General features: G+C 64.8%; 59 protein-coding genes and 1 tRNA gene (2 of these 60 cut by a window edge). 24 read left to right on the top strand and 36 right to left on the bottom strand.

What is annotated here, in order from left to right; translation table 11 throughout:
- The 3 genes from ACY3GB_RS05225 to ACY3GB_RS05215 form a co-directional block, all read left to right on the top strand.
- On the top strand, positions 1-468 hold the 3' portion of the coding sequence (locus ACY3GB_RS05225) for a response regulator transcription factor (RefSeq protein ID WP_463087826.1). The gene continues 153 nt to the left of window position 1, outside the view; the window shows 468 of its 621 coding nt (coding positions 154-621); the start codon falls outside the window, past its left edge; its stop codon occupies positions 466-468.
- Positions 469-918, top strand: a complete 450-nt coding sequence (nudB, locus tag ACY3GB_RS05220) for a dihydroneopterin triphosphate diphosphatase (protein WP_463087825.1) — start codon at positions 469-471, stop codon at positions 916-918.
- Between the two features lie 157 nt (positions 919-1075).
- Positions 1076-1813: a hypothetical protein gene (locus ACY3GB_RS05215; protein WP_463087824.1), complete on the top strand. Its 738-nt coding sequence runs from the start codon at positions 1076-1078 to the stop codon at positions 1811-1813.
- A 34-nt stretch (positions 1814-1847) separates the two neighbouring features.
- On the opposite strand, the gene ACY3GB_RS05210 is transcribed toward ACY3GB_RS05215, so the two are convergent.
- The 3 genes from ACY3GB_RS05210 to gntR all read right to left on the bottom strand — a co-directional run bounded on the left by ACY3GB_RS05210 (position 1848) and on the right by gntR (position 4906).
- Positions 1848-3155, bottom strand: a complete 1308-nt coding sequence (locus ACY3GB_RS05210; protein WP_463087823.1) for an MFS transporter — start codon at positions 3153-3155, stop codon at positions 1848-1850.
- Positions 3156-3201: 46 nt separating this feature from the next.
- On the bottom strand, positions 3202-3702 hold the full coding sequence (locus tag ACY3GB_RS05205; protein WP_463087822.1) for a gluconokinase: 501 nt from the start codon (positions 3700-3702) through the stop codon (positions 3202-3204).
- Between the two features lie 184 nt (positions 3703-3886).
- The gene (gene gntR / locus ACY3GB_RS05200; RefSeq protein WP_463087821.1) at positions 3887-4906 is read right to left on the bottom strand and encodes an HTH-type transcriptional regulator GntR; all 1020 of its coding nucleotides are present in this window, start codon (positions 4904-4906) and stop codon (positions 3887-3889) included.
- Between the two features lie 108 nt (positions 4907-5014).
- Between gntR and ACY3GB_RS05195 the strand changes: the two genes are divergently transcribed.
- The gene (locus ACY3GB_RS05195; protein ID WP_463087820.1) at positions 5015-5638 is read left to right on the top strand and encodes an FMN-binding negative transcriptional regulator; all 624 of its coding nucleotides are present in this window, start codon (positions 5015-5017) and stop codon (positions 5636-5638) included.
- A 6-nt stretch (positions 5639-5644) separates the two neighbouring features.
- On the opposite strand, the gene ACY3GB_RS05190 is transcribed toward ACY3GB_RS05195, so the two are convergent.
- A complete protein-coding gene (locus ACY3GB_RS05190) occupies positions 5645-6469 on the bottom strand; it encodes a hypothetical protein (protein WP_463087819.1) in 825 nt (274 codons plus the stop codon).
- Positions 6470-6709: 240 nt separating this feature from the next.
- Between ACY3GB_RS05190 and ACY3GB_RS05185 the strand changes: the two genes are divergently transcribed.
- The 3 genes from ACY3GB_RS05185 to ACY3GB_RS05175 all read left to right on the top strand — a co-directional run bounded on the left by ACY3GB_RS05185 (position 6710) and on the right by ACY3GB_RS05175 (position 12010).
- Positions 6710-10882, top strand: coding sequence for a PAS domain S-box protein (locus ACY3GB_RS05185; protein ID WP_463087818.1), 4173 nt, complete (start codon positions 6710-6712; stop codon positions 10880-10882).
- A gap of 116 nt (positions 10883-10998) precedes the next feature.
- Positions 10999-11472 (top strand): GNAT family N-acetyltransferase, encoded by a 474-nt coding sequence (locus ACY3GB_RS05180; RefSeq protein ID WP_463087817.1) that lies wholly within the window; start codon positions 10999-11001, stop codon positions 11470-11472.
- Positions 11473-11509: 37 nt separating this feature from the next.
- A complete protein-coding gene (locus ACY3GB_RS05175) occupies positions 11510-12010 on the top strand; it encodes a GNAT family N-acetyltransferase (protein ID WP_463087816.1) in 501 nt (166 codons plus the stop codon).
- A gap of 1 nt (position 12011) precedes the next feature.
- Here the strand turns inward: ACY3GB_RS05175 and ACY3GB_RS05170 are convergent, their stop codons facing one another.
- The gene (locus ACY3GB_RS05170) at positions 12012-12677 is read right to left on the bottom strand and encodes a DUF3313 domain-containing protein (RefSeq protein WP_463087815.1); all 666 of its coding nucleotides are present in this window, start codon (positions 12675-12677) and stop codon (positions 12012-12014) included.
- A 196-nt stretch (positions 12678-12873) separates the two neighbouring features.
- Complete coding sequence (locus ACY3GB_RS05165; RefSeq protein ID WP_463087814.1) at positions 12874-13071, bottom strand: hypothetical protein; 198 nt, start codon at positions 13069-13071, stop codon at positions 12874-12876.
- Between the two features lie 258 nt (positions 13072-13329).
- Between ACY3GB_RS05165 and ACY3GB_RS05160 the strand changes: the two genes are divergently transcribed.
- Positions 13330-14052: a substrate-binding periplasmic protein gene (locus ACY3GB_RS05160; RefSeq protein ID WP_463087813.1), complete on the top strand. Its 723-nt coding sequence runs from the start codon at positions 13330-13332 to the stop codon at positions 14050-14052.
- 42 nt (positions 14053-14094) lie between these two features.
- On the opposite strand, the gene ACY3GB_RS05155 is transcribed toward ACY3GB_RS05160, so the two are convergent.
- From ACY3GB_RS05155 to ACY3GB_RS05135, 5 genes are all read right to left on the bottom strand, one after another.
- Positions 14095-14757: a hypothetical protein gene (locus ACY3GB_RS05155; protein ID WP_463087812.1), complete on the bottom strand. Its 663-nt coding sequence runs from the start codon at positions 14755-14757 to the stop codon at positions 14095-14097.
- 336 nt (positions 14758-15093) lie between these two features.
- Positions 15094-15702 (bottom strand): 3'-5' exonuclease, encoded by a 609-nt coding sequence (locus tag ACY3GB_RS05150; RefSeq protein WP_463087811.1) that lies wholly within the window; start codon positions 15700-15702, stop codon positions 15094-15096.
- Complete coding sequence (locus ACY3GB_RS05145; protein WP_463087810.1) at positions 15702-17507, bottom strand: putative nucleotidyltransferase substrate binding domain-containing protein; 1806 nt, start codon at positions 17505-17507, stop codon at positions 15702-15704. The genes ACY3GB_RS05150 and ACY3GB_RS05145 overlap by 1 nt, the downstream gene beginning before the upstream one ends.
- 57 nt (positions 17508-17564) lie before the next feature.
- Positions 17565-18347 carry a class II glutamine amidotransferase gene (locus ACY3GB_RS05140; protein ID WP_463087809.1) on the bottom strand — a complete coding sequence of 261 codons (783 nt, stop codon included), beginning with the start codon at positions 18345-18347 and terminating at the stop codon, positions 17565-17567.
- A gap of 235 nt (positions 18348-18582) precedes the next feature.
- Positions 18583-19512, bottom strand: a complete 930-nt coding sequence (locus ACY3GB_RS05135) for a LysR family transcriptional regulator (RefSeq protein ID WP_463087808.1) — start codon at positions 19510-19512, stop codon at positions 18583-18585.
- 141 nt (positions 19513-19653) lie between these two features.
- On the opposite strand from ACY3GB_RS05135, the gene ACY3GB_RS05130 reads away from it, so the two are divergent.
- Positions 19654-20514, top strand: a complete 861-nt coding sequence (locus ACY3GB_RS05130; protein WP_114063357.1) for an MBL fold metallo-hydrolase — start codon at positions 19654-19656, stop codon at positions 20512-20514.
- A gap of 5 nt (positions 20515-20519) precedes the next feature.
- A complete protein-coding gene (locus tag ACY3GB_RS05125; RefSeq protein WP_463087807.1) occupies positions 20520-21203 on the top strand; it encodes a DsbA family protein in 684 nt (227 codons plus the stop codon).
- A gap of 98 nt (positions 21204-21301) precedes the next feature.
- On the opposite strand, the gene ACY3GB_RS05120 is transcribed toward ACY3GB_RS05125, so the two are convergent.
- On the bottom strand, positions 21302-22795 hold the full coding sequence (locus ACY3GB_RS05120; RefSeq protein WP_463087806.1) for a S41 family peptidase: 1494 nt from the start codon (positions 22793-22795) through the stop codon (positions 21302-21304).
- Between the two features lie 206 nt (positions 22796-23001).
- Between ACY3GB_RS05120 and ACY3GB_RS05115 the strand changes: the two genes are divergently transcribed.
- Entirely contained in the window at positions 23002-24327 is a 1326-nt protein-coding gene (locus tag ACY3GB_RS05115) for a chitinase (RefSeq protein ID WP_463087805.1), read from the top strand.
- Positions 24328-24349: 22 nt separating this feature from the next.
- On the opposite strand, the gene ACY3GB_RS05110 is transcribed toward ACY3GB_RS05115, so the two are convergent.
- The 9 genes from ACY3GB_RS05110 to ACY3GB_RS05070 form a co-directional block, all read right to left on the bottom strand.
- Positions 24350-25078 (bottom strand): peptidylprolyl isomerase, encoded by a 729-nt coding sequence (locus tag ACY3GB_RS05110; RefSeq protein ID WP_463087804.1) that lies wholly within the window; start codon positions 25076-25078, stop codon positions 24350-24352.
- 177 nt (positions 25079-25255) lie between these two features.
- Positions 25256-26038 (bottom strand): peptidylprolyl isomerase, encoded by a 783-nt coding sequence (locus ACY3GB_RS05105; protein WP_463087803.1) that lies wholly within the window; start codon positions 26036-26038, stop codon positions 25256-25258.
- Between the two features lie 27 nt (positions 26039-26065).
- Entirely contained in the window at positions 26066-26854 is a 789-nt protein-coding gene (locus ACY3GB_RS05100) for a peptidylprolyl isomerase (protein ID WP_463087802.1), read from the bottom strand.
- 20 nt (positions 26855-26874) lie between these two features.
- Positions 26875-27141, bottom strand: a complete 267-nt coding sequence (locus tag ACY3GB_RS05095; protein WP_463087801.1) for a BolA family protein — start codon at positions 27139-27141, stop codon at positions 26875-26877.
- Positions 27138-27440 carry a YciI family protein gene (locus ACY3GB_RS05090; RefSeq protein ID WP_021477589.1) on the bottom strand — a complete coding sequence of 101 codons (303 nt, stop codon included), beginning with the start codon at positions 27438-27440 and terminating at the stop codon, positions 27138-27140. Before ACY3GB_RS05090 ends, ACY3GB_RS05095 begins: the two co-directional genes overlap by 4 nt.
- Complete coding sequence (locus ACY3GB_RS05085; RefSeq protein WP_231153539.1) at positions 27440-27973, bottom strand: septation protein A; 534 nt, start codon at positions 27971-27973, stop codon at positions 27440-27442. The genes ACY3GB_RS05090 and ACY3GB_RS05085 overlap by 1 nt, the downstream gene beginning before the upstream one ends.
- A gap of 60 nt (positions 27974-28033) precedes the next feature.
- Complete coding sequence (locus ACY3GB_RS05080; protein ID WP_463087800.1) at positions 28034-28975, bottom strand: SPFH domain-containing protein; 942 nt, start codon at positions 28973-28975, stop codon at positions 28034-28036.
- A 12-nt stretch (positions 28976-28987) separates the two neighbouring features.
- A complete protein-coding gene (locus ACY3GB_RS05075) occupies positions 28988-29410 on the bottom strand; it encodes an NfeD family protein (RefSeq protein WP_076227204.1) in 423 nt (140 codons plus the stop codon).
- Between the two features lie 94 nt (positions 29411-29504).
- A complete protein-coding gene (locus ACY3GB_RS05070) occupies positions 29505-29633 on the bottom strand; it encodes a hypothetical protein (RefSeq protein ID WP_463087799.1) in 129 nt (42 codons plus the stop codon).
- Positions 29634-29754: 121 nt separating this feature from the next.
- On the opposite strand from ACY3GB_RS05070, the gene ACY3GB_RS05065 reads away from it, so the two are divergent.
- Both ACY3GB_RS05065 and ACY3GB_RS05060 read left to right on the top strand, forming a co-directional pair.
- Positions 29755-30345 (top strand): IMPACT family protein, encoded by a 591-nt coding sequence (locus tag ACY3GB_RS05065; RefSeq protein ID WP_463087798.1) that lies wholly within the window; start codon positions 29755-29757, stop codon positions 30343-30345.
- A 25-nt stretch (positions 30346-30370) separates the two neighbouring features.
- A complete protein-coding gene (locus tag ACY3GB_RS05060; protein WP_463087797.1) occupies positions 30371-31306 on the top strand; it encodes an exopolyphosphatase in 936 nt (311 codons plus the stop codon).
- A gap of 40 nt (positions 31307-31346) precedes the next feature.
- Here the strand turns inward: ACY3GB_RS05060 and ACY3GB_RS05055 are convergent, their stop codons facing one another.
- Complete coding sequence (locus ACY3GB_RS05055; protein WP_463087796.1) at positions 31347-32006, bottom strand: HAD family hydrolase; 660 nt, start codon at positions 32004-32006, stop codon at positions 31347-31349.
- A gap of 103 nt (positions 32007-32109) precedes the next feature.
- Between ACY3GB_RS05055 and ACY3GB_RS05050 the strand changes: the two genes are divergently transcribed.
- Both ACY3GB_RS05050 and ACY3GB_RS05045 read left to right on the top strand, forming a co-directional pair.
- Positions 32110-32757, top strand: coding sequence for a nucleotide-binding protein (locus ACY3GB_RS05050; protein WP_463087795.1), 648 nt, complete (start codon positions 32110-32112; stop codon positions 32755-32757).
- 183 nt (positions 32758-32940) lie between these two features.
- Positions 32941-33891: a GMP reductase gene (locus ACY3GB_RS05045; protein WP_463087794.1), complete on the top strand. Its 951-nt coding sequence runs from the start codon at positions 32941-32943 to the stop codon at positions 33889-33891.
- A gap of 63 nt (positions 33892-33954) precedes the next feature.
- On the opposite strand, the gene ACY3GB_RS05040 is transcribed toward ACY3GB_RS05045, so the two are convergent.
- The 6 genes from ACY3GB_RS05040 to lptF form a co-directional block, all read right to left on the bottom strand.
- Positions 33955-34437 carry a MaoC family dehydratase gene (locus tag ACY3GB_RS05040; RefSeq protein ID WP_011136468.1) on the bottom strand — a complete coding sequence of 161 codons (483 nt, stop codon included), beginning with the start codon at positions 34435-34437 and terminating at the stop codon, positions 33955-33957.
- A 73-nt stretch (positions 34438-34510) separates the two neighbouring features.
- Positions 34511-35272 (bottom strand): alpha/beta fold hydrolase, encoded by a 762-nt coding sequence (locus ACY3GB_RS05035; RefSeq protein WP_463087793.1) that lies wholly within the window; start codon positions 35270-35272, stop codon positions 34511-34513.
- A 7-nt stretch (positions 35273-35279) separates the two neighbouring features.
- Positions 35280-36554, bottom strand: a complete 1275-nt coding sequence (locus tag ACY3GB_RS05030) for a serine hydrolase domain-containing protein (protein WP_463087792.1) — start codon at positions 36552-36554, stop codon at positions 35280-35282.
- 220 nt (positions 36555-36774) lie between these two features.
- Positions 36775-39345 carry a [protein-PII] uridylyltransferase gene (locus ACY3GB_RS05025; RefSeq protein WP_463087791.1) on the bottom strand — a complete coding sequence of 857 codons (2571 nt, stop codon included), beginning with the start codon at positions 39343-39345 and terminating at the stop codon, positions 36775-36777.
- A 1-nt stretch (position 39346) separates the two neighbouring features.
- Positions 39347-40423, bottom strand: coding sequence for an LPS export ABC transporter permease LptG (gene lptG / locus ACY3GB_RS05020; RefSeq protein WP_463087790.1), 1077 nt, complete (start codon positions 40421-40423; stop codon positions 39347-39349).
- Between the two features lie 12 nt (positions 40424-40435).
- Positions 40436-41542, bottom strand: coding sequence for an LPS export ABC transporter permease LptF (lptF, locus tag ACY3GB_RS05015; RefSeq protein ID WP_463087789.1), 1107 nt, complete (start codon positions 41540-41542; stop codon positions 40436-40438).
- 194 nt (positions 41543-41736) lie between these two features.
- On the opposite strand from lptF, the gene ACY3GB_RS05010 reads away from it, so the two are divergent.
- From ACY3GB_RS05010 to ACY3GB_RS04975, 8 genes are all read left to right on the top strand, one after another.
- The gene (locus ACY3GB_RS05010) at positions 41737-43302 is read left to right on the top strand and encodes a leucyl aminopeptidase (RefSeq protein ID WP_463087788.1); all 1566 of its coding nucleotides are present in this window, start codon (positions 41737-41739) and stop codon (positions 43300-43302) included.
- A complete protein-coding gene (locus tag ACY3GB_RS05005) occupies positions 43289-43714 on the top strand; it encodes a DNA polymerase III subunit chi (RefSeq protein ID WP_463087787.1) in 426 nt (141 codons plus the stop codon). The genes ACY3GB_RS05010 and ACY3GB_RS05005 overlap by 14 nt, the downstream gene beginning before the upstream one ends.
- Positions 43711-46455: a hypothetical protein gene (locus ACY3GB_RS05000; protein WP_463087786.1), complete on the top strand. Its 2745-nt coding sequence runs from the start codon at positions 43711-43713 to the stop codon at positions 46453-46455. The genes ACY3GB_RS05005 and ACY3GB_RS05000 overlap by 4 nt, the downstream gene beginning before the upstream one ends.
- Positions 46448-46999 carry a cob(I)yrinic acid a,c-diamide adenosyltransferase gene (locus tag ACY3GB_RS04995; protein WP_463087785.1) on the top strand — a complete coding sequence of 184 codons (552 nt, stop codon included), beginning with the start codon at positions 46448-46450 and terminating at the stop codon, positions 46997-46999. The genes ACY3GB_RS05000 and ACY3GB_RS04995 overlap by 8 nt, the downstream gene beginning before the upstream one ends.
- 256 nt (positions 47000-47255) lie before the next feature.
- Positions 47256-47819 (top strand): hypothetical protein, encoded by a 564-nt coding sequence (locus ACY3GB_RS04990; protein WP_463087784.1) that lies wholly within the window; start codon positions 47256-47258, stop codon positions 47817-47819.
- A 46-nt stretch (positions 47820-47865) separates the two neighbouring features.
- Positions 47866-47941 (top strand) — tRNA-Thr (locus ACY3GB_RS04985).
- Positions 47942-48234: 293 nt separating this feature from the next.
- A complete protein-coding gene (locus ACY3GB_RS04980; protein ID WP_463087783.1) occupies positions 48235-48618 on the top strand; it encodes a LexA family protein in 384 nt (127 codons plus the stop codon).
- Positions 48615-49889: a Y-family DNA polymerase gene (locus ACY3GB_RS04975; RefSeq protein WP_463087782.1), complete on the top strand. Its 1275-nt coding sequence runs from the start codon at positions 48615-48617 to the stop codon at positions 49887-49889. Before ACY3GB_RS04980 ends, ACY3GB_RS04975 begins: the two co-directional genes overlap by 4 nt.
- On the opposite strand, the gene ACY3GB_RS04970 is transcribed toward ACY3GB_RS04975, so the two are convergent.
- The 6 genes from ACY3GB_RS04970 to ACY3GB_RS04945 form a co-directional block, all read right to left on the bottom strand.
- Positions 49850-50572, bottom strand: coding sequence for an SOS response-associated peptidase (locus tag ACY3GB_RS04970; RefSeq protein WP_463087781.1), 723 nt, complete (start codon positions 50570-50572; stop codon positions 49850-49852). The genes ACY3GB_RS04975 and ACY3GB_RS04970 overlap by 40 nt on opposite strands.
- 2 nt (positions 50573-50574) lie before the next feature.
- Positions 50575-51369 carry a DNA adenine methylase gene (locus ACY3GB_RS04965; protein WP_463087780.1) on the bottom strand — a complete coding sequence of 265 codons (795 nt, stop codon included), beginning with the start codon at positions 51367-51369 and terminating at the stop codon, positions 50575-50577.
- Positions 51370-51449: 80 nt separating this feature from the next.
- Positions 51450-51626 (bottom strand): hypothetical protein, encoded by a 177-nt coding sequence (locus tag ACY3GB_RS04960; protein ID WP_463087779.1) that lies wholly within the window; start codon positions 51624-51626, stop codon positions 51450-51452.
- A gap of 202 nt (positions 51627-51828) precedes the next feature.
- The gene (locus tag ACY3GB_RS04955; RefSeq protein ID WP_463087778.1) at positions 51829-51978 is read right to left on the bottom strand and encodes a Com family DNA-binding transcriptional regulator; all 150 of its coding nucleotides are present in this window, start codon (positions 51976-51978) and stop codon (positions 51829-51831) included.
- Positions 51979-52114: 136 nt separating this feature from the next.
- A complete protein-coding gene (locus tag ACY3GB_RS04950; RefSeq protein ID WP_463087777.1) occupies positions 52115-52594 on the bottom strand; it encodes a hypothetical protein in 480 nt (159 codons plus the stop codon).
- 1 nt (position 52595) lies between these two features.
- Positions 52596-53030 carry a lysozyme gene (locus ACY3GB_RS04945; protein ID WP_463087776.1) on the bottom strand — a complete coding sequence of 145 codons (435 nt, stop codon included), beginning with the start codon at positions 53028-53030 and terminating at the stop codon, positions 52596-52598.
- Positions 53031-53134: 104 nt separating this feature from the next.
- On the opposite strand from ACY3GB_RS04945, the gene ACY3GB_RS04940 reads away from it, so the two are divergent.
- Complete coding sequence (locus ACY3GB_RS04940) at positions 53135-53314, top strand: hypothetical protein (protein WP_463087775.1); 180 nt, start codon at positions 53135-53137, stop codon at positions 53312-53314.
- Here ACY3GB_RS04940 and ACY3GB_RS04935 read toward each other — a convergent pair.
- Positions 53311-53589, bottom strand: coding sequence for a phage holin family protein (locus ACY3GB_RS04935; protein ID WP_463087774.1), 279 nt, complete (start codon positions 53587-53589; stop codon positions 53311-53313). The two genes, ACY3GB_RS04940 and ACY3GB_RS04935, sit on opposite strands and share 4 nt — an antisense overlap.
- A 19-nt stretch (positions 53590-53608) precedes the next feature.
- Positions 53609-53719, bottom strand: the end of a protein-coding gene (locus ACY3GB_RS04930) for a hypothetical protein (RefSeq protein ID WP_463087773.1). The gene runs 177 nt beyond the window's last position; the window shows 111 of its 288 coding nt (coding positions 178-288); its start codon lies off the right edge, out of view; it ends in the stop codon at positions 53609-53611.

The raw sequence follows: 53719 nt of genomic DNA, 5'->3' as shown, positions 1-53719 counted from the left end.
GTGCTGGACCTGCGCCTGTCAGGCATCAGCGGCATCGTGCTGCTGGAGAAGCTGGCGGACTGGCCGTACTGTCCGCCGGTGATCATGCTGACCGCCCACGGCGACGTGCCGCACGCGGTGGCGGCGCTGAAGCTGGGCGCGCTCGATTTCATCGAGAAGCCGTTCGACGACGTGCGCCTGCTGGAGCGCGCGGCGGCGGCGGTGGAGCTGGACGAGCAGAACCGCCAGCGCCACGGCCTGCAGCGCAAGGTGTCGGCGGCGCTGGCGCTGCTGACCGAGCGCGAGCGCGAGGTGATGCAGCTGATCCTGGCCGGCAAGCTGAACAAGCAGATCGCCGAGGAGCTCAGCATCAGCATGAAGACGGTGGAAGTCCACCGTTCGCGGGTATTCGAGAAGATGGGCGTGAAGTCGGCGGTGGAGCTGGCCGGCATGCTGGCCGCGCCCGGGGCCCAGGGAGGCAAGCTTTAAATGGGCAGCAAGCAGCCGGTGTCGGTGCTGGTGGTGATACACAGCCGGGATGGCCGGGCGCTGCTGATGGAGCGGGCGGACAAGCCCGGCTATTGGCAGTCGGTGACCGGCAGCCGCGAAGGCGGCGAAGACCTGATCGACACCGCCCGCCGCGAAGTGGCGGAGGAAACCGGCCTGGACGCGTCCCGCTTCGCGCTCAGCGACTGGCATCTGGTCAATCGCTACGAGATTTACGAACATTGGCGCCACCGCTATCCGGACGGCGTCACCCACAACGACGAGCACGTGTTCGGCCTGCTGCTGCCCGAGCCCTGCGAGGTGGCGCTGGCGCCGCGCGAGCATCTGGGCTACCGCTGGCTGCCGTGGCATGAGGCCGCCGAGCTGGCGTTCTCGCCATCCAACGCCGAGGCGCTGCGCATGCTGCCGGAGAAGCTGGGGCTGGAGAACTGAGCCGATTGCCCCTGTCCGTCCATCGCCACCCGCCCGCTTCGGCGGGTTTTCTTTTTTCTGCCGCGTGAATATGGCTTTTCTTGATGCTTTCGGCATGAAAGAATGATTTCAAAATTAAATGCATATTCTGGAATGATCCAAATGATGGAGGCTGGCAATGCAGGAACGCGAAGAGGAAAGAAGTTCAAAGCGCGAATTGGAGCTTTCCGAGAGACTGGCAATTCTCGAGGCGCAGTTTAAGGTAGGGCGGGAGCGCGCTGTTGAAGTGGAAAACGCTAGAACGATGCGCTTGGACATCGTCCTGGATTTGATTCGGTCGATGTGGAGGGCCCTGCTGCTGATTGCTTTGCTGTGCGTCGCTGCTCATTATGGATTGGCGTTTTTCCAGTTGCAAATTGAGCGCGAGGCGGAAGCGGAGTCGAGAGCTGCGTCAGAACAGGCTGCCAACAACGCTCGGGATGCGAAGACTGCTGGCGTGGCGGGAAGCAGGGAGCCGCAGATTACGGGAAAGGACGGTTTGATCTTGCTGCGCTTGGCAGTGGAGTCTTATCCGGAGGGGAGCGGGGCGGCGAAGAAGGGGGCGATTCCGCTTTCCGGATTGGTTTCCTTGATCGATAAATTCGCCGCGGCAGGCGCGATCATGGCGAAGGATGCCTCGGCATTGAAGTCGGAGTTATTGAAGAATGCGTTGGAAGGGGGGAAGGAAATCATGGTCGAAGCGGCGAAAAAGCTGATCGACAAGTTTTTGGATGATAAGAAGGACGAGCCCCTTGCGAAAGGCGCCGCTGGCCAGCTCATGGTGCAAGTCAACCAATTTTGCGGCGGCGCATCGACTAAATCGCATCCCAAGCCTGCGCCGCCGACTCCCAAACCGCGCGATTTGTGCGGCAAATGAGGAGACGGCAAGCGCAGAGCCTGCTAAACGCGCCCTAGTCTGCAACTGCGCCGGGTTCGGGCAGTTGCTCGATGCGGCCCAGCAGGAACACGAAGGCCAGGATGCCGATCACCAGCATGCAGCCGGCCACCAGGAAAGCGTTGGCGAAGGAGTGGGTGGCGCCGACGATGAAGCCGGTGACGATGGGGGCGACCGCGCCCATCATATTGTTGGCGAAGTTCATGATGCCGCCGACGGTGCCGGTGCCGCCGCGCGGCGCGATCAGGGACGGCAGCGACCAGCCCACCGGCGCGGCGGCGGCCAGGCCGCTGAGCGCGATGGTGATCCAGATGATGGCGACGTAGGGATCGGTGGTGGTGGTCGCGCCGAACACCGCCATGCCCATGGTCATGCCGCACAGCAGCACCGTCTTGCGCACGCGGGTTTCGTCGTGGCCGCGGGCGATCAGCTTGTCGATCAGCCAGCCGCCGACGAACAGGTCGGACAGGGTGGCGAACATCCACGGGATGGCGGAAAACCACGCGGATTTCAGGATGTCCATATGCATGGCCTGCACCAGGTAGCCGGGCAGCCAGGTCAAAAACAGGTAGAACACGTAGCCGTAGGCGGCGAAGCCGATGGACAGCCCCCACACCTTGCGCTGGCGCAGCAGGTAGCCCAGCATCGCCATCGAGCTTTGCTGGCTGACGCCTTCCTCGGCCGCGCCGCCCTGGACGATGTATTGGCGCTCGGCCTCGCTCAGCTTCTTGTCGGCGCTGGGGTCGCGGTAGATCAGATAGAATGCGATGAAGTACAGCACGCTGAGGATGGCGGATACGCCGAAGCCCCAGCGCCAGCCCAGGTGCACCACCGCCAGCGCCACCAGCGGCACGCCGATCACATTGGAGAACTTGGCGGCGGCGTCGAAAATGGCGGTGGCCATCGCCCGCTCGCGGCGGGGAAACCAGTAGCCGGTGGCCTTGGAGCTGACCGGAAAGCCCGGCGCTTCGGCGACGCCCAGCAGCATGCGGGCGGCGAAGATGCCGGCGAAGCCGCCGGCGCAGGCGGTGAGCGTGGCGGCCACGCCCCACAGCAGCGCGCCCAGGCGGCCGATGCGGGTGGTGCCGAAGCGGTCCAGGATCACGCCGGTGGGAATCTGCAGCAGCGCGTAGCTCCAGAAGAAGGCGCTGAACAACAGGCCGAGTTGGCCGTTGCTGAGGCCGAACTCCTGCTGCAGCTGCGGCGCGGCCACAGACAGGCTGATGCGGTCGAAGTAATTGACCAGGATGCCGATGCCCAAGAGCCAGCCTATGCGCCAGCGGCGGGCGGGAACCTTGAATTGTTGCGGGGACGGGGCGTTCATTGTTGTTCTCCTCTTGGATACTGCCTTTGCGTTGAAACGGTTGGGTTCAGTCCAGCTCCGCCAGGATGCGCCGCAGCAGCGCGTCTGGCGGCAGGGCGACGTCGCAGGGAATCGCAGCTTCGTCGGCGCCCGGGGCTTCCAGGTCGCGGAACTGGCTGTCCAGCAGGCTTTCCGGCATGAAGTGGCCGCTGCGCTCGCGCATGCGCTCGGCGATCAGCGTCTTGTCGCCGTACAGGTGGACGAAGCGCAGGCTGGGATCGCCGCCGCGCAGCACGTCGCGATAGCGGCGCTTCAGGGCCGAGCAGGCCAGCACCATGGGCTCGCCGTTTTCGCGTCCCTGGCGCAGCTTGCCGGCCAGGTTGGCCAGCCAGCCGGCGCGGTCGTCGTCGTCCAGCGGGATGCCGGCGCGCATCCGCGCGATGTTCTCAGGGGGATGGAAGCTGTCGCCTTCGATGAAGCTGGCGCCGATGGCCTCGGCCAGCAGGCGGCCCACGCTGCTTTTGCCGCAGCCGGCCACGCCCATCACCACGATATTGCCGTTTTTCATGTTAGCGCTAACATTTATTTGTGAAAGGATAGCCGGAACAAGCCCGGCTGAATGACACTGATGTTAGCGCTAACAAAAAGTTCACAACAAGCGGTTGGATCAAGTTTTTCGGTTTGTCCGCGCGGCGCTGTAGTGGGATAGCAACATCGGGGGGCGTGGCGGAAAGCCGCGCGGATGTAGGATTTCAGCTGCTGCGGCGCAGCATCAGCCGGAAGCCCAGATCGACGCGGCGCGATTCAGGCTCCTCGCCGTCGATCAGCTTCAGCAGCGCCTGGGCGGCGCGGACGCCGATGTCGCGGCGCGGCGTGGCCACCGTGGTCAGCGTGGGCGTGCACCAGGCCGACGGCTGCAGGTCGTTGAAGCCGGCGATGGCCAGCCTCCCCGGCACATCCAGGCCCAGCTGCTGGCTGCGCGACAGCGCGCCGATCGCCAGGTCGTCGTTGCAGCAGAACAGCGCGTCGCAGTCCGGGCGCTGCGCCAGCGCCGCGTCCAGCATGTCGGCGCCCATCTGCATGCTGGAGGGCTGAGGGTCAAGCCATTCCAGCCCGGCGTCGCGGCAGCCGGCCGCGTCCAGCGCCGCGCGGTAGCCATCCAGGCGCTTCATTACCCGCTCGTCCAGCTGGGCGCCGAGAAAACCGATGCGGCGCTTGCCGCGCGACAGCAGGTGGCGGGTGATGGCGGCTCCGGCTTCCTCCTGCGAGAAGCCGACGCAGCAACGGCCGTCGTCGGCGAGGTCCATCATGTAGACCGCCGGCAGCGCGTGCTGGCTCAGGATGCGCTCGAACGGCTCCGCGTGGCTGAGGCCGGTGATCAGGACGCCGTCGGGCCGGTGCTGCAGATAGGCGCGCAGCAACTGCAGCTCTTGGCCGGCGTCGTAATGGCTGTTGCCGATCAGCATCTGGTAGCCGGCGGCGTCCAGCACGGTTTCGATGCCGGCCAGCGTCTCCAGGAACACGGTGTTGGCCAGCGAGGGAATCAGCACCAGCACCGTGCGCGATCTCGCCGAGGCCAGCGTGCTGGCGGAGCGGCTGGGCACATAGGCCAGCGCGTCGACCGCCTGCATCACTTTCTCGCGCAACGTTTCGGAAACCTGCTGCGGTTGATTCAGTACCCGGGACACGGTGATGGCGCTGACGCCGGCCGCCTTGGCCACGTCATGCATGGTGACGCCGCTGCCGGAGCGGACGCGCGGTTTTCTAGGCATGTGCTTCTCGATGTGGATTGGCAATACTGTTGTCATTGTATCGCGGCGGGAGCGCTTGCCGAGCGATGACGCCTGCTTGTAATGTCGTGATTTTTCCCGGGAGCCATCATGTACCAGCCCAGCCATTTCGTCGAGGCCGATCCGGCCGTACTGCTGAACCTGATGCGGGCCCGGCCGCTGGCCACCGTGGCCATCAATGGCGAGGATGGCCCATTGGCCAACCATCTGCCGCTGCTGGCGGTGGAGGAGGACGGCGCGTTGAAGCTGAGGGGCCATGTGGCGCGGGCCAATCCCTTGTGGCGGCTGCTGGAAGCGGAGCCGCAGGCGCTGGCGGTGTTTCAGGGCGACGATGCCTACATCAGCCCGTCCTGGTACCCGGCCAAGGCCGAGCACGGCAAGGTGGTGCCCACCTGGAACTATATGGTGGCGCACGCCAGGGGCCGGCTGCGGGCGGTGGACGATCCGCTGTGGCTGCGGCGATTGCTGGAAGAATTGACTGCCCGGCGGGAGGCGGGTTTTCCCCTGCCGTGGCAAGTGGCCGACGCGCCGGCAGACTATCTGGACAAGATGCTGCGCGCCATCGTCGGCATCGAGCTGACGGTGAGTCGGCTGGACGGCAAGTACAAGCTCAGCCAGAACCAGGACGAGGCGACCCGGCTGAGCGTGCGCGCGGGCCTGGCGGGCAGCGGCGATCCGCGCGCCAGCGCGTTGGCCGGGGAGATGCCGCGCTGAGCCGCCTTAATGACGGAAGCGGGCGAGCAGTTCGGCCAGTTCCGGCGGCGCGGCCTCGCCATCCTGCCTAAGCCGCAACAGGAAGCTATCCAGAAAGCCGGATAGCAGCGCGGACGAGGTGACGGTGGCGCCGATGCGGGCATGGTCCCATTCCACCACGACGCCCTGCAGGTAGGCGGTCAGACGGTTGCTGTCTTGCTGGAACGAGTGGTACAGGCTGATGGCCGGCGCCCCGCCCAGCTGGTAAAAGGCCTGCAGCGTCGACTTGTCCAGCCGGCAGCGGCTGAGGATGTCGCGGCTGTCGAATTCCACGAACAAGGGCTGCACCACCTGGTTGCGGCGGGTATTGCTGCTGTACGGCCGGGATACCACGCCTATCGCCGAGTTGAGCTGGCCGGCGGGCCGGCCGTTGCTGACCGGATAGCCCAGCAGCAGGGTGAAGGCGCTGGCCATCGGATCGGGCAGGGCGCCGTAATCCAGTTCGAAGCAGCTCTCCACCGGGTGGCGAGCCAGCCAGTCGGCCGGCAGGTGTATCGCAGCCAGATCCAGGTGCTGCGGACTGGCGCAACGCAGCTGCAGCAGCGGCCATTGCCGCGCGCCGTTGCTGGCCACCACGTTCTGGCCGTGATTGACGCAGGCGGCGGACAGCACGGCTTCGGATGTGACGATGAACTTTTCGCCCCGGTAGCTCAGCAGCAGGCCGTTGCCGAAGCAGGGGCCGGTGCGGCCGGCGCTTTTTTTCGGATGAAAGGCCACAACCATCGGGCTCAGAAACTGGTAGATATGCTCCAGACACTGCAGGGGATCATCCAGATCGAACAGAAACTCCATCCCCGGTTACCTCTCGCGACAATGGTTCTTCGCTCAGCATAGTTCAGGCTAGGATGATTTGAATGCCTGTTTGTCTTGCCGCCGCGGCAGGGGGCAAGGCAAATGCTATACCTGTAAGGAACGAATCCAAACGAAACGGACGGCATGCCGTCCGTTTCGGCGTAAGTTCGACAAGACTCCGCCGGCAACGCGGCGCGGAGGACGACAGACCCGGCCGGTGCCGGGCTCAGGGGGCTTTCTATGGCAAGCAACGCGCGGACCAGATTCATTCTGCTGGCGGTGCCCAGTTACGCGCTGTTCGCGCTGGCCTGGATCTTTTTCTCCGACCAATTGCTGGCCGGGCTGGATATTTCCCGTGTGGTTTCGATTTCCATCGCCAAAGGCATTTTCTTCGTTCTGGTGACCTCGGTTTTGCTGTTGCTGGCATTGCGGGCGGTGCCGTCCGGCGATAACGGCATGCAACTGTTCTGGCTGGGGAGCGCGGCCAATGGCTTGCGGTCGGAGCGTTGGACCAACTGGCTTGCCTATCCGGTGGTGCTGGCGTTGCTGGGCGGCGCGCTGGCGCTGCGGCCGCTCCTGATCGGGCCGCAACTGGGCGATCATCCAATGTTGATCCTGTTCATGCTTCCCATCATCCTGGGGGCTTGCATGGGCGGCCTTGGCCCCGGCTTGCTGGCCACAGTGCTGGCGGTGCTGGCCGCCGACCTGATGGCCGAGCCCCATCTGCATGCCGCGCAAACGCCATGGCACAGCAAGCTGCAGCTGTTGTTCCTGGCCTTGAATGGCTTGGCGGTGAGCCTGCTCTGCGAAATGCTGCGCTTGGCGCTGGAGCGCGGCGTCATGCACCGGGCGCTGCTGGACGCCGTGGTGACCAGCACCTCCGACGCGGTGTTCGTCAAGGACGTGCAGGGGCGCTACCTGCTGGTCAACCACGCGGCGCTGGCCTTCGTCGGCAAATCCAGCCGCGAGGTGATAGGCAAGGACGACTGGGAGCTGTTCGACGAGGAAACTGCGAAGGAGTTGATCGTTCAGGACCGGCTGATCATGCAAAGCGGCCGGGTGCAGACCCACGAGGAGCGCCTGGTGCTGCAAAATGGCGAGCGGATGGTGTTTCTGGTGACCAAGGGGCCGGTCTACAACAGCGCCGGTCAACTGGGCGGATTATTCGGCATCTCGCGCGACGTCACCCGGCAAAAGCAGGCCGAACAGCTGTTGCGCGACAGCGAATCCATGTTGCAGCAGGCGCAGCAACTGGCCGGCATAGGCAGCTGGAGCTGGGATTTGGCGGAAGACCGGCATTACTGGTCGCCTGAGGCCTATCGCCTGTTCGGCCTGGCCGAGCGCTTCGGGCCGCCCGGCTATCCGGCGATGCGGCGATTTTTCAGCGAAGAAGGCTGGGAGCAGCTGTCGGAGGCGATAGAACGCTGCAAGCTGGTGGGCATGGGCTACGAGTGCGACGTGGAATTGCTGCGCGCGGATGGCGAAAGCCGCTGGCTGACGATGCGGGGAGAGGCGCGGCGCGGCGAGGAGAACACCATTGTCGGGCTGTACGGCACCATGCAGGACATCACCGAGCGCAAGCAGATGGCCATGCAGGTCAAGGCCAGCGAATCCCGCCTGCAATTGGTGGCCGAGGCTACCAGCGATGGATTCTGGGATTGGGACTTGCGCAGCGGCAAGGTGTACCGCTCGCCCCGTTACTACGAGGTGACCGGCACCCAGCCGGAGGAGGACAGCGGAGATTTCCGTTTCTTTCGCCAGATGGTGCATCCGGCCGATCTGCCTTATGTGTTGCAGGCGATAGAGGCGCATCGCCGCGGCAAGAGCCCGAAGATAGAAATCGACTTCCGGCTGGCCCGGCAGGACGATGGCGTGCGCTGGCTGCAGGCGCGGGGCCGGGCGGTGGAGTGGGACGAGCGCGGCGCGGCGGTGAGACTGGTCGGCAATCTGTCCGACATCACCGAGCGCAAGCGCGCCGACGAAGATCTCAGGCTGGTGCTGAACGAAGCCGGCGACGCGATCTGGGTGACCGATGTGGACGGCTATTTCATCTTCGCCAACCCCGCCGCTTGCCGTCTGACCGGGCACAGCCTGGACGAATTGCGCGAAATGCACATCCACGACCTGGTGGCCCCGGAGTGCCTGGGCTTCTTGGCCGAGCATCTGGCCTCGGTAGCCAACGGGGCCTTCCAGCGCTTCGAGTGGAAGCTGCGGCTGAAAAGGGGCGGCGCCGTCAGCGTGGACCTGACTTCCGGCAAGATGAAGGACGGCCGCTACATCGCTTTCGGCCGCGACCTGACCGAGCAGCACCGCGCCGAGCAGGAGCTGCGCGACCGCGAGAGCCAGCTGGCGCGGGTGATCGCCGGCTCCGACCAGGGTTTCTGGGACTGGAACCTGAAAACCAACCGCTTCCAGATCAGCCCGCGCTGGGAAAGCATGCTGGGCTATGGTCCCGGCGAGATGCACATCACGGCGGATAACTGGTACGAGCATCTGCATCCGGACGACGTGGCTCTGGTCCGGGATTCCATACAGCGGAATCTGCGCGGCGAATTGAGCAGTCACGAGGTGGAGGTGCGCTGCCGGACCCGGGGCGGCGACTGGCGCTGGATCCTGTCGCGCGGCCGGGTGGTGGAGCGCGGGGAGCAAGGAGAGCCGCTGATGATGTCCGGCACCCATACCGACATCACCGAGCGCAAAGTGTTTGAGCAGACGCAGAAGGAAGCCGCCGCGGTGTTCGACAGCAGTTATGAAGGCATCCTGATGGTGAATCCGGACGGGGTGATCACCAAGGTCAACAACGCTTTCTCGCGCATCACCGGCTACAGCGCCGAGGAGGCGATAGGACAGCGGCCCAGCCTGCTGGCGTCGGGCAAACAGCCGATCAGCTTCTACGAGGAGCTGTGGAACTCGGTCAAGGGCCACGATTTCTGGCGCGGCGAGCTGTGGAACCGCCGCAAGAACGGCGAACTCTACGCCGAGCTGCTGTCGATTTCGGTGGTGCGCGACGAGCAAGGAGAAGTGCAGCACTATATCGGCATTTTCTCGGACATCACCCAGCTCAAGCAGCACGAGGCCGAGCTGGACCGCGTCGCCCACTATGATCCGCTGACCGGCGTGCCCAACCGCCGCCTGTTGTCCGACCGGCTGCGGCAGGCCATTGTGCGCGCCAACCGCAGCGGCAAGTCCTGCGCGGTGTGCTTCCTCGACCTGGACGGCTTCAAGGCGGTCAACGACAAATACGGCCATGCGGTGGGAGACCAGCTGCTGGTGGCGGTCAGCAACAATCTCAAGGCCATTCTGCGCGGCGACGACACGCTGGCGCGGCTGGGCGGCGACGAGTTCGTGGTGCTGTTGTCCGAGGTGGGGGCGCCGGAGGAGTGCATGCTGGTGTTGGACCGGGTGCTGGCCACCGCGTCGCGGCCGATGCCGGTGGGCGACGCGGCCGTCAGCGTCACGGCCAGCATAGGCGTCAGCCTGTATCCGCAGGACAATGTCGATCCGGACACGCTGCTGCGCCACGCCGATCAGGCGATGTATCTGGCCAAGGACGCCGGCAAGAACCGCTACCAGTTGTTCGACCCGGAAAACGACCGCAAGGCGCAGGAGCACCGCCAGTTTCTGGAGCTGCTGCGCCAGGCGCTGGTCCGCGACGAGTTCACGCTGTTCTACCAGCCGGTGGTGGACCTGCAAAGCGGCGAGATCATCAGCGTGGAGTCGCTGATACGCTGGCGCCATCCCAAGCGCGGGCTGCTGGCGCCGGCGGAGTTCCTGCCCCACCTGTCCGGCAACGAACTCGAGGCAGCCTTCGGCCTGTGGGTGCTGGATGCCGCGCTCAGCCAGGTGTCGCGATGGGCACAAGCCGGCTTCCACATCAATATCAGCACCAATGTCAGCACCAACTACCTGCTGCGCGCCGATTTCGGCCAGCAGTTGTCGGCCGTGCTGGGGCGCTATCCCAACGTTCCGCCCTGGCATCTGGAACTGGAGATCGTGGAAAGCGCGTCCGGCGATGTCGAGCAAACCATACGGGTGCTGCAGCGTTGCCGCGAACTGGGCGTGCACTTCGCGCTGGACGATTTCGGCACCGGCCACGCGTCGTTGACCCATCTGCGCCGCCTGCCGGTCGATACGCTGAAGATAGACAACAGTTTTGTCCACGACATGATAGATAGCCCGGACGACAGGCGCATCGTCGAGGGCGTGATCGAGTTGGCTTCCATTTTCGCCCGCAAGGCGATCGCCGAAGGCGTGGAGACGATGGCGCACGCCGCCCTGCTGCGCCGGCTTGGCTGCCGCTATGCCCAGGGTTACGGCATCGCCCGGCCGATGGAAGCCGACAAGGTGATGGCGTGGTGCCGCCAGTGGCAGCAGGACGAGGCCTGGCAACAGTTGGCGGACCAGGCTTCTTGATGCGATTTCCCCTTGTCATTTGCTTGGCTGCCGCTGGCGCCGTTTTCTGCTAGATTGCCGTTTTCAGGCACATTGGGCCCGCCGCGAGGCGGGCCTTGTCATGGGAGGCTTCTGGCATGCATGAGCGCACCAGCGCGGGGCATTCGGTTGAAATAAGGCTCGCCGCCGGCGCGGATGCCGACGCGCTGGCAGCCCTGTACCGCCAGTTGACCGGCGACACGCGAACGCGAGTGTTGCCGGAGCGGCTGGATGGCTTGGCTGGCGGCGAACGGGCGCAGGTGCTGGTGTGCGAGTGCGGCGGCGAGCTAGCCGGCACCGCCTGGCTCGGTTTTTGCGATGACATCATGTACGGGGAGCAGCCATTCGCCGTGCTGCAGAACCTGGTGGTGGACGCGCGCAGGCGCGGCCGCGGCTTGGGCGCGATGCTGCTGCGCGGGGCCGAGCGGCGCAGTCTGGCGCGCGATTGCTCCAAGATCATGCTGCTCAGTTCGCTTGGCCGGGAGGACGCGCATCGCTTCTTTCTGCGCGCCGGTTTCCGCGGCGACGCCAAGCGGGGATTCGTCAAGTATCGCGGCCGGATGGCGGGATGAAACCGGATTGATTGATAACAATAGCCAAGGAAACAGGATGCGTTTGCAAGAAAGAACAAGACCAGACATCGATGGGGCGGCGAACAGGGTGTCGATCAGGCTGGAGCGCCCGGATCAGCCCGAAGTGCTGGCCTTGATCGACGAGCTGGACGCCTACCAGAAACCCTTGTATCCGCCGGAGTGCCATTACGGGGTGGATGTGTCGGCGCTGTTGAAGCCGGAAGTGGCTTTCGCCGTGATCCGAGGAAAGGAGGGCGCGGCGCTGGGCTGCGGCGCGGTGTGGTGCGGGCCGGAATACGGCGAGCTCAAGCGGGTATTCGTCAAACCGGAATGCCGGGGCAAGGGCGCGGCGCGGGCCGTGCTGTCATTCCTGGAGGAGCAGGCGCGCGCCCGGGGCTGCGCGGTGATGATGCTGGAGACGGGCATCCATCAGCATCAGGCGATCGCTTTGTATCAGCGCGCCGGCTACGATTTCTGCCCGCCTTTCGGCGATTACCGCGAAGACCCGCACAGCGTGTTCATGCGCAAGCCGCTGTGAGTCACGGCGCCTTGCCCAGATGCGCGGCCAGCTGGCGCGCGCTCTGGCGGCACCATTCATCTATCAGCGGTTTGATCAGGTCCAGCGTCATCGGCTGTTCCTTGGTCTTGTTTTTTTCGTTCTGGCGCAGGTTGACGGTGCCGGCCAGCAGGCCGCCGTCCTGGGCATCCTCCAGTTGCGCCATGCTCGCTATCTTCAGCAGATAGGGCTCCTTGCCGGCCGCCAGGCGCGCCAGGTTGAACACGGCCTTCACCGGCAGCAGATCGATGGCGTTGACGCCCGGCCTGTCCTGGCTCACGCCGGTGACGGCCACCCGCAGCCGGGCGACGCCCGTCGCCGGCTGCAGCGCCTCCTCGACGCCGGCGGCTTTCAGTTCCGCCTGCATCCGGTCGTGGAAATAGCCGGCGATCGCGTTTTCGTCTCCCGCCTGCAGCAACTCCCAGCTGCCGTCATCCGCCTGCCGCAGGAACAGCAAGGGTTCCAGCAGCACCGAATGATAAGCCTTCAGATCCACGCCGGGTTTCTGGTACACGCGCTGGCCGGGCACCATCTTGCCGGGCTGGAAAGCGTCCAGCGGCACGGTGAACAGGTTGTCGGCGTTGTCGGCCCAGGCGGGCAGACTCAGTCCAAGGGCGCAGAATAGCGCTAGTGCGGACAGTCTCATCATCGTTTCCTCTGTTTTGGCTTCAGTACGGTGACATGCCGCAGACAGGATAGTTCGAAGCGGAGAGCTTGTCGCGCGGAAACAGCCAGGGCCGCTTAGAGCCACTGACAAAACCTCGCAGAGAACCTGAGCCAAGGCGCGCCGACGCAGGCAGTACCCCTGGTACGACAAGGAGGCGCAAGGGTTTTGTTAGCGGATCTTAACGGGCGAAGTAGGCGTACAGCGCCAGCATCAGGATGCAGGCCGCCACCATCAAATTGAGCAGGATTTCCTCCTGCAGCGGCTGGAAATGCAGTTTGTCATGTGCGCTCAAGCGGGAGCCGCTGAGCTTGCGCAGCCAGTATTGCAGCAGATTGCGAGGGCTGGGGCCTTCCGCGTCGGCATTACCGGGTTTCATGATCGAACGCCTTTTTGTTTGAGAGTGAACGCAGTCGCATTTTACGCCGCTTTTATATGCGGGCAACATCTTTTGATGAATATTTTTCTTTCGTAAATGAATATCCGAAGAGTGATAGTGCGGATGGAGTGGCGCTGGCGGGCAGTGGCGGCGATGCGGAGAATGGCGGCTGGACTACACTGACGAAAGTAGCTCGGGCAGAGGCCCGGAGAGGCGCTGACGCGATGCCGGGCCGATGCGCGCAGGTCGGGAGGAACGATGAAATTGCGGCTTGTTTGGCTGGTTCTGGCCGCCGCCGCGGCAATGGCCGCCGCGGAGCCTGCGCTGTTTCATTCTTACACGCTGGCCGTGGAGCCGTGGGGCGTGGCCGACAGCGACCGGGGCGTCGGTCCGGATTTCGTCCGTTTTCTGGCGGCGCAGACCGGCGTGCCGATCAAGGCCGAGGTCAGGCCCTATCTGCGGGTGATAGACGGCATGCGCAGCGGAGCCAACGCGATCAATCTGGGCATTCCCACCGCGGAGAGGGAGCATTACGGCATTTCCATCTGCGAGGTGGCGACGCTCAAGGTATCGCTGGTCTATCTGAAGGAACCGGGACGCGCGCATTCATCGGCGCGCAGCTTCGCCGGCCTCGCCGTCGGGGAGCTCAGAGGCAGCCACACGCTGGACGCGTTCGACCGCGAGGTGCCGCATGCCAGAGTGTTGTTGGGCGATATGGATCAAGGCGCGAAGATGCTGGCGGCGGGCAGGCTGGACGCCACCGTTTGCGTGCGGCCCGGCTGCGGCAATGTGCTGGATGAGGCGGGCCTGGCGGGAAAGGCGCTGGGAGAATGGCCGCTGGACGCGCAGCCGCTGAGGATTTACGTTTCGAAGTCCAGCGCGCTGGCGCGCGACGCGGATGCGATGGCCAGGCTGAAGCAGGCTTGCGAATCACTGGAAGGCCAGCAGGAAATGCGCCGTCTGCTGGCCCCCTATCATTAGACGCGGCAGGGGCGGGCAAGCCGTACCCGCCGAGCGTCCATCTCAGACCGACATCGACATCAGCAGGCTGCTGATGTCGTTGCCGCCGGCGTCCGCCTGGTACAGGCTCAGGGCCGCTTGCAACTGCTGGACGTTGTTGGCCGCGCTGGCGGAGCCGGTGGTCCCCGAGGATGGTTGGCTGCCGTCGGCGGCGTTCAGCAGGCTTTGCAGGCCGCTGTCGTTTTGCTGCTCGCCGCCCTCATGATGATGGTGATGGCGGTGCGGTCCGCTGGCTTGCTGGGCGCCGTCGGCCTGCAGGCCCTGCTGCAATTGCTGGAAGGCCTGCTGCGCCTGGCTGAGATTGCCGGATTGCAGGTCCTGGCCCAGCGTGTCCAACAGCGAGGCAATGGGGCTGCCGGAGCGGGGCGCGCTGCCGGAGGCCTGGCTGTTGTTCAGCGCGGCGAATGGATCGCTGGAGTTCGCTCCGGCGGATGAGGTGGACGAGGCTGCGCTGATGGCGTTTTTCAGCGCGGAGCTGAAGCCGTCGCCGTTGCCGTTGTTCGAGCCGTTCAACTGTTGCAGCGCGGCCAGCGCTTGCTGCGCGCCGGCGATGTCGCCCTGCTGGACCGACTGGGTCAGCTGGTTGAAGTCTTGCCGGCGTTGCTGGCGCAGCGACTTAAGATGTTGCCAATCGGCGTTCGAGGTATTGGTACTGCTGACGGACATGACGCTTCTCCTTGAGAACGATGTTGCCGGGCAGCGCTTCACGGATCCGCTGCTGTCCTTGGCGGCAGCCGGTCGGAGCATGGACGTCCGTCCGGCCGGCAATTGTTGCCGCCTTGCCGTTCAATGTTTGCCGTTATCGCCGCGGAAATCGCTTTTTTGCTGATTTTCCAATCGAAAACAATGGCTTGGCGTGTGTTGGTCCAGCAATGGGCGTGCCAGGTTGTCGTCATCGAGCGGGGAAATTGTTTACAGATGTTGCGGCATGGCGCAGCCCGGCGCACTCGAGGAGGATCTGGGCCCGTCGCGCCGGTTCGGCTATGGCTTGGCCGGCGGCTCTCAGCCGAAGCCGCGCTTGCGCAGGGCCAGGTACAGCATCGCGGCGCTCAGCGCGTCATTGAGCGCGTCGTGGCGCGGCAAGGCCGGCACCCCCAGCTCGCGGTGCAGCGCGTCCAGGCTGAGATCGATGTGGGAATCCGGGCGCTGGCGGAAGCGGTAGTCGTAATAGCGGGCTGAGAGTTCGATCTGCCGCTGCGGCAGGCCGATGCCCAGCCAGGGCTTCACGTACTTGTTGAGCACGGCGACGTCGTATTCCAGGTAGTAGCCCAGCAGCGGCCGCCCGCCGATGAAGGCCAGCAGCCTGAGAATCGCCTCGCCCGGGGGCAGGGCGTCGGCCAGGTCGCGGCGGCGCAGGCCGTGCACGGCGATATTGTCGGCGCTGGGAATGCTTTCCGGCCTGACCAGCAGGCACAGCGCCTCGCTGTGCAGGATGCGGTTGCCGCGCAGCTTGACCGCGCCTATCGACAGCAGCTCGGCTTCGGCCGCGTTCAGGCTGGTGGTCTCGCAGTCCAGGCTGACCATCTCGTCCGCAGGCTCGTCGAACAGCCCGCTCCAGGCCGGATCGCGCAGCCGCGCGCGCAGCCAGCGCCGCCGCAGCCGCTCCAGCATCAGAAGCTCCCCAGCCGGTAATGGTGGCGCAGCTGGGTCTTGAAGCGCTTCGCCACCGCCAGCGCGTCCTTGAGCAGATCGCGCTCCAGCGTGGACAGGGCTTCTGGTTCGATCAGGTTGTCGGGGGGCTCGCCGGCGTCCAGCCTCCGCAGGCCGCGCTCCAGCCGCAGCTGGGACAGGAAAGCCAGCGCCTCCAGGATGTCGTCGGCGAGCCCGGCTTCCAGCTTGCCCGCCGCCGCCAGCAATCTGGCGCGCTCCGCGCTGGAGGCGGCGTCGATGCCGTTTTCCAGCGCCAGCGCGCGCAGGCCGTGCACCAGGGGGAAGATGCCGCCCTTTTTCAGGTCCAGCAGCTCGCGGCCGCCGCTTTCCCGGGTGCGCAGCCGCGAGAAGGGGCCGAGCGGGGTGTCGAATTGGTCGATGGCGCGGGCGAAGCGGGAAAAGAAGCCGGCGTCGTCCTGCAGCCGCGCGCGCAAGTAGCCGCGGCAATCCGCCAGCAAGGCCTCGTCGCCGCATACGGATTCCGCGTCGCAGAAAATGGCCAGTTGCAGCATGCTGTCGCCGTCGGGGCGGGTCAGCCAATGGTGGATGCGGTCGCGCATGTCGCTGAGGGACAGGCGCCAATGCGGATTGCTGACCATCACGCCGCCGGGACAGGGCGGGTAGCCGAAGCGGGCGAGCGCGGCGGAGAACGCCTCGCAGCAGGCGGCGGCTTCCGGGAAGTCTTCGCCATTGGGCAGCAGCAGCGCGTTGTCCTGATCGGTCTTCAGCATCTGCTCGCCGCGGCCTTCCGATCCCATCACCAGCAGGCAGCTGCTTTCCGCCAGCCGCGCCGGCGCGATCATGCGCCAGGCGCGGGCGAACAGCCGGGCGTTCAGCGTCTGCACCAGCCGGCCCAATTGCGGAGGGCGCACGCCATGGCCGGACAGGATGCGGATCAGCCGGTCGATCTGTCCGGCGATGTCGGCCAATTCGTCCAGGTCGGCGGCGCGGTCCAGCCGCTGGGCGATCAGGTGGGAATGGTTGGAAAAATAGGACATCACGTCCACCTGGGCCAGGATGCCGACCGCCTGGCCCTCTTCAGTCACCACCAGCCGGCGCAGATTGCGTTGCGTCATCAGCAGCAGGGCGTCGAACAGGAATTCGTCCCGGTCGATGCACAACAGCGGGTAACTGCTGTGGCGGCCCACCGGCTCGCCGCTGTCGACGCCTTCCAAAATGACGTCGCGGCAGTCGGTGGTGGTGAAGATGCCCAGCCTTTCGCCGTCGCGGACCAGCACCGACTTGCTGCGCTGTTCCTTCATCGCGCGCGCGGCGTCGCGGATGCTGGCGGCGGCGTCGACGAAAACCGGCTGGCGGCAGCCGGCGTCGCGCACGGTGGCGGACAGCAGGGTCTGCAGTTCGCGGCTGCCGGCGCGCTGGGCGAGCAGGCCCATTTTTTCCGCGACGCTGGCGTAGAAATAGGCGCCGAAGCGCGGGTTGCTGTCGGTCAGCGCCAGCACCGCGTCGCGGGGCAGGGCCAGCAGCAGCGTTTCCTCCTCGGCGACGAAGCGGTTGGCCGCGCGGCCGGCCACCAGCGAGCGGGCGTCGAAGACGTCGTGGATGCGATAGCGGCCCAGCGTTTCGTCGTCGGCAAGCTCGGCCGCCACGCCTTTGACCACCATGTACAGCGCGTCCATCGGCTGGTCCGGGCCGACGATCTGGGCGTCGTCGGGAAAATAGACGATGTCGGCGCGGGCTTCCAGCGCGTCGCGTTCTGCGGGCGCGAGGGTGTCGAACGGCGGCTGGCTGAGATCGAAGCGGCTCATGGCGTATCCGTGCTGCGGGCGGTTCCCTTCAGCATAACGCCTATCGCCGCTTGGGTGTCAGGCGGCCGGTTTGTGGATCCGGCGCGGCTCGCCGTCGCGGAACAGGATCAGCTCGCCCGGCGACAGCGGGGTCCAGCGCTCGTTGTCGGTCAGCGGCTGGGTGGCGATCATCGCCACCTGGTCCCGCGGGGTGGTGACGGTGGCGAAGTCCACGCTGACGTCGTCGTCCACCAGGTGGGCGGTGTTGAACGGCGCGCGGCGGATGATGTAGTGCAGATGGGTGGAGCAGTGGACGAACAGCGACTGGCCGTTGCTCAGCATGAAATTGAACACGCCGCTGGCGCTGATCTCCGCGGCCAGCCTCGCCACCTCCTCGAACAGCGCGCTTTCCTCCGGAGGCTCCGCCCATTTGACGCGCAGCTTTTCCATCAGGTGGCAGAACGCGCGCTCGGAGTCGGTGGTGCCCACCGGGCGGTAGTGCTCGCCGAGGCCGGGGTTGAAGCTTTCCAGGTTGCCGTTGTGGGCGAAAATCCAGTACTGGCCCCACATCTCGCGCATGAAGGGATGGGTGTTGGCCAGGTTGATCTCGCCCTGGGTGGCTTTGCGGATGTGGGCGATGACGTTTTCGGACTTGATCGGGTAGCGGCGCACCAGATCGGCCACCGGCGATTCCACCGACGGTTTGTCGTCGAGGAAGACGCGGCAGCCCTTGTTCTCGAAGAAGGCGATGCCCCAGCCGTCTGCATGGTGGTCGGTGAGGCCTCCGCGGCGGTGGAAGCCTTCGAAGGAAAACAGGATATCGGTCGGGGTATTGCAATTCATGCCCAGCAGCTGGCACATCGGCTTGATTCCACTTCTTGAAACGGTTTGCGCGGCTCCGGCCTGGCTGCCGGGATGGTCTTGTAGCTGAGCTTAGGCGATCTTGCGGCCGCAGGCAATCGCCCTGCGATAGCCGATAGCAAAAGTTATGCAGGCATGACTGATCGATATAAGCGTCGAAGACGGAGCGGCTTCGGACTTGTATGCCGCGGAGCGCCGGGCGCGGTTTTGCCATGCCTGGGCGCGGATCGCCTGTTCACGCGGTGCGCCCGGCCAGCGCCGACGGAATGTCCCATGGCGGCAGCGGTCCGCCCAGCCGGTCCACCAGGAAGTCCAGCAGGCTGCGCAGCGCCAGCGGCAGCAGCCGTCGCGACGGGTAGAGCGCGTGTATGCCGAGGACGGTCGGCTGCCATTCCGGCAACAGCGCCACCAGTTCGCCGCGGCTGACGTGGTGCGCGGCCAGGTAGCTGGGCTGCATCGCGATGCCGGCGCCGGCCACCGCCGCGCTCAATAGCGCGCTGGCCTCGTTGCCGCTGATATTGCCGGAGACCCGCACTTTTCGTTCTTCGCCGCCGCGGCTCAGTTTCCATTCGTTGCGGCCGAAGTTGCTGTAGCTGAGGCAGCGGTGCCGCTCCAGGTCTTGCGGACTCTGCGGCGCGCCATGGCGGGCCAGGTAGGACGGCGCGGCCACCAGCAAGGAGCGGCAGTCGCACAGCCGTCTTCCCACCAGGCCCGGATCCGGCTCGTTGGTAATGCGGATGGCGAGGTCTATTCTTTCTTCAATCAGGTTGACGGCGCGATCGCCAAGCTGCAGGTCCACCCGCAGCTGGGGGTGGCGCTCGCCGAACTCCGCCACCGCGCCGCCCAGCACCGCCAGCCCGAACGAGGTGCTCGCCGCCACCCGAAGCAGGCCGCGCACCTGGCCGTCGCGCTGGCCGGCGTCGGCGCGCACTTCGTCGGCCAGCTCCAGCATCTGCCGGCAGCGGGCGAGGCAGGCGAGGCCGGCGTCGGTGAGGGTGACCTTGCGGGTGGAGCGCTGCAGCAGGCGGACGCCCAGCCATTGCTCCAGCTCCTCGACATAGCGGGTGACCATCGGACGGGACATGTCCAGCTTGTCGCCGGCGGCGGTGAAGCTGCCCAGCTGGGCAACCTCGGCGAAGACTTGCATGGCGGTGAGTCGGTCCATTTATTTGCACGATTTAAGAAATAATAACGTGCAGTTTAGCCGATTTATTGGATCGATTCTTGCGCTTATAGTGTGCGCATCATCACTGAAACGCAGTGCAACCCGCCGGCGGGCGCCGGCATTAGACCAAGGAGTCACCTTATGATCCGCCAAACCCTGATCGCCGCCGCTCTCGCCGCCGCCGGTTTCGCCCACGCGGGCGACCTGAAACTGTCGGTGTACAACGCCGACGGCAACAGCTTCAACGTTTCTTCCGTGCTGGTCACCGGCGACAAGGACGCCGTGCTGATCGACACCGGCTTCACCCGCGCCGACGCCTACCGCATCGCCGCCAAGGTGCTGGACAGCGGCAAGAATCTGAAGACCATCTACGTGAGCCAGGCCGATCCGGACTACTACTTCGGCGCTTCGGTGCTGAAGCAGATCTTCCCCAAGGCCGAGCTGGTGGCCGCGCCGGAAGTGCTGGCCCACATCAAGGGCAACGTGAAGGGCAAGGTAGCGTTCTGGGGCCCGAAGATGGGCGCCAACGCGCCGCAAGCCAAGCCGCTGCTGCCGACCGCGCTGAAGACTGACAAGATCATGCTGGAAGGCAAGGCGCTGGAGCTGCGAGACACCAAGGGCGTGATGGCGCACCGCGGCTATATGTGGATTCCGTCCATCCGCGCCATCGTCGGCAACGTGGGCATCTACTCCGGCATGCATGTATGGACCGCCGACACCCAGAACGACGCCGAACGCAAGGGCTGGTACAAGCAGCTGGACGACATGGAAGCGCTGAAACCGGAAGTGGTGGTGCCGGGCCACATGATCGCCGGCGACAAGATGGACGTGTCCGCCATCCGCTACACCCGCGACTATCTGAAGACTTTCGAAGCCAAGAACGCCGAAACCCGCAACAGCGGCGAGCTGATCGAGGCGATGAAGCAGGCCTACCCGAACGCGGCCGAAGTCTCCACGCTGGAACTGGGCGCGAAGGTGCGCAAGGGCGAGATGAAGTGGTAACGGGCATGAAACTGCATTACTTCTACGACCCGCTGTGCGGCTGGTGCTACGGCGCCTCCCCGCTGCTGCAGGCGGCGGCCGCGCTGCCCGGCGTCAGCGTCGAAATGCACGCCGGCGGCATGATAGACGAGGAAGAGGGCCGCGCGATCACCCCTGACTGGCGCGCCTACGTGATGCCGCACGACAAGCGCATCGCCCAGATGAGCGGCCAGCCTTTCGGCGACGCCTACTACGATGGCCTGCTGAACGACATCGGCGCGCCGCTGGCGTCCAACCCGCCGATCGCCGCGGTGCTGGCCGCCGCCAAGCTGGGCATCGCGCCGCTGGCGATGCTGGCCCGCATCCAGCGCGCCCATTACCAGGAAGGCCGGCGCATCGCCGAGTTCGCGGTGTTGAGCGAATTGGCGGTCGAACTGGGCGCGGACGCGGCATCCTTCCAGGCGGCCTGGCAGTCCGCTCGAGACGAGGCCGAGACGCACATCGACGACACACGCCGCCAGATGGGCCGTTTGGGCTTGCGAGGCTTCCCGTCCGTGGTGCTGGAGCAGGACGGCAAGCTGGAGCGGCTGGAGCTGTCCGGCTGGCTGGGCAAGCCGGCCGAACTGGCCGCCGCGCTGGCGGAGAAACTGCCCAAGCCGGCAGCGGCCGGCGACGACGCGCTGTTCTGCACGCCGGACAGCTGCCGCTGATTTGCCTTGCCGGCCAGACCGCCGTTCCCTTGGGAGCGGCGGTTTTTTCATGCGCGCGGCCATGCCGGCAGCGTCGTTCAAGCGGGCATCCAGGCCGGTTAAGGGCGAGGCGCGAGATCGGCGGCGATGGCCCGCAGCGTCTTGTGCGCCATCGCGCGCCTGCTTTCTCCCGGCGCGGCGCTTACCGGCAGATCCGGTGCGATGCCGGCGACTTCGTCGCTGCCGTCGGCGCGCAGCCTGACGCAATCGGGAATGCGGAAGCTCAGGCCGGAGTGCGGCAGAACCAGGGGCTGCATTTTGCTCATGAAGCCGCAGCCGTCGCCGCCGGTCCGCTGCCCCACTGTTTTGGCCAATCGGTTGTCCCGGCTGACGGCGGCGAACATCTCGGCGGCGGAATAGGTCTGGCTATTGGTCAGCAGATAGACCGGCCCTTGCCAGGCGCCCTGGCTGCCGAAGGACTGCGCGGGCCAGAACAGCGCTTCGGACACGATTTTCGAATAGCGGCCCGGCTCCAGGTGATCCACCGCGCCGGATGCGTAAGCGACCTGGACCAAGCGGCTGTGCGCCGCGCCGGGATCGAAGGCGCGCTGCTCGTGCCAGACCCAGCTCATGTCTACGGGCGGCGCTTGCCGCCATTGCGACGCCTGGGCGCGGAACGCATCGAGGAACGGCTGCAGGACGGCTTTATCTTCCGCCGTGGCTTCCGGCGGCAGGCCCGCGCTCAAGTTCTCTATCCATTCCCGCAGATAAGCCTCTCCTTGCGGCGAGCGCGCCAGCCATAACGGCGCGGAGCGGACCGGGCCGCTGCCCAGCAGGCGGGACATCGCGTCGCCGCTGTCGTTGCCCCCGGGGTTGTCGCCGATGTCGACGATCAACGCGCGGGCGCCGGCCGAACGCAGCTCGCGCAGGCGCTGGGCGGTTTCGCGGTACCAGGCGCGCATGACATCGGTGAAAAGCTTGTCCGGATCGAAGCGGCCGCCGCGTTCAAGCATCGCTTGCCACGCTTGCTGGCACAGCTGGGGATAGTTGCGGGGATTGAAGGACGGAATGCGCAGCAGCGCGAGTTTGCCGGCCGCTCCCAGATCGGCGATGCCGCTTCTCATCGGCAGGACAAGGCCATCAGCGGTCAGCCGCACGCCGGGCAGGGTTTCAAAAGGCAGCGAGAAGGCGGCGCCGCGGCCGTTGACATAGCCCTGCGAGGCGCAGCCGTCGAGCGCGTTGTCGCGCGACCCGTCCCGCTTCGGCGGTTCCGCCGCGGCTGAGGATGGCGCGTCGACCGGCGTGATCGAAGAGAAATGGCCATCGTGAAAACCGCTTTGAAAATCCAGGATGGCCTGCCTGGCTTCGGCGTTGCCGCGAGCCTGGGCCAGCATCGCTTGCGCCTGCCGGTCCAAGGCGGGGAGATTGACGCCGCTGCCGGGCGAAGCCATCCAGGCCAGGTGGGAGTAGCGTTTTTCCAGTTCCCGCTTCAGCAGCCGGTAATCCTGCAGCCAGGCCTGGCGGTCGAACACCGCGGCCGCTGTGGATGCGAGGCAGGATGGAGCGCTCAGGAGCAGGATGGCAGCGAGTTTGACGACAGAGATGGGCGGCATGGCGAGAGGGCGGGCGGAGCAAAACGGTTATCGTACGCGGAGCGCCTTGCGATGCCAATGTCGTTAATTTGTTTTTATAGTTCGCCCTAATGGATGGCCTGGCCATCATTGATATTTATTTGGAATTGATAACTTGAAAGATATTGTCCTCGACATATCATTAAATACCAATCAAATACCAATTAATCGCAATGAGGAGAGCGTCGATGCGCAGAACGACAGGCGGGGCAATCGCAATGGCTTTGTCGCTGGCTTTTGGCCAGCAGGCGCGGGCGGCCTGCCCTGATTGGGCCGAAGGCGCCAGCTACAAGGCGGGCGACGTGGTCGCCTACCAAAACGCCAATTACACCGCGCTGACCGCGCATACCGCCTATCCAGGCGCCAACTGGAATCCCGCCGCGACGCCGACGTTGTGGAAGGCGGGCGGCAGCTGTTCCGGCGGCGATCCCACCCCGCCGGCGCCGCCCAACCCTCCGACGCCGCCCAACCCTCCGACGCCGCCCAGTCCGCCGCCGGGCACGCCGGCACCGTTCGCCAAGCACGCGCTGGTCGGGTACTGGCACAATTTCGCCAATCCCAGCGGCGCGGCTTTCCCCTTGACGCAGGTTTCCGATGATTGGGACGTGATCGTGGTGGCTTTCGCCGACGACGCCGGCAACGGCAATGTCAGCTTCACGCTGGACCCGGCCGCGGGCAGCGCGGCGCAATTCATCCAGGACATCCGCGCCAAGCAGGCCAAGGGCAAGAAAGTGGTGTTGTCGCTGGGCGGCCAGAACGGGTCGGTGACGCTGAACAATGCCGCGCAGGCGCAGAACTTCGTCAACAGCCTGGCCGCCATCATCGGCCAGTACGGCTTCGACGGCATAGACCTGGATCTGGAAAGCGGCGTATCGGTGGGCGCGCCGATCATCAGCAATCTGGTCAGCGCGGTGAAGCAGCTGAAGGCCAAGATCGGACCGGGCTTCTATCTGTCGATGGCGCCCGAGCATCCGTACGTGCAGGGCGGCTATGTCGCCTACGGCGGCAACTGGGGCGCCTACCTGCCCATCATCGATGGGCTGCGCGACGATCTCTCGGTGATTCACGTCCAGTATTACAACAACGGCGGGCTGTACACGCCGTACTCCACCGGCGCGTTGCCGGAGGGCTCGGTGGATATGCTGGTCGGCGGCAGCAAAATGCTGATCGAGGGCTTCCCGCTCGGCAACGGCGCGTCCGGCAGCTTCAAGGGGTTGCGGCCGGACCAGGTGGCCTTCGGCGTGCCGTCCGGACGCAGCTCGGCCAATTCCGGTTTCGTCACGCCGGACACCGTGGCGAAGGCATTGAGCTGCCTGACCGCGCTGCAAGGCTGCGGCGGCGTGCTGCCGGCGCAGGCTTATCCAACCTTCCGCGGCGCGATGACCTGGTCGATCAACTGGGACCGCCATGACGGCTACAACTTCTCCAAGCCGGTGGCGGCCAGCTTGCGCCAGCTGCCTGTCGCGGCGGCGAGCAAGAAAAAAGCCGTCCGCGCGACGCGGACGGCCTGGTGAGCCTGAGCCGGGTGGCCGTCGCTTAGGCGGCGGTCATCTGGTAGCCGCTGATCTGGGCGCCGGATACCAGCATGTTCAGATATTCGTGCATCGCCTGGTTGAAGGCCATGTCGGTCAGGTAGTGCTGCAGGCGTTCCTTGACTTCGTCGAAGCCGATCTTGCCGCCTTCGGCGCGCTCGTTCACCTGGATGATGTGGTAGCCGAACTGGGTTTCCACCAGGTGCGGAGTGATCTGGCCGGCTTCGGTGCTGAATACGGCTTGTTCGAATTCCGGCACCATCTGGCCGCGGCCGAATTGGCCGAGGCTGCCGCCTTGCTTGCCGGACGGGCAGGTGGAGTGTTCCTGAGCCAGCGCGGCGAAGCGCGACGGGCTGGCTTGCACTTCCGCCAGGATGCCTTCGGCCTTGGCCTTGATCAGGCTGGCTTCCAAGCCTTCGCCCTTGGGCAGCAGGATGTGGCTGGCCACGGCGCTGTCGCCGGCGGAGAAGCGCTCCGGATAGCGCTCGTAGAATTCGCGGCAGCTGGCTTCGTCGATCGGCTGCACTTCCAGTTTCTGGTCCAGCAGCGCCTGGATGGCTTGCTGCTCGTCGGAGACGTCCAGGCCTTCGCTCTTGGCCTGCTGCACCAGCAGGGTGTGAAGGACCAGCTGCTGGATCGCGGTATCGCGCGGGCTGGGGGTATCCGCGTAGTGTTCCAGTTGCGAAGCGATCATGTCTTCGCTGATTTCGACGCCATTGACGATGATGGTCATGTGAGTTTCCTGTGAGGGAGCGGCCATGTCATGGCGTTTCCGATGGGGCTGCCGGCGGCAGCCGTGACAAGGGCAGGGCGGGCCTGCTTCGGTTGAGCGCGAAGTTAAGCGCGGCGGGGGGCGCTGTCAAGCAAAACGGGGACGGCATGCCGTCCCCGTAACGCGCGCTGCGCGGGCTTACTGCTGGATCTGGGCCTTGGCCTTCAGATCGGCGACGTACTTCTCGATGCGGCCGCCCATCACGCGCTGGGTCAGCTGCGGACGGATTTCCTCAAGCTGCGGCACGTTGCGCTGGGTGCGCACGTCGTCCAGCTTGATCACGTGCCAGCCGTACTCGGTCTTCACCGGCTTGGCGGTCACCTCGCCCTTGGCGAGCTTGCTCATCGCCTCGGAGAACGGCGCGACGAAGGTGCCGGCTTCCTGCCAGCCTAGATCGCCGCCATTGGCCTTGCTGCCCGGGTCCTGCGATTTTTCCTTGGCCAGCTTGTCGAAGGACTTGCCCTTCTTCAGCGCGTCGATGACGGACTTGGCTTCAGCCTCGCTCTTCACCAGGATGTGGCGGGCGTGGAACTGCTTGGTTTCCGGAACCGAGGCTACCAGTTTGTCGTATTCGGCCTTCAGGTCGGCGTCGCTGACCGGGTTGGCTTTCTCGTAGTCCTTGATCAGGCGGTTGGCCAGCGCCATCGATTGCATGTTCTGCAGTTCGGCGGTGAATTCCGGCGACTTGTCCAGACCCTTCTTCACGGCTTCCTGGCGCAGCACTTCGGCGGTCACCAGTTGGTCCTTGATCTGGTCGCGGGCTTGCGGGTTCACGTTTTGGCCCTGGGCTTCCATCATCTTGGCCACGGCGTCGACGCGGGCGTCGGAGATTTGCTGGCCGTTGACGGTCGGGCCGGCCACGGCGATGGCGCTGCCGGCGAAGGCGGCGGCCAGGGCGGTTTGCAGCAGGAGTTTACGCATGTTGTTCTATTCCCGGATAAGGTGGATTTACTGAATCTTGCTCTTGGCGCGCAGATCTTCCACGGCCTTGGCAATGGCTTCTTCCTGCAATTGGCGGGCGATCTGCGGCTTGACGGCGTCCAGCGGCGGGATCTGGGCATTGCGGATGTCGGCTACCTTGAACACGTGCCAGCCCAGTTGCGACTGGTAAGGCGCGCTGCTGACCTGGCCCTTGGGAATGGCCTTCAGCGCTTCGGCCAGCTTGGGCTCCATGCGGGACAGGTTGCCCCAGTTCATGTCGCCGCCGCTTTGCTTGGCGTTGGGGTCGATGGAGCGGGTCTTGACCAGCTCGTCGAACTTGGCGCCCTTCTTCAGCTGGGCGATCACCTTCTGCGCGTCGGCTTCGCTGCCGAGCGTGATCTGGTAGGCGTGGACTTCCTTGCTGCCGGCAACCTGGGCAGCCATTTCGTCGTAGCGGGCCTTGATCTGGGCATCGCCGACGTTGGCTTTTTCGGCGATGTCGGCGAACAGCGAATCGCGCAGCAGTTCGGCGCGCGCTTCATCCATGCGCTTGACGAAAGCCGGCTGCTTGTCCAGGCCGCGGCGGGAGGCTTCCTGGAGGATCAGTTGGCGGCTGACCAGCGAATTCTTCAACTGCTCGCGCAGTTCCGGGCTGTCCTGCACCTTGCCGCCATTGCTTTGCACCACATTGGCGACCGCGGCGTCCAGTTCGGACTTATCGATGGAAACGCCGTTGACCACGGCGATCGACTCCGCGGCGACCGGCAGGCTGATCGAGGCTGCCAGCGTCAGGGCGGCGATACGGGAAAGTTTCATATTGTCCCTTTGGTAGAAATTCAGAGTTCTTCTGGTGTCAGGGCGCGGATGGCCAGCGCGTGAACGCGCCCGTCCATCAGTTCGCCCAGGGTCTGGTAGATCAGCCGGTGCCGCGCCACGCGGTTGAGGCCGGCGAAGCGCGCGCTGACGATGGTCAGCGTGTAGTGGCCGCCGCCGCTCTTGGCGCCGGCGTGGCCGGCATGCAGCGCGCTGTCGTCCTGGATGTCCAGATGCTCGGGCTCCAGGGCCCGCAACGCGGTTTCCAGCAGTTCAACGGTGCCGCTCATGCGGGGAAGACCTGCACGAAGGGCTGGACGTCGACGCTGGCGTAGACGCCGCCGCCCTGGTAAGGGTCGGCCGCGGCCCAGGCGCGCGCCTCTTCCAGCGACGCGAACTCGGCCACCACCAGGCTGCCGCAGTAGCCGGCGGGGCCGGGATCGGCGCTGTCGATGGCGGGCAGCGGGCCGGACAGTTTCATCCGGCCCTGGTCCTGCAGCGCGGCCAGCCGCGCGCGGTGCTCGGCGCGCAGCGCGATGCGGCGCTCTAGGCTGCCGGGATGGTCGCGCGCGATGATGGCGTACAGCATTATTTCTTTTCCTCGATGTACTTGGCCAGGAACAGGCTTTGGGCGATCACGAACAGCAGCATCAATCCCATGCCGCCGAACAGTTTGAAATTCACCCAGACGTCCTCGCTGAAGTGGTAGGCGACGAACAGGTTCAGCGCGCCCATGAAGGCGAAGAAGCCGCCCCAGGCCCAGGTGAGCTTGCGCCACACGGGATCGGGCATCTCGATCTGCTTGCCCATCATCAGGCGCAGGCCGTTCTTGCCGGCGAATTCGCTGATCAGCAGGCCGGCGCCCATCACCCAGTACAGCACGGTGGGTTTCCACATGATGAAGTGCTTGTCGTGCAGCAGCAGGGTGGCGCCGCCCAGCACCACGATTAGCCCCAGGCTGATCCATTGCATGGTGTCAACCTTGCGGTGCTTGAACCAGGCCCAGGCCACCATCGCCGCCGTGGCGGCGATGGCCACGCCGGTGGCGAGGAACATGTCGCGCGTCAGCCAGTAGGCGCCGAAAAACAGCAGGACGGGAAGGAGATCGGTAAAAAATTTCATGCGGGTGATTATGGGGGCTGGCGCGGCCAGATTCAAGCCGCGCCGGGGTTTGCGAAGGGATTAACGGTTAGTTTGTTTGACCACGCTGAGCGCGCTCGCCACCAGTCCGCCGACGTCGGCGACGTTGCTCGGCATGATGATGGTATTGTTTTCCTTGGCCAATTTGCCGAAGGCGGCGATGTATTGCTCGGCCACTTTCAGATTGACGGCCTCGATGCCGCCCTCGGTGCGGACCGCGCCGGCGATGCGGTTGATCGCGTCGGCTGTTGCGTCGGCCACCAGCCGGATGGCCTCGGCCTCGCCCATCGCCTGGTTGATCGCCGCCTGCTTGTTGCCTTCGGAGTTGTTGATGGTGGCCTGCATCTCGCCCTGGGATTTCTGGATCGCCGCTTCGCGCGCGCCGGTGGCCAGGTTGATCTGCTCCACCTTCACGCCCTCGGACTGGGCGATGCGGGCGCGTTTCTCCCGTTCGGCCGTGATCTGGGCCTGCATCGCGTGCAGGATGTCCTGCGGCGGCACCAGGTCCTTGATCTCGTAGCGCAGCACCTTGACGCCCCAGTTGATCGCCGCCTCGTCCAGCGAGGCCACCACGGTGCGGTTGATGTCGTCTCGCTCCTCGAAGGTCTTGTCCAGCTCCAGCTTGCCGATCACCGAGCGCAGCGTGGTCTGCGACAGCTGGGTGATGGCGATGATGAAATTGCTGGTGCCGTAGGAGGCGAGCTTGGCGTCGGTCACCTGGAAGTAGAGGATGCCGTCTACCTTGAGCTGGGTGTTGTCGCGGGTGATGCAGATCTGGCTGGGCACGTCCAGCGGGATCTCCTTCAGGCTGTGCTTGTAGGCGATGCGGTCGATGAAGGGCGTGATGATGTTCAGGCCCGGCGTCAGGGTGGCGTGGTAGCGGCCCAGGCGTTCGACGATGTAGGCGTGCTGCTGCGGCACCACCGCCAGCGATTTGAAAATGAAGATGACGACGGCCACGAATAGGATCAGGACGATTTCCATGGATTTTTCTCTTTATTGCGGTTGTTGTGACGAGATCTTGAACTGATTGCCTTCGCGGCCGGAGATGTAACCGGTCCCGCCGGCGTCCAGCCTGCTGTCCAGCAGCACGGCGTCCCATTCGGCGCCGCGGTAGTGGATGCGGGCATGGCCCGGGGTGGTCAGCGCGCGGATTTCCACCTGCTGGCCCCAGTCGGGATCGTCCTGCGGCGGGGGCGGAGGCATCAGGCTGCGCCTGCGGCGATAGATCAGCAGCAGTCCGACGGCGCCGCTGACGCTGGCGATCAGCCATTGCCACGGCTCCGGCGCGCCCAGCCAGGCGGCGAGGCCGCCGCAGGCCAAAGCCAGCGCCACCATCAGCAGATAGAAGGTGCCCGACACGAATTCGGCGATCAGCGCGACCAGCGCGCAGCCGAACCAGAAGGTGAGTTGCGACATGAAATCCTCAGGGGGCGATCATCACGGTTATTGTCCGGCCATTTCTTGCGAATGACAACGGGGTCGCCAGCGGGGCCGGCGGCGCGGACAAGGCTCAGACGTGGTCGCGGTCCGGCAGGAAATGGGACAGGTGGATGGCGTCTTCGCTGCCCAGCCAGCATTTTCTGACATACAGCCACAGGCCGGCGACGATCAGCGGCGAAAGCAGGAGCAGGGTGGTCATGGCCGTTCCCTCCGGATGGGTTCCCGCTTTCAGTTTAGACCGCGAATGCGCCGTCGGCGGTGCCGGATTGCGACCTCCGGGTTTACAATGCCCGCCCGTCTCAGACAGCAGGATGCGTTGAATGTTCCAGTTGCAAGAAAAGGCCCAGGCCGAGGTGGAAATCCGCAAGAGCCGCTTCATCGGCATCGTGCTGCCGGTGGCCAGCCGCGACGAGGCACTGCGCGAGCTGGCGGGCATCCGCGCGCGCTGGCCGGATGCCCGCCACTACTGCGCGGTGCTGCTGTGCGCCGGCGATTCCATGCTGGACGACGACGGCGAGCCGTCGGGCACCGCGGCCAAGCCGATGTACAACGTATTGCGGCACAAGGACATCGCTAATGTGCTGGCGGTGGTGGTGCGTTACTTCGGCGGCATCAAACTGGGTGCGGGCGGCCTGGTCAGGGCCTACACTCAAGCTGTCAATGCCGCGCTGGCCGAGGCTGTCCTGACGCCGCTGAGCCGAACCTGCCTGCGGCGGCTGGGGGTGGACTTCTCCGGCGAGGCCCGTTTGCGGCACGCATGCCAGGAAACGGGTCTGACGGTGGTGGATCAGCAATACGCCGACAGGGTCTGGCTCATGGTGGAGCTGCCCGAAGCGGATGCGGACGCGCGGCTGGCCGAGTTGGCCGACCGCATGGCCGGGGCCCTGGAGGTGGCGGCGCCGGACAGCTGAGAATGTAACGAAACGGGAGGCGCAGATGACGAAGCAGAAACAGTACCGCCTGGTGACGCGCAGCGATTTCGATGGACTGGTGTGCGCGGTATTGCTCAACGAGCTTAAGCTGATCCGGGAGGTGATGTTTGCCCACCCCAAGGACATGCAGGACGGCAAGGTGGAAATCACCGGCGACGACATCACCACCAACCTGCCATACGTCGCCAAGGCGCATCTGGTCTTCGACCACCATCTATCCGAGACGCTGCGCAACGCCACCGATGTCGACAACTACGTGATCGATCCGCGCGCGCCGTCGGCGGCGCGGGTGGTGTACAACCATTACGGCGGCAAGAAGGCGTTTCCCGGCATCAGCGACGAAATGATGGCGGCGGTGGACAAGGCGGATTCGGCCCAGTTCACCATAGACGAAATCCTGAACCCCAAGGATTGGGTGCTGCTCAACTACCTGATGGACGCCCGCACCGGCCTTGGCCGCTTTCGGGAATTCAAAGTCAGCAATTTCCAGCTGATGATGGATCTGATCGGCTACTGCCGCAATCACGGCATTGATGAAATCCTGCAACTGCCCGACGTGCAGGAGAGGGTGGCGCTGTACCGCCAGTACGAGACGCTGGCCAAGGAGCAGATTCGCCGCTGTTCGCGGGTGCACGGCAATGTGGTGGTGTTGAACCTGTTGCACGAGGAAACCATCTACCCGACCAACCGCTTCATGATTTACGCGCTGTTTCCCGACTGCAACATCTCCATCCACCAGATGTGGGGGCTGAACAAGCAGAACACCGTGTTCGCGGTGGGCAAGTCCATCGTCAACCGCACTTCGCGCACCAATATCGGCGCGCTGCTGCTGCAATATGGCGGCGGCGGCCATGAGGCCGCAGGCACCTGCCAGGTGGGGCACGATCAGTCCGAGGATGTGCTGGACGAGCTGATCGCGCGCATCCGCGGCCACGGCTAGGGCGACGAGCGGCGGGCGAACGCTCGCCGGCCGCGGTTAATTACAAGGTTCGCAGCAGCGCCAGCGCCTGATGCAGGTCGCCGCAGACGGCCAGCGCCTGCGCGCGCTGCGCTGCCGATGGCTCGATCAGGTCCGGCACCAGGATCACTCTGGAGCCGGCGGCGACGCCCGCCTGCATGCCGTACGGCGAATCCTCCAGCACGATGCAGCGCGCCGGGGCGGCGTCCAGCAGCGCGGCGGCGGCCAGGTAAATGTCCGGCTCCGGTTTGGTGCGCGCCACTTCGTCGCCGGCGATGGTGTGCCGGAAGTAGCGGGCCAGTCCGCTGCGCGCCAGTTTGACGTCGGCGACCGCGCGGCGGGTGGAGGTGGCCACCGCGCGCGGAATGCCCTGGCTTTCGGCCCAGTCCAGCAGCTCGACGATGCCGGGCTTGAGCGGAATCTCTTCGTGCTTCAGCATGCGGCGGTAGCCGGCGCGGCTGGTCTGCTGCAGCCGCGCGGCCAATTCCTCGTCGGCCAGGTATTCCGCGATGTAGCGGGTGCAGCGGGCTTCGGACAAGCCCACCATGCCCATCAGCATCGCGTCGTCTATCGGTATGCCCAGCTCGGCGCCGGCGCGGCGGGTGGCCGCGCAAGACAGCGTCTCGGTATCCAGCATCAGGCCGTCCATGTCGAACAGCAGGGCGTCGAAACTACGGTTCATTCCCTCTCCTTTCCACCCGAAACTATCGCTTTCCCCGGCTGCCGGCAAGGGCGATGACTCTGGTATAGTGTTCTGGGTCAAGCGCAAGGCGAAGGAGGCGAGGGTGAGGTCGGTACTGATAGCGAATCCCAAGGGCGGCAGCGGCAAGTCGACGCTGGCCACCAATCTGGCGGCCTATTACGCAGCCAGTGGCAAGAAGGTGATGTTGGGGGATGTGGACCGCCAGCAGACCTCCTTGCACTGGCTGGCCCGGCGCGATCATGCGCTGCCCGGCATATCCGGCTGGGAAGTGGCCGCCAACGAGCCCAAACGCCCGCCGCGCGGCACCGAGGTGGTGGTGCTGGACAGCCCGGCCAGCCTGCACGGCAAGAAACTGACCTCGTTGCTGTCGCAGGTGGGGCATGTGATCGTGCCGATCCAGCCGTCGCCGTTCGACGCGTGGGCCAGCGAGGCCTTTTTCGAGCAGATGCTGGAGGAGAAGTCCATCCGCAAGAACAAGGCCTACATGGCGGTGGTGGGCATGCGGGTGGATTCGCGCACCCGTTCCGCACGCGAACTGGAACAGTTCCTGGCGCGGCACGACGTGCCGGTGCTCAGCTGGCTGCGTGACACCCAGCTTTACGTGCAGGCGGCCTCGGCAGGGATGTCCTTGTTCGATCTGCCGGCTTCGCGTACCGAACGGGACCGCGAAGCCTGGTTGCCGATACTGCGCTGGCTGGGGGAGGATCCGGCGGCGTGGTGCGACAAGTAGCGAAAATTTTTACGTGCAGACTCTTGACGTCGAGATTCAATGCGCGTAGCTTTGTTTCGTAACTGCGTGCGAGCCGAAGACAGGCGTCGCAGGGGTAGCTGCAAATGGGAGCCTATACGGCTCCCGTCTTTGTTTGGGGCCCCTGTTTTTTTCATCCAAACCTGTTTTTGTGGGAGCACACGCATGATCAAGACCGAACTCAACTACGGCGACGTATACCTGGTGCCGAAGAAAACCGTGGTGGACAGCCGCAAGGAGTGCGACACCTCCGTGCAGTTCGGCCCGCGCCGCTTCGCGATGCCGGTCTACCCGTCCAATATGAAGTCGGTGGTTTCGGCCGAGACCTGCGAGCTGTTCGCCCGCGAAGGCTGGTTCTACACGCTGCACCGCTTCAACGTCGACGCGGTGGCCTTCACCCGCTACATGCAGGAGCAGGGCCTGTTCGCATCGATCAGCGTCGGCGTCAACGACGACACTTACGAGCAGCTGGACGCGCTGAAAGCCGCCGGCCTGAGCCCCGAATACATGACGCTCGACATCGCCAACGCCTGGTGCGTGAAGGCGGAGCGCATGATCAAGCACATCAAGCAACATTTCCCGAATACCTTCCTGATCGGCGGCAACGTCGCCACCGCCGAAGCGGCGCGCGACCTCGAAGCCTGGGGGTGCGACGCGATCAAGGCCGGCATCGCCGGCGGCCGCGTCTGCATCACCAAGAACAAGACCGGCTTCCACCGCCCGATGGTATCCACCGTGCGCGATTGCGTGGCGGCGGTGAAGATCCCGGTGATCGCCGACGGCGGCATCGTCGAGCATGGGGACATCGCCAAGGCGCTGGTCTGCGGCGCGACCATGGTGATGGCCGGCTCGCTGTTCGCCGGCTACGACGAATCGGCGGGCGACATCGTCGAAATCGCCGGCAAGCATTACAAGGAATACTTCGGCAGCGCCTCGCAGTTCAACAAGGGCGCCTATGTCAACGTCGAAGGCAAGAAGATCCTGGTCGAGTACAAGGGCAGCATGGGCAAGCTGCTGCGCGAACTGCAGGAAGACCTGCAGTCCTCGGTCAGCTACGCGGGCGGCACCACGCTGGCCGCGCTGCGCGACGTGGAGATGATCCAGGTCTATCGCTGAGCCGGCATCTGAAGCGACAAACGGCCGCGGGCTTGCGCTGCGCGGCCGTTTTCATGTCTGCTCTTATTTGGCGCCGGCCAATTCCGGCGCGGCGGCCTCGGCCTTGCTGCGGCATTGCAGCCAGATCGCGCACTCCAGCTGCATCGCCGTCTCGCCGCGCTGGTTGCGGGTGGTCCAGCTCACCTTGACCACGCCGAAGCCGGGCTGGCTGCTGGAGCGGCGCTTGTCCAGCACTTCCACTTCCACCTGCAGCGTGTCGCCGGGGCGGCTCGGCTGCGGCCAGCGCATCTTGTCGATCTGCATGCCGATCAGACCATTGGCGGCGCGGCCCAGTTCAGACTCCGCCACCAGCCGCATCGACAGGCTGCTGGTATGCCAGCCGCTGGCGGCCAGGCCGTTGAAAAAGGTCTGGCGGGCGGCTTCCGGATCGGTATGGAAAGGCTGGGGGTCGAACTGGCGGGCGAAAGCGATGATTTCCTGCTCGCTCAGCGTGTGTTCCGCGCTTAAAAAAAGCTGGCCGGGCCTAAGGTCTTCGAAGTAGAGCATGATTCATCTTACGTTAACGTAACATCAGGCTTGCAGCATAGCTCCGACGTTGAAATTGGTCAAAGCATCATTCTCAATCCAGCGCCGCGGCGATCGCCTCGGCAAGGCCGGCGGGATTGTCCCAGGCCAGCGAGTGCCCGGCGTCGGCGACGATGCTGGCGGCGATGCCATGCCGGGGCAGCCATGTGACGTCCGGATCGGGCAGCGATTTTTCGCCGAAGATGATGCGGCGCGGCATGGGCAAGGCCCGCAGCTGCTCGCGCCAGCTGACTGCGCTGCCCGCGATCAGGCCCTTGGCCGCCCGATGCACGGCCAGCGGCGAGGCGACGGCCATGCTGCCGGCCCAGTTGGGACTGTCCGCGCCGAAGGTCTGAATGATTTCCCGATGGCCGCGGGCGACGTAGTCGGCCTCGCTCCAGCTTGCCAGCGCGCGGCTGTAGGCGCCGCCGCCGCTGTCCAGGTTCGGTTCGGCCAACACCAGGCGTCGGATGCGACCCGGCATGAGCGTAGCCAGGTCGATGGCGACGCTGCCGCCCATGCTGTGGCCGTAGAGATCGAATTCGCGCAAGCCCAGTTGTTCGATCCATTGCGCCAGCGCTTCAGCCTGGGCACTGGGGGCGTAGCTGAAATCTTCCGGCTTGTCGCTGAAGCCGTGGCCCAGCAAATCCACCAATAGCGCGCGGCGGCCGGCGAGGCCCGGTTCGGCCAGCAGGCGGGGATAATCGAACGAGGAGGCGCAGCCCAGTCCGTGCAGCATGATGAGCGGCGCGCCGTGGCCGGGGATGTCGTGATAGCGCAGCATGGCTTGCGGCTGGCAAAGCGCGAAATATTGCATGATGGACTCAGTGCGAGGCGTTGGAGGTTTTTCGATATTCGCGGCGCTTCAGGCCGCTGATGTGGGTCAGCCTGGTTCCGGCGGCTTGGCGGCTGAAGATCAGCCGTTCGGGCAGCCGCTCCAGTTTCGCCTCGCAATGCTCCGGCCCGCTGCGGCTGGCGATGACGGCGCAGTCGCAGCGCGCGCCGTAGCTGCGCGTGAGCGTGGCGATGCCGCCATTCATGATGATTTCATCGCCGTCGCCGGCCAGGTAGCGCCCATCGAGCCAATCGGGCAGGGCGGCGAAACCGGTTGCGGCGGGGCCGGTATCGACAGGCTTGCCGTCCAGGAGCTGGCAAACCGTTTCCGCCAGCGCCCAAGCATCGGTTTGAGCCAGATTGCTGAGCGCGATCACGCAACGGTTCTTGGCTGGCTGGGCCAGCAAGACCGAAACAAAGCCGTTGATGTCGCCAAGATGGGAGAGGACGGGGCCGTCGGGCGTGTGTTCGCGATACCAGCCGGCGGCGAAGCCGTCCTCGCCGTTCTCGGTGGCGAACATCCACTCCCGGCTGTCCGGGGAGAGGATGTCGCTGCTGCTCAGCGCTTGCCACCAGCGCAACAGGCCGGGAGCGTTGGCGCTGAGGCTGTAGGCGCCGAAGCCGTTGCTGATGTCCAAGGGCGGCGCCTCTTGCCATTCGGTGTCCAGCCAATAGCCGCGCGCGCCATCGGTTGCCGGGGCCTCGATTTCATCGCGTATGCCGCTCAGCCCCGCCGGCTCCAGCATCTGGCGCAATAGAGCCGCGAATGGTTTGCCGCGCAAAATCTCAAGCAGCCGCGCCAGCAAGGCGTAAGCGGTATTGCTGTAGGCGCAGCCTGCGCCCGGAGCGAACAGCGGCGGACGGGCGAGGATGTCGTTTATCAGTTGGTCCGGCGTCCAGCGTTGCCGCATCCGCGTCGGCCAGTAGTCGGGCAGGGCGGTATGGTTGCCCAGCCCCGAGCGGTGGCGCAGCAAGTGGCCGGCGGTGAGGGCGGCCGGCAGCTTGAATTGCGGCAACAGCGGCTGAATGGGCTGATCCAGCGTCAGCAAGCCATCATCCACCAGACGCAAAACCAGCGCGGCGGTAAAGCTTTTGCTGAGCGAGCCTATGCGCAGCGGCGTATCGTTCGCCATCGGCCTGCCGGAAGCGGCGTCGGCCCAGCCATGGCTGCGCAGCCATTGCCTGTCGCCTTCGGCAGCCAGGATGACGCCGCTGAAATTGCCGTCGGCGGCCAGGCGTTCCAGATAAGGCGTCAGCAAGTCCATCGATGTTGCCTGGCTGGCCGGCGCGTGCAGCGCGGTGTCGCGCAGGCTGCCTTTCCGCCGGCGTGCGCGGCGGGGTGATCTCCCAGTGTCGGGCAGCGTAGGGTCAGGCGTTCGCTTTCGATCTGTTCGGGAATGTTCCGCAGAATATCCGGCATGTCATGTTCCTTGCATTGCGCAATGCAATGTTAACGTCATGGCGTGGAATGTTCCAAGCAGGATTTCAGACCCGCAGCGCGGCGATCAGCGCCGCTTCCAGCGCCAGCGAGGTCTTGTCGTCCTTCAGCGCGGCGCCGGAAATCTGGAACGAGTCCTCGGCCCGGCCGCCCAGCGTCATGATCTTGGCGGACCGCACATTGAGCCGGTAATCGGCCAGCACCTTGGCGATGCGGGCGAGCAGGCCGGGACGGTCGCCGGCGACGATGGACAGGATGAAGTCGTTGTCCCGGTCGTCCGGGCGGATCGATACCTGCGGCGTGATCGGAAAGTGCTTCAGGTGGCGGCTGATCCGTCCTTGCGGCGGCAGCTGCAAGGGCTGGTCCGCGGCCAGCGCCGCGGCCAGTTCGAACTCGATGAAGTTGATCATGTCGCGGTAGTCGCCGTCGTGGTGCTCGGGCACGAAGACGTGGAAAGTGTCCAGCGCGTAGCCGTGGCGGGTGGTGTAGACCTTGGCGTCGGCGATGCTGTAGTTGGTGCGGCCGAAGAAGGCGCAGGCGCGGGCGAACAGCTCCGGCTTGTCCGGCGAGTAGATCAGCACCTGCAGGCCTTCGTGGTCGTCGGCCAGCCGCGCGCGCACCTGCGGCAGGTCGGGCGACAGCTGGCGGTTGAGCACGCGGGCGTGCCAGGCGATTTCCTTGGCCTCGTGGCGCAGGAAGTAGACGGTATCGAGCTGCGCCCACAGGCCGGCTTCGGCGCCGTCCGGTATCGCGTGCAGCCGCAGCTGGGCGCGGGCCTGGTTCTTGCGCGCTTCCAATTCCGAAGCGAGGTCGATTTCGCCGCCGCGCGACAGCACGCGCAGCGTCGCGTGGTACAGGTCTTCCAGCAGCTTGGCCTTCCAGGTGTTCCACACCTTGGGGCTGGTGCCGCGGATGTCGGCCACAGTCAGCAGGTAGAGCGCGGCCAGGCGGCGCGGCGTGCGCACCAGATCGGCGAAGCGCTGCACCGTTTCCGGGTCGTAGATGTCCTGCTTCTGCGCGATGCTGGACATGGTCAGGTGCTGGCCCACCAGCCAGGCGACCAGTTCGCAGTCTTCCGGAGGCAGGCCGTGGTCGCGGCAAAAGGCCTCGGCGTCGGCGATGCCCAGCTGGGAGTGGTCGCCGCCCCGGCCCTTGGCGATGTCGTGGAACAGGCCGGCCAGATACAGCACCTCCGGCCGGTCGAAATCGTTGATCAGCCGCGACAGGAACGGGTATTCGTGGTTGTAGGCGCTGATGGCGAAGCGGCGCAGATTGCGCACCACCATCAGGATGTGTTCGTCCACGGTGTAGACGTGGAACAGATCGTGCTGCATCTGGCCGACGATCTGGCCGAAATTGGGCAGGTACTGGCCGAGGATGCCGTACAGGTTCATCCGCCTCAGCGTGCGGGTGAGGCCGGCAGGCTCGCGGAAGATCTGCATGAAGGTGGCGCGGTTGCGCGGATCTTGGCGGAAGCGGTCGTTGATCTGGCTGCGGCCGTGCCACAACGCGCGCAGCATGCGCGGCGCGAAGCCGGACAGCTCGGGGTGGCGCTGCAGCGTCAGGAAGGCTTCCAGTATCGCGTGCGGGTGCTTGTCGAAGACATTGACCTCGCGTATGCCCAGCATGCCGTTGACGGCGTGGAAGTATTCGTTGATGTGCTGGGTGACGCGCGGCACCTGGCTGTAGATGCGGCCGCGCAGGTTGGGCAGCAGGATGCCGTTGAGCTGGTTCACCGTTTTGGCGGCGCGGAAGTAGAGCTGCATCAGCTGTTCGCTGGCGCGCTTGGCGGCGGTGTCGGCCAGGCCCCAGGCCTGCGCCACCTGCTGCTGCAGGTCGAAGATCAGCCTGTCTTCGCGGCGGCGGGCCAGCAGGTGCAGGTCGATGCGCAGTTTTTGCAGCTGCTCCTCGCTGTGCTTGATCAGCCGCGCCTCGGCCAGGGTGAGGATGCCGCGCCGGACCAGCGAATCCCAGTTGTCGCCCAGCCCCGCCGCCTTGCTGATCCACAGAATGGTGTGCAGGTCGCGCAGACCACCCGGGCTTTCCTTCAGATTGGGCTCCAGGTTGTTGCTGACGCCGAAGTGGCGGGTGTGGCGCTGCTGCTGCTCCAGCGTCTTGCCTTCGAAGAAGGCCAGCGGGTCGCGCTGCGCCTCCAGCCGCGTCATCAGCTTGCGCCAGGGTTCGGCCGGGCCGGCCACCAGCCGGTTTTCCAGCAGATTGGTCTCGATGGTGATGTCGCCGGCGGCTTCGCGCAGGCATTCGTTCGTCGTGCGCACGCTGTGGCCGATTTCCAGGCCGATGTCCCACATCAGGCCGATGAAATGGCTGACCTTGTCGTTGGTTTCGGCGGCGGGCTGGTCGGGCAGCAGGATCAGGATGTCGACGTCGGAGCAGGGGAACAGCTGGCCGCGGCCGTAGCCGCCCACCGCCGCCAGGGTGGCCAGTCCGTCCAGGCCCTGCTCGCGCCACAGTTCGGCCAGCGCCTGGTCCACCGCCTGGCTGTAATGGCGCAGGAAGGCTGGCGCGTCGCGGTCGGCGCGGTAGGCCTCTGCCAGTTGTTGTCGCTTGTCGGCCAGCGTCTGCCGCCAGCGCTGCAGGGGAGTGGCCGCAAGCGTCATGTCAGCGCCTTTCCTGTTTCGCGATGATGGCGATGCCGCCCAGGAAGAAGATCAGCGTGGGCAGGGTGGCGGACAGGATGGAGTTCCAGTCGTACAGCAAGCCCAGGTGGCCGAACAGACGGTTCACGAAGTGGAAGGTCACGCCCAGGCAGATGCCGGCGAACAGCTTGATGCCCAACTGGCCGTGGCGGCGCTGTTGCGGCGTGAAGGCCAGCGCCACCAGCGCCATCGAAATGCAGGCCAGCGGATAGAACAGCTTGCTCCATAGCGCGATCTCGTAGCGCTGGGTCTGCTGCTTGTTCTTCTTCAGGTGTTCGATGTAAGTGAGCAGGTTGTGTGCCGACATCTGTTCCGGCACAACCAGCAGCACCGACAGGATTTCCGGCTCGATGATGGACTTCCATTTCAGCGCCGGGTAGGCGTTGCTGATGGTGTGATCGGCGCCCAGCACGGTTTCCTTGACGTTTTCCAGCTGCCAGCTGCGGTCCTGCTTGGAGAAGGTGCCGCGCTCGGCGATCCGGGTGCGCTCCAGCTTGAAGTCTTGATCGTAGGTGTAGATGCGGATGCCCAGCAGGGTGTTGTCCGGCAGCATTTCATGCACGTTGATGAAGTTCTGGTTGTCCTTCACCCAGGTGCCGGAACGGAATTCCTTGGCGACGATGGAGTGGGTGGCGGTCAGCTTGGTGCGCTCGGCCTCCTGCATCGCCCACGGCGAGAGGAATTCGCCCAGCAAAATGGTGAGCACGGCGAAGCCCAGGCCGAATTTCAGCAGGGTGGCGGCGATCTGGCCCAGCGTGACGCCGGAGGTGCGGATCACCGTGTATTCGCTGGAGCTGGCCAGCTGGGTCATCGCCACCATGCCGCCGATCAGCACGGCCAGCGGCATCAGTTCGTAAGCGTGGCCGGGGATCAGCAGCGCCACGTAGGTGGCCATCACGCCGGCGGTATAGGTGCCGGTGCCTAGGGCGGGCACTTCGCCCAGCAGATCGAAAAAGCCGTACAGGCCCAGCAGCGCCAGCAAGGTGAACAGCGTGGATTGGGTCAGGGTGCTGATGATGTAGCGGTGTATGAGTTTCATCGACGTGGGCGCTTAGCTTTTTTTGCTGAACATCAGGCGCAGAGAGTGCGAGAACGGCGCCTGCGGACGATCGCGGTGTTTGAGCAGCAGCAGCGCCGCCAGCAGCAGCAGCGCGTGCACCAGCGCCACCGCCCAGACGCCCACCTTGTCCTGGCCCACCCAGTTCCGGGTCAGGGTCAGGCCGTTTTGATAGACGAAGAAAGCCAGCAGCGCGAACAGCAGATTATAGGTATGGCCGCTGCGCGGATTGTAGTAAGACAGCGGCAGCGCCAGCAGCGCCAGCAGGATGCAGCTGATGGGCATGGAAAGGCGCCAGGCCAGTTCCGCGCGGTACTCCGGGTTGCCGCTGCCCGCGAGCAGAACGCTGGTGGGGATGGATTGGCGGTTGCTGGCCGGTCCGGTCGCGGCCTGGCTGTCTCCCAGGCTGGCCGTGTAACGTTTGAAATCGCCTATTTGGTAATCGGCCTGGCCGGGCTCGCCGACATAACGCTTGCCGTCTTCCAGCACCAGCACGCGCTCGCCGTCCGGCTTGATCGAAATGTAGCCGCGCTTGGCGAAAATGGTGCTGACTTTGCCGTCGGTCATATCCTGCATGAAGATATTGGTGGCGGCGCTGTGCAGGCCGGAATAATTTTCAATGAAATACACTTTGCTGGACGAAGCGGATTCCTTGAACACCCCCGGCGATATTGCGGAGATTTCTTCGCGGCGCTTGATGATTTCCGCGTAATCCTGGCTGCGCTGGTCCGCCCAGGGGCCGACGAACAGGGTCACGCCGGCGATCAGCACCGCCAGCGGCACGGTAAAGCGCATGATGGGCCAGACCCAGTCGCGCAGCGACAGGCCGGCGGAGAGCCAGACCACCATCTCATGGTCGCGCCAGGTGCGGGTGAGCACCACCAGCACGCTGACGAACACGGTCAGAATCATCAGAACCGGGAAAAATCCCAATGTCCAGAAACCGATCAGCGCGGTGACCGCCTCGTTCGCGATCTGCCCCTCCGCGGCCCGCCCCAGCAGATTGATCGCCTGCGTGGAAACAATGATGGCGAGGAGCACGACGAATACGCCCAGCGCGGTTAAAGTCAATTCCCGTGTCAGGCTTTTTTGAAAAACCATTTATTCAGTGCCTTTTTGACTTTTTGTGAAAAGCATTGTGATAATTCGATGAGACAATTCTGAATCGCCAATTCCGGCAAATTTGGACTAATACAACAATCCTGCGTTACCGGCGGCCGAGCCGTCCGTCTTTCCCGAGCTTAGACGGCCGTCATGAGGTGGCGCAACGACACTCGTTCTACAGCGGAGTACTTATGGAATTTAACATAAAAAGCGGCAGCCCGGAGAAGCAGCGCGTCGCCTGCGTGATCGTCGGCGTTTATGAATCGCGCAAGCTCACCTTTGCCGCCGATCTGCTCGATCGCATCTCCAACGGCTTCATCAGCGACGTGATCCGCCACGGCGATATGGAGGGGAAACTGGGCAGCACGCTGGTGCTGCACTCGGTGCCGCACACGCTGTGCGATCGGGTGATGCTGGTCGGCCTGGGCAAGGAGCGCGAGTTCCGCGCCAAGGAGTATCGCGAGGCCGTGCGCGCCTCGGTCAAGGCCTTGACCCAGACCTCCGCCAGCGAGGCCGTCAGCTACCTGTCCGAATTGACCGTCAAGAAACATGATGTGGAGTGGATGATCGAGCAGGCCACCGTGGTGACGCTGGACGCGCTGTACCGTTTCGACCGCTTCAAGAGCAAGCAGGACGAGTCCGCGCGCGAACCACGCAAGCTGACGCTGGCGGTGCCGCGCCGCAGCGATCTGGCCGACGGCGAGAAAGGCCTGCAACGCGGCCTGGCCATCGGCAACGGCATGAAGCTGGCCAAAGACCTGGGCAATCTGCCGGGCAACGTCTGCACGCCGAGTTACTTGGCCGACGAAGGACGCAAGGTCGCCGATGCATTTGGCGGCGAGGCCGAGATTCTGGGGCCGAAGGAAATCGCGGAGCTGGGCATGCATTCCTTCCTGTCCGTGGCCAAGGGCAGCTCGGAAGAGGCCCGCCTGATCGTGCTCAAGCACCAGGGCGCCAAGGATAAGAGCGACAAGCCCATCGTGCTGGTGGGCAAGGGCATCACCTTCGATTCCGGCGGCATTTCGCTGAAGCCGGGCGAGGGCATGGACGAGATGAAGTACGACATGTGCGGCGCCGCCACCGTGCTGGGCGCGTTCCGCGCCGCGGTGGAGATGAACCTGCCGCTGAACATCGTCGCCATCGTCCCCACCTGCGAAAACATGCCGGCCGGCAATGCGGTCAAGCCGGGCGACATCGTCACCTCGATGTCCGGCCAGACCATCGAAGTGCTGAATACCGACGCCGAAGGCCGATTGATCCTGTGCGACGCGCTGACCTATGCCGAGCGTTTCAATCCGGCCACGGTGGTGGACGTCGCCACGCTGACCGGCGCTTGCGTGATCGCGCTGGGCCACATCGCCACCGGCCTTTACAGCAACCAGGACAGCCTGGCGCGCGAGCTGCTGGCTGCCGGCGAGGAAGTCGCCGACCGCGCCTGGCACATGCCCCTGTGGGATGAATATCAGGAGCAGTTGAAGAGTCCGTTCGCCGACATGGCCAATATCGGCGGCCGCCCGGGCGGCAGCATCACCGCGGCCTGCTTCCTGTCCCGCTTTGCCAAGGCCTACGACTGGGCGCATCTGGACATCGCCGGCACTGCCTGGAAGGGCGGCAAGGACAAGGGCGCCACCGCGCGTCCGGTGCCGTTGCTGGTCCAGTTCCTGCAAGACCGCGCCGACATCGCGCTGGGCAACGTGGTGCGCCGCGGCCGCCCGCGCCGCGAGGCGCCCGAAGTGGCAGACGATGAGCAAGATTGATTTCTACACCAATGTCGCCGATCCGCAGGCTTTCGCCTGCAGGTTGGCGGATACCGTGCAGCGCAAGAAGGAACGGTTGCTGATCTGGCTGGACAGCGAACGCAGCGTCGAAGTGTTCAGCAACCGCTTGTGGAGTTTCGGCGATACCCGCTTCGTGCCGCATTGCCGGCTGGGCGAGCCGGGCGCGGCCGAGACGCCGGTCTGGCTCACGGCCAGCCTGCCGGACGACTTGACCCACCCGGTATTGCTGAATCTGGGGCCGCAATTGCCCTATGAATTCGGCAGGTTTGAGCGCATTCTTGAAATAGTGGGGCGCGACCCGGAGTCGCTGGCCACTGCCCGCGAGCGTTTCCGTGCCTACCGTGAGCACGGTTGCGCGATCGAACATCACGACATGAGTCAAACGCCATGACCGAGTCGCCGAAAGCCGACGAGCCCGACTGGAGCGGCCTCAACCTGCCGGTCCTGACTGAAGTGGTGGACGAACCAGCCGTGCCGACGCTGGCCGAGGAGGCGCCCACGGACGCGCAGGCGGAGGTTCCCGAGTTTGATTTCTCTTCCGAGCTGGACTTGCTGGCGGCTGAGCTGGACGAGGGCGAGCACCAGCTGGAAATTCCCGAACTGACGCTGGATGAGCTGCTGGAGACGCCCGCACCGGAAACCGAACCGGCCGGCGGCCTGGATTTCAGCGGTTTGCCGTCGCTTGAGTTGGCGGACGCCGACATCGCGGCCGACGGCGAGGAGTTGGGCTTCGTGCTGGAGCCCAAGGCAGAGGCGCACGCCCCGGAGGCGGATGGACTGGCCGAGTTGATGGCCAGGGCTGATCCGCAGCTGTCTGGCGAAGAGCCGTCCATCGAGCCGCATTCGGCGGCGTCCGCCGAAGATGCCGCTGAGACGGTCGCTCCAGACCAAATGGATTGGGGCGATGTGGTGGCCGCGGCCAGCGAGCCTCCCGTCGCCGCGCATCCGGCTGCTGCTAAGAGCGCGGCCGAAGAGCTGCCGGCGCTGGAGCCGGAGGGCGCGATTGAGACGCCGGTTGCCGAGGCGGAATCCCTCCCCGAACTGCCGATTCCGGACGCGGCGGATGCGCGCGAAGCGCCATCGGCGCAGGAGGCCTCTCCGGCGGAAGCAGTGCCGGAGGCCCAGGAGGCGGATGCGCCGCCGCCATTCACTTCCATTTCCATCGACAGCCTGCCCAGCGGCGTCCTCGGCGGCGGCGCAGGCCGCGAGCCGCCGCCGTCCAGCGGGCTGGAGTGGTTGTCCGAGTTGCCGTCCCAGCAGCAGGCCGAGCCGCCCAAGCCGACGATCAAGGACATGATCGCCGAGGCGGAGCGCGTGCTGGCGGAGGAGCGGGCGAAGCAGCAGGCCGCCAACCGCGAGGTGGCGGAGGCGTTCGGCCTGCCGCAGCGGGAGGAGCCGCTCATCGCCGCGGAGCGGCCCATGGAGGCCCCTGCGGCCGCGCAGGAAGACACCCTCGCTGTGGAGGCTGACGGCGCTCTGCCCGATGCAGGCCTTGAGGCCGAGATAATCCAGCCCACGGTTGACATCGCGCAGACGCAGGAAACCGCAGAGGCGGATGCCGCCGTTCATGAGCCCGCAGTTAGTTTGGACAGCGAAGCGCTGCCGCCATTTCTGGACGAGCAAGTCGAGCCGTTGGCCGCGATGCCGTTGGAGCAGCCGCAGGCGCTTGAGCAGAGCCCGGCGGAGGTCGCCGCGGCTGAGGAGGATATGGCGCAGGCAATGCCGGAAACCTCGGCGTTCACTGTGCCGGATGAACCGTCGGAATTAGCTGAGACCGAGGCGGCGCTTGATCCCGACATGCCGGTGGAAGCATTGGACGCGGTTGTCCCGCAGTTGGTGGAAGAGGCGCTGCCTGTCGCCGACGCGGAGACGTCGGTCGATTCTGGACTGGAGCCTGCATCCGCGCCGATTGAACTTGCCGCAGATGCGCTTGCTGAGGATGAGGCTGTGCTTGAGACCTCGCCCTTGCTTGTCGAGCAGGAGGCTGCGCTGGAGCCTGTGGCCGAGTCCGCACCATCCATTGAGGCCAAGCCTCCTGAGGGCGGAGCGTCTGAGCCGGCAGAGGCTGACGTTGCGCAGGCCGAGAGTCCGGAATCCGCGCCAGAGCCGGCGTTTGTCGAGAGTGAGCCTGCTTGTGTCGAATCCTCGCCTACTGAGCAGGAGCCGTTTGGCGAATCTGTTCTAGCGTCGCCTCTGGATGACGCGCAGCCGGAGGAAATGATCCCTTCGGAGCCTGTGGCATTGGCCGAGCCGGCAGCGCTGGAGCCGATGGCGGATGTTGAGCCAGCAACTACCGACGAAGCTCCGGCTCATGCGAGGCTTTCGTTTGCAGAGGCGGAAGCATCTGACGAGTCTGATTTCTCATCGCATAGCGCCCCGCTGGATGAAATGACGCCACCGGCACCGGTGGCATTGGCCGAACCGGCTGAGCTCGCTGAGCTGGCACCGGACGCTCATCCGGCACATGCCGAGGCGATGGATAGTTTCGCGGAGCCTGCCGAGGCGGCGCGCTCCCAGGCCGAGTCCGCCCTTGACGCGGACCTTGCGGAGCTGGAGACCATTCCGCTGGAAGCGGTCTTGCCAGAGTCCGTCCCGACGCCGCAGGCGGCGGATGCGCACAAAGGCAATGTCCAGGCGGAGTCCGTGGCAGAGGGGCATGGCGACGCGGTGTCCACCTTGTACGAGGCGGTGCCGCAGCCTGCGCCGTTGGAGGACGAAGACATGCCGGCCTTGTCCGGCTTGTTGGGTCGGAGCCTGGCCGCGCCTGCGCCGGAGGATGCGCCTGCGCCGCCGCAGGAGATGGCGCTGGATGCTCCCGTTTCGGTGGTCAAGGTGGCCGCGATGTCCTCCGCCGCCGGGGCTGGGCGGCAAGGGCCTCCGGCGACGGTGCTGGACGAGCAGGCCTTGTTCAACTCCCTGTACGAACGCATGCTGCCGCGGATGAAAGTGGAGCTGTCTCTGTGGCTGCAGGACGCGATCGAGGTGCAGGCCAAGCAAATGTTGTCAGGGATGATGCACCAATTGAAAGAGGATTATGAAATGCTGTTCGGCGATGCGCTGAAAGAAAGTTTGCGGCAGGCGCTGAGTGATGGCGACGGCGTGCGTAGGATAGGGGAGGACGGGCATGAGTGATCGTTTGTCCGCCATCGTCACCCGCACCGGTGACGACGGCTCCACCGGCCTGGGGGATGGCAGCCGCGTCGCCAAGGACAGCGCCCGCATCCAGGCATTGGGCGATGTCGACGAGCTCAACTCGGTGATCGGCGTGCTGCTTGCCGAATCGCCGCCGCAACCGATGGCGGAGTGGCTGGCGGAAATCCAGCATGATCTGTTCGATCTCGGCTCGGAGCTCGCCGTGCCCGGCTACAACGCCATTTCCGACGGCCATGTGCAGGCGCTGGAGTCGCTGGTGTCTTTCATGAACGAGGAACTCGGGCCGCTGAAGGAGTTCATTCTTCCCGGCGGCTTGCGCAGCGCCGCGTTGGCGCACCAGGCGCGTTCCGTCTGCCGCAGAGCGGAGCGCGCGGTGGTGGCGCTGGCCCGCGAGGAAGAGCTGTCCCAGGCCTTGCGCCGCTACCTGAACCGCTTGTCGGATTTTCTGTTCGTGCTCGCGCGCTATCTCAATCGGGAAGAGGGCGTGCCCGATGTGCTGTGGCGGGCCGGCAGGAAACGCTGAGCATCATGGCGTGACAAGGGGCGGCGGGAGCCGCCCTTTGTCATTTCTTGCAAGCGGGCATAAGCGGCGCGGCAGGATTCTCCACGCGGGGGCCGGCCGCCGCCGCGCGGCTTTGGCAGGATCCATGGCGATCGCAGGCGGAACCTGGCAGCGAGTCCTTGAATTGATGAATCCGGGTGGCTAGCGCTTCGACTTAGAATGTCCAGACAGATGGAAAGCGTTATGGCAATCATTACTGATCCCGCACATCCTATCGTTGCGCGATTTCGACAGCGCCCGGTTTCTGGCCGCCTTGCGCACTCATGCTAATATAGGCAAATACCGCCATGATTCCGATCAACGGTTTCCCTCAAACGAATCCGATAAAAAAATGAACCTGATCAAGCTGATAAGCCCGTTCATCGCCATCGGCCTGGCCATCGCCAGCCCATTGAGCCACGCAGAGCCGGAAGACCAGCCGCTGCCCGGCGATTTCCAGCCCGCTCCCGCAGCCAAGCCGCTGCACCAGCCCCGCGCCAAAGCCGCGCCAAGCCACGCTTCTACGCCAACTGCCCATGCGCAGGGCAAAGCCAAAGCGCCGCATGCCAAATCCGGCAAGGCTCATGTTAAAAAACACGCCGCGAAACCGCATCACGCCAAATCCAAGCATGCCGCCAAAAATAAGCGCGCTCAGACAGGCGGCAAGCATCTGAAAAGAGGGCAGGCCAAGCATCACGCTCAAAAGAAAGCCCACCAACCGGCCAAAGCCCACAAGCACAAGGTTCATAAAAACAAGAAGGCAGCCGTCAAGCCGCATCATAAGCACAAGAAAAAGCATTAGACCTCTTGCCAATCAATAAACGGCCGGGCATAATGTTCGTCTCTTCGCCGGTGTAGCTCAGTTGGTAGAGCACCTGACTTGTAATCAGGGGGTCGCGAGTTCGATTCCTGCCGCCGGCACCAATAAAATCAAGGGCTTACGAATTAATTTTCGTAAGCCCTTGGTGCATTTTAGACAGAATATTAGACAGCGCTGTCTAATATTCGACCGGTTTTCCCCTCTTTTACGTGTGTCCTGCACGGTCTTTTCCCCACCTTTGATCGCCTCTTTTTATTCCCAAATGCATATCGAAACCGCTCGTCGAATGCTTGTTGCCGGCGGAGCATCTATCGCGTAATTTGAAATTGTACAAATTCAAATTGCTATCTGTATGACTTCAACTGCTTGCTTGACCCCTCGAGAGGGTGGTGGGGTATTGCCGCTCGTTCTGGCCCCGGTTCGTGCCGGGTTTCCGTCACCAGCTGACGACTACCTCGACGACAGCATCAACCTGCATGAGTACCTGGTTGACGATCCGCCGGCGACGTTCATCGTCCGCGTCCGTGGCGACTCGATGATCGGCGCGGGCATTGCCGACGGCGACCTGCTCGTCGTGAACAAGGGGCTCGCGCCGGCGCATGGCAACATCGTCGTCGCCGTGATTGATGGCGAGTTCACGGTCAAGCGCCTGCACCGCCGCGGCGCGCAGTGCGCGCTGATGCCGGAGAACCCTGCCTATGCGCCAATTACGCTGCACTCCGGCCAAGAGCTACTGGTCTGGGGCGTGGTGACCGGCGTCGTCAAGAGGCTGCTGCCATGAGCTCCAAGACCCTGTTCGCCCTGGTGGACGGCAACAGCATGTACGCCAGCTGCGAGCGAGTGTTCCGGCCGGACCTGATCGGCCGACCCATCGTCGTGCTAAGTAACAACGACGGCTGCGTCGTGGCGGCCAGTGCCGAGGCCAAGGCGCTACCGGGGGTGAAGATGTTCGGCCCGTTCTTCGAGATCGCCGACGTGTGCCGCGAGCATGGCGTGGCCGTGTTCAGCTCGAATTATGCCCTCTACGGCGACATGAGCCGACGCATGATGCGGGTGCTATCGGAGTTCGCCGCAGAGCAGGAGGTCTACTCAATTGACGAGTGTTTCCTCGACATGACCGGCATGCCGGACTTGGACAGCCATGGCCACCGGATGCGCCAGGCGGTGCTGCAGCGTGTCGGCATCCCGACCTGCGTCGGAATGGGCCCGTCCAAGACGTTGGCCAAGCTGGCGAATCGGATCGCCAAGAAACGACTGGAGTGGGGTGGCGTGTTCGAATGGGACTTCGTGACGCCGGCCGAGGCCGATCTGATGATGGCGCAGATAGAGGTTGGCGATGTGTGGGGCATCGGGCGCCGGCTGTCCGAGCAGCTACAGGGGATGGGTGTGTTCAGTGCGCTGGACCTCAAGCGGGCCGACCCGCGGCGCATCAAGCGGCAGTTCAGCGTGGTCTTGGAGCGGACGGTACAGGAGCTGAACGGCATCAGTTGCCTGGCGCTGGAAGACGTCGCGCCAAGCAAGCAGCAGATCATTGCCAGCCGGTCGTTTAGCCAGAAAGTCAAAGACCTGAACACCCTGGTGGCATCCATCTCTCACCACGCGGCGCGCGCGGCTGAGAAACTGCGAGCCCAGGGCAGCACGGCGCGCATGATCGGCGTTAGCATCCGCACCAGCCCGTTTTCAGACGTGGCTCAGTATCGGCCCTATATCGTGGTGCCGATGGTCCAGGCGTCCGACGATACTATCGAAATCACGCGCGCGGCGCTGGCCGGCCTGCGCGCCATCTACCGGCGCGGCTACCTGTACCACAAGGCCGGCATCGTCTTGCTGGAAATTAGCCCGCGTGGAATCGTGCAGTCCGACCTGTTCGCGGCGCCGCCAGACCCGAAGCGCGAGAAACTGATGCAAACCATGGACACGATCACGCAACAGTTCGGGCGCGGTACGGTGCGCCTGGCGTCTGAGGACATGACTCAGCGCTGGCATATGCGCCAGGATGTGCGGTCGCCGCGTTACACGACGCGGCTAGATGAGCTGCTGGTTGTCCGCTGACCCGCCTTGCGCGGCTGCGGCGCATCGGTGGCGACCATCTGCTCGGCTGGGTAGTGATTGAGGAAGGCTCGCGCCATCTCTGATTCCTGGCACGCCAGCCAATCCTGATATTGATCCGGCGGCACAATGACCAGAGCGCGTTTTTCATCACCTGGCTTGTGCATGCGCTTCATCAGCGGATGCTCGTCAGCGTTGATGGTGATCTGCGTAAATGCATAGCTGACCGCACCCTCCGGCTCCTGCCACTCCCGCCACATTCCGGCCACCGCAAAGGGCTGGCCGCTGACCATGGCGATCCGCGTTCGCACCGCCTTACCGGTCTCATAGCAGGGCTCGAAAAAGGCCTGCATCGGCACCAGGCAAAGTTGGGAATTGCGCCAGGCCCCCTTGTATGTTGGCTTCTCGCCGATGGACTCTGCGCGCGCATTCATTGTCGTGAAGCGCACGCCCGGCGGCAGGTGGTGCTTGGGCACAAAGCCATATGTCGCCAGCCTCAGACCGTCGCGTGTGATGATCGGCGCAGCGTAGTCCTGCCAGCATTCCTGCTTCCAAAGATCGTCTTCGACCTCATAGCCAAATTGCTGGCGGATCTGCTGCGCCGTTGGCGGGGTGAAATTTACACACATGAGAAAAGCATAGCACCAGACCTCAAGGCTTGCAGCACGTGAGGTCGAAAATGGCATACCTAGAACAGCCCTCCCTCCTCCATGTTCCAGTTTGCAATCACCAGCTCGCCCGACGATTTCGGCGCGCCCTGGCGCTGGTTGCCGTTGCTGTAGCGGATGTCCAGCTCCAGCATGTGATGGCCAGCAAACGCGCGCCGGATGTCCGGGTGGTCGTTGATGCTGACCATCACCCGGCCGCGCACGCTCCTCATAATCTCGGCCATGGCCTCATACTCGCCGAACGGGAACGGCACGCCGTAGCCCTCGGTCTGCCAGTAGGGCGGGTCCAGATAGAAAAACGCGTGCTCGCGGTCGTAGCGCTCAATACAGCGACGCCAGTCCAGATTCTCTACCGTCACGCCGGCCAGGCGCAGATGGGCGGCGGACAGGTTCTCCTCAATCCGCAGCAGGTTGACCATCGGCGCCGTGGTCGACGTGCCGAACGACTGGCCGGCCACCTTGCCGCCGAACGCGTGCTGCTGCAGGTAGAAAAAACGCGCGGCGCGCTGGATGTCGGTCAATGTCTCCGGCCGAGTCTCCTGCAGCCACGCAAACACCTGACGGCTGGACAGCGCCCATTTGAACTGGCGCACGAACTCTTCCAGGTGGTGCTGGACAACCCGGTACAGGTTGACGAGGTCGCCGTTGACGTCGTTGATGATCTCGCACGGCGCCGGCTGCGGCCGCAGGAAGAACAACGCCGCGCCGCCACAAAACACCTCGATGTAGCAGCTATGCGGCGGGAACAGGGGCAGCAGGCGGTCTGCAAGGCGGCGTTTGCCGCCGATCCAAGGGATGATGGGGGATGCGTTCATAGATGACTCCCAGGCCCTCGCGGGGCTCAGGAGTGGGGGCGCGAGGCCCTCGGGGAATGCCGGCGGGTGCCGGCGGGTGGTTAAATGCCTTCGGGCATCAGGTCTCCGCTGTTGAGATCGGCGCAGTAGCTCAGCCTGGCCAGCTGCTCGGCCGGGACGTCGGTTGCCACGCCGCCAACCGCCTCAATTACAATCCCGTACTTGCGGCTCAATTCAGCCAGTTCGCGGCAGAAATCGCGGTATTCGGTCGGTATCATTTTTTGCTCCTGTGTCGTTGTTGGCGTGACACCATTACCGCTCTGATACGCCCAACAGTCGAGCGGAACCCGACATCCGCCGGGCTCCAGTGGCATACCAGCGACAGCTCAATTCCGCGGCGCCGCCGACCGCAAAACGCTCTGCAATTTCTGCCGCGCCGCCGGTGCCGTCCAGCGGCAGGCGGGCTGGCCGTCGGCGGCCTCATCCACTACCCGCCTGCGCGCCGGCCGGCAGTGGCGACGTAGCGACATAGCAGTTCATAGCCCGACAGCGTGGGCATTTGATATTCAGTTTCATGAACTCGCCCTCGGCAAGTTTCTTATTGCAACAATTACAACGAACTTCAATCATGACGAGCCTTAATTGTCTGTGATAGGCTTTCCATGCTGTCGACAGCTGGGAAAGCCCACGGTCAAGGCTCGCAGACGCAACTGCGAGTGCAACGATGGCGCGGCCTGCTGCTGCAACAGCCGGCCGCGCCGCTTTCTTACTGCTTTCGATCGGACTGAATCAGCGCCTGGCAGGCTGCGAGCTGGCGGGAGACGTCGTCAGCCTCGGCGGCGAGGCGTAGAGCATCGTCTCCATGCGCGGTAAGAAAGTCGCCTCCCGTTTCACCATCACGTCCGATGGCGCCGGCGGCAGCACCGGGCAGACGCTGGGCGTCGGCGAGTTGCTGGTCCCGCAGCCGGAGAGCAGCAGTACGGCGAGCAAGAGCAGCCTGCAAATCCAATTTCCCATTCTCCAATTCCTCCTGATAAGCGGCGGACACGGCCTGGTCATTAGTCGCCGCTTGCTGTTCATGTTGCCGCGCGCTACGCTCCGCACCTACCTGGCGCTGAGCATCGCCGGCAGCTCGCCGCGCGCTGTCCAGGTCGGCCAACACGCCGCGGCAGTACCAGCCCAGGCCTGCCAATGCGCAGACCAGCGCCAGCCCTGCCAGTAGCTTCCAATTTCGGATCAGCCACATGTCACACCCCCTGCAGGAATAGCGCCTGCTCCGCCTGGCGGCGACGAGTCAGTCCGTCCACCACCTGGCCACCGGCCCGGTTCCAGCGCGGGAACTGCTCGGCGGCGCCGGCGTAGTCGCCCTGGTTCAGCAGGCGCAACAGCGTGGAGCTGCGGAGATTGCCCAAGCCAAGGTTGTAGCTGAAGCTGACCAGGGCGGCGAACTGGTTGGCATTCAGCGGTGCCGCCACCGCCTGGCTGACGCCAGCCTCGAATTTCTGCAGATCGGCGACCAGCAGCTGGTCTGCCTGCTGCTGGGTGATGGCCAAGCCGGCCTTCACGTCCGGCCCTGTGTGGCCGTAGCCAATGGTCCAAACCCCCACCATGTCCTGGTAGGCGGCGAGGCGAATGCCCTCGAATTGCTTGATCAGGCTGATGCCCGCGGCGTTGGTTTTCATTGCATCTCCAATGGAAACGGCCCGCACGAGGCGGGCCGAATGGTCAGTTGCCGGCATGGACGCCGGCTGGCAAAAACGAGGCATTTCTACTGCTGGGGAATACGATGCGCGCTCTGCCGTTTGTGTTGTACGGCCTATTCATAGCCGTAGTGCTCTATTTGCTGGCAGGCTGGGTCGAGGAGAAAAACGACCCGGACGCATGCGCGCCGCGGTCGGATCAAAAAATCGATCTGCTCTCGCCGGCCTGCGTGGAACAACGGATTGAATCGCAGCTGCAGGATTAGCGCGCGAGCGTGTCCGCCCGGCGTTTGAGCCACGCCTCCAGGTACTGCGCGCCCAGGATGCCTAGGCCGGCGCCGATGCCGACCAGCGCCGGCAGCGGCAGGTTCGGGAACTGCATCAGCGCCACTCCCGCAATCGTCGACGTGGCTCCGCCGAGAATGGCGCGGCCGACGGCCAGTCGGGCGGTAATCTGCTCATTGCTCACCAGCAGTTTGCCCAAACCAATCAACGCACCTACCCCCACCAGGACCAGCAGCCCCTTTTCGTGTTCCTGCATGTCGCCTCCCTGAAATGAATCAGGGCCGGTTTTGCCGGCCCTGGTGGATTGCTCTCACGTTGTTGATCAGCACCGCGGTGTACATCACCGCGAGCAGAGCATAGGCCGGCCATGGCGGCCGCAGCCCCCA

The sequence above is a fragment of the Chromobacterium sp. Ag138 genome, from assembly GCF_055181315.1.
The sequence above is the reverse complement of the archived record's forward strand: the minus strand, read 5'-3'. Positions and strand labels throughout refer to the sequence as shown.

Excerpts from the sequence above, each read along its gene's own strand:
- nudB (WP_463087825.1), top strand. The coding sequence starts at position 469 with ATGGGCAGCAAGCAGCCGGTGTCGGTGCTGGTGGTGATACACAGCCGG.
- ACY3GB_RS05215 (WP_463087824.1), top strand. The coding sequence starts at position 1,076 with ATGCAGGAACGCGAAGAGGAAAGAAGTTCAAAGCGCGAATTGGAGCTT.
- ACY3GB_RS05210 (WP_463087823.1), bottom strand. The coding sequence starts at position 3,155 with ATGAACGCCCCGTCCCCGCAACAATTCAAGGTTCCCGCCCGCCGCTGG.
- ACY3GB_RS05205 (WP_463087822.1), bottom strand. The coding sequence starts at position 3,702 with ATGAAAAACGGCAATATCGTGGTGATGGGCGTGGCCGGCTGCGGCAAA.
- gntR (WP_463087821.1), bottom strand. The coding sequence starts at position 4,906 with ATGCCTAGAAAACCGCGCGTCCGCTCCGGCAGCGGCGTCACCATGCAT.
- ACY3GB_RS05195 (WP_463087820.1), top strand. The coding sequence starts at position 5,015 with ATGTACCAGCCCAGCCATTTCGTCGAGGCCGATCCGGCCGTACTGCTG.
- ACY3GB_RS05190 (WP_463087819.1), bottom strand. The coding sequence starts at position 6,469 with ATGGAGTTTCTGTTCGATCTGGATGATCCCCTGCAGTGTCTGGAGCAT.
- ACY3GB_RS05185 (WP_463087818.1), top strand. The coding sequence starts at position 6,710 with ATGGCAAGCAACGCGCGGACCAGATTCATTCTGCTGGCGGTGCCCAGT.
- ACY3GB_RS05180 (WP_463087817.1), top strand. The coding sequence starts at position 10,999 with ATGCATGAGCGCACCAGCGCGGGGCATTCGGTTGAAATAAGGCTCGCC.
- ACY3GB_RS05175 (WP_463087816.1), top strand. The coding sequence starts at position 11,510 with ATGCGTTTGCAAGAAAGAACAAGACCAGACATCGATGGGGCGGCGAAC.
- ACY3GB_RS05170 (WP_463087815.1), bottom strand. The coding sequence starts at position 12,677 with ATGATGAGACTGTCCGCACTAGCGCTATTCTGCGCCCTTGGACTGAGT.
- ACY3GB_RS05165 (WP_463087814.1), bottom strand. The coding sequence starts at position 13,071 with ATGAAACCCGGTAATGCCGACGCGGAAGGCCCCAGCCCTCGCAATCTG.
- ACY3GB_RS05160 (WP_463087813.1), top strand. The coding sequence starts at position 13,330 with ATGAAATTGCGGCTTGTTTGGCTGGTTCTGGCCGCCGCCGCGGCAATG.
- ACY3GB_RS05155 (WP_463087812.1), bottom strand. The coding sequence starts at position 14,757 with ATGTCCGTCAGCAGTACCAATACCTCGAACGCCGATTGGCAACATCTT.
- ACY3GB_RS05150 (WP_463087811.1), bottom strand. The coding sequence starts at position 15,702 with ATGCTGGAGCGGCTGCGGCGGCGCTGGCTGCGCGCGCGGCTGCGCGAT.
- ACY3GB_RS05145 (WP_463087810.1), bottom strand. The coding sequence starts at position 17,507 with ATGAGCCGCTTCGATCTCAGCCAGCCGCCGTTCGACACCCTCGCGCCC.
- ACY3GB_RS05140 (WP_463087809.1), bottom strand. The coding sequence starts at position 18,347 with ATGTGCCAGCTGCTGGGCATGAATTGCAATACCCCGACCGATATCCTG.
- ACY3GB_RS05135 (WP_463087808.1), bottom strand. The coding sequence starts at position 19,512 with ATGGACCGACTCACCGCCATGCAAGTCTTCGCCGAGGTTGCCCAGCTG.
- ACY3GB_RS05130 (WP_114063357.1), top strand. The coding sequence starts at position 19,654 with ATGATCCGCCAAACCCTGATCGCCGCCGCTCTCGCCGCCGCCGGTTTC.
- ACY3GB_RS05125 (WP_463087807.1), top strand. The coding sequence starts at position 20,520 with ATGAAACTGCATTACTTCTACGACCCGCTGTGCGGCTGGTGCTACGGC.
- ACY3GB_RS05120 (WP_463087806.1), bottom strand. The coding sequence starts at position 22,795 with ATGCCGCCCATCTCTGTCGTCAAACTCGCTGCCATCCTGCTCCTGAGC.
- ACY3GB_RS05115 (WP_463087805.1), top strand. The coding sequence starts at position 23,002 with ATGCGCAGAACGACAGGCGGGGCAATCGCAATGGCTTTGTCGCTGGCT.
- ACY3GB_RS05110 (WP_463087804.1), bottom strand. The coding sequence starts at position 25,078 with ATGACCATCATCGTCAATGGCGTCGAAATCAGCGAAGACATGATCGCT.
- ACY3GB_RS05105 (WP_463087803.1), bottom strand. The coding sequence starts at position 26,038 with ATGCGTAAACTCCTGCTGCAAACCGCCCTGGCCGCCGCCTTCGCCGGC.
- ACY3GB_RS05100 (WP_463087802.1), bottom strand. The coding sequence starts at position 26,854 with ATGAAACTTTCCCGTATCGCCGCCCTGACGCTGGCAGCCTCGATCAGC.
- ACY3GB_RS05095 (WP_463087801.1), bottom strand. The coding sequence starts at position 27,141 with ATGAGCGGCACCGTTGAACTGCTGGAAACCGCGTTGCGGGCCCTGGAG.
- ACY3GB_RS05090 (WP_021477589.1), bottom strand. The coding sequence starts at position 27,440 with ATGCTGTACGCCATCATCGCGCGCGACCATCCCGGCAGCCTAGAGCGC.
- ACY3GB_RS05085 (WP_231153539.1), bottom strand. The coding sequence starts at position 27,973 with ATGAAATTTTTTACCGATCTCCTTCCCGTCCTGCTGTTTTTCGGCGCC.
- ACY3GB_RS05080 (WP_463087800.1), bottom strand. The coding sequence starts at position 28,975 with ATGGAAATCGTCCTGATCCTATTCGTGGCCGTCGTCATCTTCATTTTC.
- ACY3GB_RS05075 (WP_076227204.1), bottom strand. The coding sequence starts at position 29,410 with ATGTCGCAACTCACCTTCTGGTTCGGCTGCGCGCTGGTCGCGCTGATC.
- ACY3GB_RS05070 (WP_463087799.1), bottom strand. The coding sequence starts at position 29,633 with ATGACCACCCTGCTCCTGCTTTCGCCGCTGATCGTCGCCGGCCTGTGG.
- ACY3GB_RS05065 (WP_463087798.1), top strand. The coding sequence starts at position 29,755 with ATGTTCCAGTTGCAAGAAAAGGCCCAGGCCGAGGTGGAAATCCGCAAG.
- ACY3GB_RS05060 (WP_463087797.1), top strand. The coding sequence starts at position 30,371 with ATGACGAAGCAGAAACAGTACCGCCTGGTGACGCGCAGCGATTTCGAT.
- ACY3GB_RS05055 (WP_463087796.1), bottom strand. The coding sequence starts at position 32,006 with ATGAACCGTAGTTTCGACGCCCTGCTGTTCGACATGGACGGCCTGATG.
- ACY3GB_RS05045 (WP_463087794.1), top strand. The coding sequence starts at position 32,941 with ATGATCAAGACCGAACTCAACTACGGCGACGTATACCTGGTGCCGAAG.
- ACY3GB_RS05040 (WP_011136468.1), bottom strand. The coding sequence starts at position 34,437 with ATGCTCTACTTCGAAGACCTTAGGCCCGGCCAGCTTTTTTTAAGCGCG.
- ACY3GB_RS05035 (WP_463087793.1), bottom strand. The coding sequence starts at position 35,272 with ATGCAATATTTCGCGCTTTGCCAGCCGCAAGCCATGCTGCGCTATCAC.
- ACY3GB_RS05030 (WP_463087792.1), bottom strand. The coding sequence starts at position 36,554 with ATGGACTTGCTGACGCCTTATCTGGAACGCCTGGCCGCCGACGGCAAT.
- ACY3GB_RS05025 (WP_463087791.1), bottom strand. The coding sequence starts at position 39,345 with ATGACGCTTGCGGCCACTCCCCTGCAGCGCTGGCGGCAGACGCTGGCC.
- lptG (WP_463087790.1), bottom strand. The coding sequence starts at position 40,423 with ATGAAACTCATACACCGCTACATCATCAGCACCCTGACCCAATCCACG.
- lptF (WP_463087789.1), bottom strand. The coding sequence starts at position 41,542 with ATGGTTTTTCAAAAAAGCCTGACACGGGAATTGACTTTAACCGCGCTG.
- ACY3GB_RS05010 (WP_463087788.1), top strand. The coding sequence starts at position 41,737 with ATGGAATTTAACATAAAAAGCGGCAGCCCGGAGAAGCAGCGCGTCGCC.
- ACY3GB_RS05005 (WP_463087787.1), top strand. The coding sequence starts at position 43,289 with ATGAGCAAGATTGATTTCTACACCAATGTCGCCGATCCGCAGGCTTTC.
- ACY3GB_RS05000 (WP_463087786.1), top strand. The coding sequence starts at position 43,711 with ATGACCGAGTCGCCGAAAGCCGACGAGCCCGACTGGAGCGGCCTCAAC.
- ACY3GB_RS04995 (WP_463087785.1), top strand. The coding sequence starts at position 46,448 with ATGAGTGATCGTTTGTCCGCCATCGTCACCCGCACCGGTGACGACGGC.
- ACY3GB_RS04975 (WP_463087782.1), top strand. The coding sequence starts at position 48,615 with ATGAGCTCCAAGACCCTGTTCGCCCTGGTGGACGGCAACAGCATGTAC.
- ACY3GB_RS04970 (WP_463087781.1), bottom strand. The coding sequence starts at position 50,572 with ATGCCATTTTCGACCTCACGTGCTGCAAGCCTTGAGGTCTGGTGCTAT.
- ACY3GB_RS04965 (WP_463087780.1), bottom strand. The coding sequence starts at position 51,369 with ATGAACGCATCCCCCATCATCCCTTGGATCGGCGGCAAACGCCGCCTT.
- ACY3GB_RS04960 (WP_463087779.1), bottom strand. The coding sequence starts at position 51,626 with ATGATACCGACCGAATACCGCGATTTCTGCCGCGAACTGGCTGAATTG.
- ACY3GB_RS04955 (WP_463087778.1), bottom strand. The coding sequence starts at position 51,978 with ATGATTGAAGTTCGTTGTAATTGTTGCAATAAGAAACTTGCCGAGGGC.
- ACY3GB_RS04950 (WP_463087777.1), bottom strand. The coding sequence starts at position 52,594 with ATGTGGCTGATCCGAAATTGGAAGCTACTGGCAGGGCTGGCGCTGGTC.
- ACY3GB_RS04945 (WP_463087776.1), bottom strand. The coding sequence starts at position 53,030 with ATGAAAACCAACGCCGCGGGCATCAGCCTGATCAAGCAATTCGAGGGC.
- ACY3GB_RS04940 (WP_463087775.1), top strand. The coding sequence starts at position 53,135 with ATGCGCGCTCTGCCGTTTGTGTTGTACGGCCTATTCATAGCCGTAGTG.
- ACY3GB_RS04935 (WP_463087774.1), bottom strand. The coding sequence starts at position 53,589 with ATGCAGGAACACGAAAAGGGGCTGCTGGTCCTGGTGGGGGTAGGTGCG.